General features: G+C 37.7%; 56 protein-coding genes, 1 CRISPR repeat array and 1 other annotated feature (2 of these 58 only partly in view). Of the genes, 31 read left to right on the top strand and 25 right to left on the bottom strand.

What is annotated here, in order from left to right:
- On the top strand, nucleotides 1-688 hold the 3' portion of the coding sequence (locus ACLHK8_RS07575; protein WP_057774050.1) for a 2,3-diphosphoglycerate-dependent phosphoglycerate mutase. Its footprint begins 2 nt before the window's first position; 688 of the gene's 690 nt are visible here — the last part of the coding sequence; its start codon straddles the left edge of the window (only 1 of its three bases is visible, at nucleotide 1); it ends in the stop codon at nucleotides 686-688.
- Nucleotides 689-793: 105 nt separating this feature from the next.
- Here ACLHK8_RS07575 and ACLHK8_RS07580 read toward each other — a convergent pair whose 3' ends face one another.
- Nucleotides 794-1,387: a GNAT family N-acetyltransferase gene (locus tag ACLHK8_RS07580; RefSeq protein ID WP_057774052.1), complete on the bottom strand. Its 594-nt coding sequence runs from the start codon at nucleotides 1,385-1,387 to the stop codon at nucleotides 794-796.
- A gap of 207 nt (nucleotides 1,388-1,594) precedes the next feature.
- Here ACLHK8_RS07580 and ACLHK8_RS07585 point away from each other — a divergent pair, with 207 nt between their 5' ends.
- Together ACLHK8_RS07585 and ACLHK8_RS07590 are read left to right on the top strand one after the other, a co-directional pair.
- Nucleotides 1,595-1,840, top strand: coding sequence for a hypothetical protein (locus ACLHK8_RS07585; protein ID WP_057774054.1), 246 nt, complete (start codon nucleotides 1,595-1,597; stop codon nucleotides 1,838-1,840).
- Nucleotides 1,841-3,253, top strand: a complete 1,413-nt coding sequence (locus ACLHK8_RS07590) for an Ig-like domain-containing protein (RefSeq protein ID WP_434520270.1) — start codon at nucleotides 1,841-1,843, stop codon at nucleotides 3,251-3,253.
- Between the two features lie 56 nt (nucleotides 3,254-3,309).
- Here the strand turns inward: ACLHK8_RS07590 and ACLHK8_RS07595 are convergent, their stop codons facing one another.
- The gene (locus tag ACLHK8_RS07595) at nucleotides 3,310-4,164 is read right to left on the bottom strand and encodes an alpha/beta fold hydrolase (RefSeq protein ID WP_434520271.1); all 855 of its coding nucleotides are present in this window, start codon (nucleotides 4,162-4,164) and stop codon (nucleotides 3,310-3,312) included.
- Nucleotides 4,165-4,184: 20 nt separating this feature from the next.
- Nucleotides 4,185-4,967 (bottom strand): amidohydrolase family protein, encoded by a 783-nt coding sequence (locus ACLHK8_RS07600; RefSeq protein WP_057774059.1) that lies wholly within the window; start codon nucleotides 4,965-4,967, stop codon nucleotides 4,185-4,187.
- Between the two features lies 1 nt (nucleotide 4,968).
- Between ACLHK8_RS07600 and ACLHK8_RS07605 the strand changes: the two genes are divergently transcribed.
- Nucleotides 4,969-5,277: a hypothetical protein gene (locus tag ACLHK8_RS07605; RefSeq protein ID WP_057774061.1), complete on the top strand. Its 309-nt coding sequence runs from the start codon at nucleotides 4,969-4,971 to the stop codon at nucleotides 5,275-5,277.
- A gap of 50 nt (nucleotides 5,278-5,327) precedes the next feature.
- On the opposite strand, the gene ACLHK8_RS07610 is transcribed toward ACLHK8_RS07605, so the two are convergent.
- Nucleotides 5,328-5,789, bottom strand: a complete 462-nt coding sequence (locus ACLHK8_RS07610; protein ID WP_434520272.1) for a MarR family winged helix-turn-helix transcriptional regulator — start codon at nucleotides 5,787-5,789, stop codon at nucleotides 5,328-5,330.
- A 131-nt stretch (nucleotides 5,790-5,920) separates the two neighbouring features.
- Between ACLHK8_RS07610 and ACLHK8_RS07615 the strand changes: the two genes are divergently transcribed.
- The 5 genes from ACLHK8_RS07615 (at nucleotide 5,921) to ACLHK8_RS07635 (ending at nucleotide 11,286) form a co-directional block, all read left to right on the top strand.
- Nucleotides 5,921-8,263 (top strand): ABC transporter ATP-binding protein/permease, encoded by a 2,343-nt coding sequence (locus ACLHK8_RS07615; RefSeq protein ID WP_063698607.1) that lies wholly within the window; start codon nucleotides 5,921-5,923, stop codon nucleotides 8,261-8,263.
- 27 nt (nucleotides 8,264-8,290) lie between these two features.
- Nucleotides 8,291-8,515 (top strand): hypothetical protein, encoded by a 225-nt coding sequence (locus ACLHK8_RS07620; RefSeq protein WP_063698605.1) that lies wholly within the window; start codon nucleotides 8,291-8,293, stop codon nucleotides 8,513-8,515.
- Nucleotides 8,516-8,630: 115 nt separating this feature from the next.
- On the top strand, nucleotides 8,631-9,452 hold the full coding sequence (locus tag ACLHK8_RS07625; protein WP_057774069.1) for a glycosyltransferase family 8 protein: 822 nt from the start codon (nucleotides 8,631-8,633) through the stop codon (nucleotides 9,450-9,452).
- 141 nt (nucleotides 9,453-9,593) lie between these two features.
- A complete protein-coding gene (locus tag ACLHK8_RS07630; RefSeq protein WP_057774071.1) occupies nucleotides 9,594-10,499 on the top strand; it encodes an ABC transporter ATP-binding protein in 906 nt (301 codons plus the stop codon).
- Nucleotides 10,500-10,512: 13 nt separating this feature from the next.
- On the top strand, nucleotides 10,513-11,286 hold the full coding sequence (locus tag ACLHK8_RS07635) for an ABC transporter permease (RefSeq protein ID WP_063698603.1): 774 nt from the start codon (nucleotides 10,513-10,515) through the stop codon (nucleotides 11,284-11,286).
- A 74-nt stretch (nucleotides 11,287-11,360) separates the two neighbouring features.
- On the opposite strand, the gene ACLHK8_RS07640 is transcribed toward ACLHK8_RS07635, so the two are convergent.
- The 3 genes from ACLHK8_RS07640 to ACLHK8_RS07650 form a co-directional block, all read right to left on the bottom strand.
- On the bottom strand, nucleotides 11,361-11,795 hold the full coding sequence (locus ACLHK8_RS07640) for a GtrA family protein (RefSeq protein WP_063698601.1): 435 nt from the start codon (nucleotides 11,793-11,795) through the stop codon (nucleotides 11,361-11,363).
- A 242-nt stretch (nucleotides 11,796-12,037) separates the two neighbouring features.
- The gene (locus ACLHK8_RS07645; RefSeq protein ID WP_156486357.1) at nucleotides 12,038-12,343 is read right to left on the bottom strand and encodes a hypothetical protein; all 306 of its coding nucleotides are present in this window, start codon (nucleotides 12,341-12,343) and stop codon (nucleotides 12,038-12,040) included.
- 137 nt (nucleotides 12,344-12,480) lie between these two features.
- Nucleotides 12,481-12,891, bottom strand: a complete 411-nt coding sequence (locus tag ACLHK8_RS07650) for a peptide deformylase (RefSeq protein ID WP_434520273.1) — start codon at nucleotides 12,889-12,891, stop codon at nucleotides 12,481-12,483.
- Nucleotides 12,892-13,029: 138 nt separating this feature from the next.
- On the opposite strand from ACLHK8_RS07650, the gene ACLHK8_RS07655 reads away from it, so the two are divergent.
- The 3 genes from ACLHK8_RS07655 to ACLHK8_RS07665 all read left to right on the top strand — a co-directional run bounded on the left by ACLHK8_RS07655 (nucleotide 13,030) and on the right by ACLHK8_RS07665 (nucleotide 15,769).
- On the top strand, nucleotides 13,030-13,617 hold the full coding sequence (locus tag ACLHK8_RS07655; protein WP_057774081.1) for an LPXTG cell wall anchor domain-containing protein: 588 nt from the start codon (nucleotides 13,030-13,032) through the stop codon (nucleotides 13,615-13,617).
- Nucleotides 13,618-13,704: 87 nt separating this feature from the next.
- Nucleotides 13,705-13,950 (top strand) — a binding site (T-box leader).
- 66 nt (nucleotides 13,951-14,016) lie between these two features.
- Nucleotides 14,017-15,132, top strand: coding sequence for a 5-methyltetrahydropteroyltriglutamate--homocysteine S-methyltransferase (locus tag ACLHK8_RS07660; RefSeq protein ID WP_434520274.1), 1,116 nt, complete (start codon nucleotides 14,017-14,019; stop codon nucleotides 15,130-15,132).
- Between the two features lie 115 nt (nucleotides 15,133-15,247).
- Nucleotides 15,248-15,769, top strand: a complete 522-nt coding sequence (locus tag ACLHK8_RS07665) for a GNAT family N-acetyltransferase (protein WP_434520275.1) — start codon at nucleotides 15,248-15,250, stop codon at nucleotides 15,767-15,769.
- A gap of 52 nt (nucleotides 15,770-15,821) precedes the next feature.
- On the opposite strand, the gene ACLHK8_RS07670 is transcribed toward ACLHK8_RS07665, so the two are convergent.
- From ACLHK8_RS07670 to ACLHK8_RS07690, 5 genes are all read right to left on the bottom strand, one after another.
- Nucleotides 15,822-16,424 (bottom strand): YesL family protein, encoded by a 603-nt coding sequence (locus tag ACLHK8_RS07670; protein ID WP_057774087.1) that lies wholly within the window; start codon nucleotides 16,422-16,424, stop codon nucleotides 15,822-15,824.
- A 209-nt stretch (nucleotides 16,425-16,633) separates the two neighbouring features.
- Nucleotides 16,634-18,103 (bottom strand): ABC transporter substrate-binding protein, encoded by a 1,470-nt coding sequence (locus ACLHK8_RS07675; RefSeq protein WP_063698595.1) that lies wholly within the window; start codon nucleotides 18,101-18,103, stop codon nucleotides 16,634-16,636.
- 23 nt (nucleotides 18,104-18,126) lie between these two features.
- Nucleotides 18,127-19,050, bottom strand: a complete 924-nt coding sequence (locus ACLHK8_RS07680; protein WP_057774092.1) for a carbohydrate ABC transporter permease — start codon at nucleotides 19,048-19,050, stop codon at nucleotides 18,127-18,129.
- A 16-nt stretch (nucleotides 19,051-19,066) separates the two neighbouring features.
- Nucleotides 19,067-20,041, bottom strand: coding sequence for an ABC transporter permease (locus tag ACLHK8_RS07685; RefSeq protein WP_082623293.1), 975 nt, complete (start codon nucleotides 20,039-20,041; stop codon nucleotides 19,067-19,069).
- Between the two features lie 20 nt (nucleotides 20,042-20,061).
- A complete protein-coding gene (locus ACLHK8_RS07690) occupies nucleotides 20,062-21,168 on the bottom strand; it encodes an ABC transporter ATP-binding protein (RefSeq protein WP_434520276.1) in 1,107 nt (368 codons plus the stop codon).
- Nucleotides 21,169-21,548: 380 nt separating this feature from the next.
- Between ACLHK8_RS07690 and ACLHK8_RS07695 the strand changes: the two genes are divergently transcribed.
- The 8 genes from ACLHK8_RS07695 to ACLHK8_RS07730 all read left to right on the top strand — a co-directional run bounded on the left by ACLHK8_RS07695 (nucleotide 21,549) and on the right by ACLHK8_RS07730 (nucleotide 31,573).
- The gene (locus ACLHK8_RS07695; protein WP_434520277.1) at nucleotides 21,549-24,302 is read left to right on the top strand and encodes a sigma 54-interacting transcriptional regulator; all 2,754 of its coding nucleotides are present in this window, start codon (nucleotides 21,549-21,551) and stop codon (nucleotides 24,300-24,302) included.
- Nucleotides 24,303-24,388: 86 nt separating this feature from the next.
- Nucleotides 24,389-24,907, top strand: a complete 519-nt coding sequence (locus ACLHK8_RS07700) for a PTS sugar transporter subunit IIB (RefSeq protein WP_057774098.1) — start codon at nucleotides 24,389-24,391, stop codon at nucleotides 24,905-24,907.
- Nucleotides 24,908-24,921: 14 nt separating this feature from the next.
- Nucleotides 24,922-25,398 carry a PTS sugar transporter subunit IIB gene (locus ACLHK8_RS07705; RefSeq protein WP_057775593.1) on the top strand — a complete coding sequence of 159 codons (477 nt, stop codon included), beginning with the start codon at nucleotides 24,922-24,924 and terminating at the stop codon, nucleotides 25,396-25,398.
- A 15-nt stretch (nucleotides 25,399-25,413) separates the two neighbouring features.
- Nucleotides 25,414-26,208, top strand: a complete 795-nt coding sequence (locus tag ACLHK8_RS07710) for a PTS mannose/fructose/sorbose/N-acetylgalactosamine transporter subunit IIC (RefSeq protein WP_063698591.1) — start codon at nucleotides 25,414-25,416, stop codon at nucleotides 26,206-26,208.
- Entirely contained in the window at nucleotides 26,198-27,028 is an 831-nt protein-coding gene (locus ACLHK8_RS07715) for a PTS system mannose/fructose/sorbose family transporter subunit IID (RefSeq protein WP_406827414.1), read from the top strand. Before ACLHK8_RS07710 ends, ACLHK8_RS07715 begins: the two co-directional genes overlap by 11 nt.
- 149 nt (nucleotides 27,029-27,177) lie before the next feature.
- Nucleotides 27,178-27,594, top strand: a complete 417-nt coding sequence (locus ACLHK8_RS07720) for a PTS sugar transporter subunit IIA (protein ID WP_057773942.1) — start codon at nucleotides 27,178-27,180, stop codon at nucleotides 27,592-27,594.
- The gene (locus tag ACLHK8_RS07725; protein ID WP_434520278.1) at nucleotides 27,587-29,290 is read left to right on the top strand and encodes a glycoside hydrolase family 13 protein; all 1,704 of its coding nucleotides are present in this window, start codon (nucleotides 27,587-27,589) and stop codon (nucleotides 29,288-29,290) included. Before ACLHK8_RS07720 ends, ACLHK8_RS07725 begins: the two co-directional genes overlap by 8 nt.
- Nucleotides 29,291-29,314: 24 nt before the next feature.
- Nucleotides 29,315-31,573, top strand: coding sequence for a TIM-barrel domain-containing protein (locus ACLHK8_RS07730; protein WP_434520279.1), 2,259 nt, complete (start codon nucleotides 29,315-29,317; stop codon nucleotides 31,571-31,573).
- Between the two features lie 92 nt (nucleotides 31,574-31,665).
- Here ACLHK8_RS07730 and ACLHK8_RS07735 read toward each other — a convergent pair whose 3' ends face one another.
- The 5 genes from ACLHK8_RS07735 to celB form a co-directional block, all read right to left on the bottom strand.
- On the bottom strand, nucleotides 31,666-32,106 hold the full coding sequence (locus ACLHK8_RS07735) for a type II toxin-antitoxin system HicB family antitoxin (RefSeq protein WP_231908624.1): 441 nt from the start codon (nucleotides 32,104-32,106) through the stop codon (nucleotides 31,666-31,668).
- Entirely contained in the window at nucleotides 32,103-32,303 is a 201-nt protein-coding gene (locus tag ACLHK8_RS07740; protein WP_057773948.1) for a type II toxin-antitoxin system HicA family toxin, read from the bottom strand. Before ACLHK8_RS07740 ends, ACLHK8_RS07735 begins: the two co-directional genes overlap by 4 nt.
- Before the next feature lie 201 nt (nucleotides 32,304-32,504).
- The gene (locus ACLHK8_RS07745; protein ID WP_057773950.1) at nucleotides 32,505-33,911 is read right to left on the bottom strand and encodes a C69 family dipeptidase; all 1,407 of its coding nucleotides are present in this window, start codon (nucleotides 33,909-33,911) and stop codon (nucleotides 32,505-32,507) included.
- A 192-nt stretch (nucleotides 33,912-34,103) separates the two neighbouring features.
- Complete coding sequence (locus ACLHK8_RS07750) at nucleotides 34,104-34,898, bottom strand: HAD family hydrolase (RefSeq protein ID WP_434520280.1); 795 nt, start codon at nucleotides 34,896-34,898, stop codon at nucleotides 34,104-34,106.
- Between the two features lie 164 nt (nucleotides 34,899-35,062).
- Nucleotides 35,063-36,412, bottom strand: coding sequence for a PTS cellobiose transporter subunit IIC (gene celB / locus ACLHK8_RS07755; RefSeq protein ID WP_434520492.1), 1,350 nt, complete (start codon nucleotides 36,410-36,412; stop codon nucleotides 35,063-35,065).
- A gap of 686 nt (nucleotides 36,413-37,098) precedes the next feature.
- Between celB and ACLHK8_RS07760 the strand changes: the two genes are divergently transcribed.
- Together ACLHK8_RS07760 and rbsK are read left to right on the top strand one after the other, a co-directional pair.
- Nucleotides 37,099-38,475, top strand: coding sequence for an NAD-dependent succinate-semialdehyde dehydrogenase (locus ACLHK8_RS07760; RefSeq protein ID WP_057773957.1), 1,377 nt, complete (start codon nucleotides 37,099-37,101; stop codon nucleotides 38,473-38,475).
- Nucleotides 38,476-38,565: 90 nt separating this feature from the next.
- Nucleotides 38,566-39,483 (top strand): ribokinase, encoded by a 918-nt coding sequence (gene rbsK / locus ACLHK8_RS07765; RefSeq protein ID WP_057773960.1) that lies wholly within the window; start codon nucleotides 38,566-38,568, stop codon nucleotides 39,481-39,483.
- 236 nt (nucleotides 39,484-39,719) lie between these two features.
- On the opposite strand, the gene ACLHK8_RS07770 is transcribed toward rbsK, so the two are convergent.
- On the bottom strand, nucleotides 39,720-40,181 hold the full coding sequence (locus ACLHK8_RS07770) for a GNAT family N-acetyltransferase (protein WP_057773962.1): 462 nt from the start codon (nucleotides 40,179-40,181) through the stop codon (nucleotides 39,720-39,722).
- A gap of 84 nt (nucleotides 40,182-40,265) precedes the next feature.
- Nucleotides 40,266-40,430 carry a hypothetical protein gene (locus tag ACLHK8_RS07775; RefSeq protein ID WP_156406523.1) on the bottom strand — a complete coding sequence of 55 codons (165 nt, stop codon included), beginning with the start codon at nucleotides 40,428-40,430 and terminating at the stop codon, nucleotides 40,266-40,268.
- 122 nt (nucleotides 40,431-40,552) lie between these two features.
- On the opposite strand from ACLHK8_RS07775, the gene ACLHK8_RS07780 reads away from it, so the two are divergent.
- Both ACLHK8_RS07780 and ACLHK8_RS07785 read left to right on the top strand, forming a co-directional pair.
- The gene (locus tag ACLHK8_RS07780) at nucleotides 40,553-41,401 is read left to right on the top strand and encodes an aldo/keto reductase (protein WP_057773964.1); all 849 of its coding nucleotides are present in this window, start codon (nucleotides 40,553-40,555) and stop codon (nucleotides 41,399-41,401) included.
- Between the two features lie 258 nt (nucleotides 41,402-41,659).
- On the top strand, nucleotides 41,660-42,568 hold the full coding sequence (locus ACLHK8_RS07785; RefSeq protein ID WP_063698584.1) for a proline iminopeptidase-family hydrolase: 909 nt from the start codon (nucleotides 41,660-41,662) through the stop codon (nucleotides 42,566-42,568).
- 49 nt (nucleotides 42,569-42,617) lie between these two features.
- Here the strand turns inward: ACLHK8_RS07785 and greA are convergent, their stop codons facing one another.
- Both greA and ACLHK8_RS07795 read right to left on the bottom strand, forming a co-directional pair.
- The gene (greA, locus tag ACLHK8_RS07790; RefSeq protein ID WP_063698582.1) at nucleotides 42,618-43,088 is read right to left on the bottom strand and encodes a transcription elongation factor GreA; all 471 of its coding nucleotides are present in this window, start codon (nucleotides 43,086-43,088) and stop codon (nucleotides 42,618-42,620) included.
- Nucleotides 43,089-43,378: 290 nt separating this feature from the next.
- Nucleotides 43,379-44,368 (bottom strand): quinone oxidoreductase family protein, encoded by a 990-nt coding sequence (locus ACLHK8_RS07795; RefSeq protein WP_057773970.1) that lies wholly within the window; start codon nucleotides 44,366-44,368, stop codon nucleotides 43,379-43,381.
- 111 nt (nucleotides 44,369-44,479) lie between these two features.
- On the opposite strand from ACLHK8_RS07795, the gene ACLHK8_RS07800 reads away from it, so the two are divergent.
- Nucleotides 44,480-44,962: a MarR family winged helix-turn-helix transcriptional regulator gene (locus ACLHK8_RS07800; protein ID WP_057773971.1), complete on the top strand. Its 483-nt coding sequence runs from the start codon at nucleotides 44,480-44,482 to the stop codon at nucleotides 44,960-44,962.
- 18 nt (nucleotides 44,963-44,980) lie between these two features.
- Here ACLHK8_RS07800 and ACLHK8_RS07805 read toward each other — a convergent pair whose 3' ends face one another.
- From ACLHK8_RS07805 to ACLHK8_RS07820, 4 genes are all read right to left on the bottom strand, one after another.
- Nucleotides 44,981-45,226, bottom strand: a complete 246-nt coding sequence (locus ACLHK8_RS07805) for a hypothetical protein (protein WP_057773973.1) — start codon at nucleotides 45,224-45,226, stop codon at nucleotides 44,981-44,983.
- A gap of 208 nt (nucleotides 45,227-45,434) precedes the next feature.
- Nucleotides 45,435-45,947 carry a YbhB/YbcL family Raf kinase inhibitor-like protein gene (locus tag ACLHK8_RS07810; RefSeq protein ID WP_057773975.1) on the bottom strand — a complete coding sequence of 171 codons (513 nt, stop codon included), beginning with the start codon at nucleotides 45,945-45,947 and terminating at the stop codon, nucleotides 45,435-45,437.
- Nucleotides 45,948-46,025: 78 nt separating this feature from the next.
- Nucleotides 46,026-47,249 (bottom strand): ABC transporter permease, encoded by a 1,224-nt coding sequence (locus ACLHK8_RS07815; RefSeq protein WP_434520281.1) that lies wholly within the window; start codon nucleotides 47,247-47,249, stop codon nucleotides 46,026-46,028.
- Complete coding sequence (locus ACLHK8_RS07820) at nucleotides 47,242-48,138, bottom strand: ABC transporter ATP-binding protein (protein WP_323714787.1); 897 nt, start codon at nucleotides 48,136-48,138, stop codon at nucleotides 47,242-47,244. The genes ACLHK8_RS07815 and ACLHK8_RS07820 overlap by 8 nt, the downstream gene beginning before the upstream one ends.
- A gap of 201 nt (nucleotides 48,139-48,339) precedes the next feature.
- Here ACLHK8_RS07820 and cas9 point away from each other — a divergent pair, with 201 nt between their 5' ends.
- The 6 genes from cas9 to ACLHK8_RS07850 form a co-directional block, all read left to right on the top strand.
- Entirely contained in the window at nucleotides 48,340-52,476 is a 4,137-nt protein-coding gene (gene cas9, locus ACLHK8_RS07825) for a type II CRISPR RNA-guided endonuclease Cas9 (protein ID WP_434520282.1), read from the top strand.
- Nucleotides 52,477-52,693: 217 nt separating this feature from the next.
- Complete coding sequence (cas1, locus tag ACLHK8_RS07830; RefSeq protein ID WP_057773985.1) at nucleotides 52,694-53,596, top strand: type II CRISPR-associated endonuclease Cas1; 903 nt, start codon at nucleotides 52,694-52,696, stop codon at nucleotides 53,594-53,596.
- Nucleotides 53,574-53,879 (top strand): CRISPR-associated endonuclease Cas2, encoded by a 306-nt coding sequence (gene cas2 / locus ACLHK8_RS07835; protein ID WP_057773987.1) that lies wholly within the window; start codon nucleotides 53,574-53,576, stop codon nucleotides 53,877-53,879. The genes cas1 and cas2 overlap by 23 nt, the downstream gene beginning before the upstream one ends.
- Nucleotides 53,876-54,547: a type II-A CRISPR-associated protein Csn2 gene (gene csn2 / locus ACLHK8_RS07840; protein ID WP_063698572.1), complete on the top strand. Its 672-nt coding sequence runs from the start codon at nucleotides 53,876-53,878 to the stop codon at nucleotides 54,545-54,547. Before cas2 ends, csn2 begins: the two co-directional genes overlap by 4 nt.
- A 30-nt stretch (nucleotides 54,548-54,577) precedes the next feature.
- Nucleotides 54,578-56,461: a CRISPR direct-repeat array (repeat unit 36 nt; unit sequence GTTTTAGAAGAGTGTCGAATCAATATAGTTAAGATC).
- A gap of 75 nt (nucleotides 56,462-56,536) precedes the next feature.
- Nucleotides 56,537-56,983 carry a GNAT family N-acetyltransferase gene (locus ACLHK8_RS07845; RefSeq protein ID WP_057772622.1) on the top strand — a complete coding sequence of 149 codons (447 nt, stop codon included), beginning with the start codon at nucleotides 56,537-56,539 and terminating at the stop codon, nucleotides 56,981-56,983.
- A gap of 416 nt (nucleotides 56,984-57,399) precedes the next feature.
- On the top strand, nucleotides 57,400-57,671 hold the 5' portion of the coding sequence (locus ACLHK8_RS07850) for a phosphate/phosphite/phosphonate ABC transporter substrate-binding protein (protein ID WP_057772623.1). Its footprint extends 664 nt past the window's final position; only the first 272 of its 936 coding nucleotides appear in the window; its start codon is at nucleotides 57,400-57,402; its stop codon lies beyond the right edge, outside the window.

The following is a 57,671-nucleotide window of genomic DNA, read 5'->3' on the forward strand; positions in this document are numbered from 1 at the left end:
GGCAAAATTAGTATTAATCCGTCATGGTCAAAGTGAATGGAACTTATCTAACCAATTTACTGGTTGGGTAGACGTTGACTTGAGCGAAAAAGGCGTTGAACAAGCAAAGAATGCTGGTAAGTTAATCAAGGCACAAGGCATTGAATTCGACTATGCTTTCACTTCAGTATTAACTCGTGCAATCAAGACTTTGCATTATGCTTTGGAAGAATCCGACCAACTTTGGATTCCAGAAGTTAAGAGCTGGCGCTTAAACGAACGTCATTACGGTGCTTTACAAGGCCAAAACAAGGCTGAAGCAGCTAAAAAATGGGGCGACGAACAGGTTCATATCTGGCGTCGTTCATACGATACTTTGCCTCCATTGTTGGACAAAGATGCTGAAGGTTCAGCAGCAAATGATCGTCGTTACGCTAACTTAGACCCACGCATGATTCCTGGTGGTGAAAACCTTAAAGTTACTTTGGAACGTGTTATTCCTTTCTGGGAAGACGAAATCGCTCCTAAGTTATTAGACGGCAAGAATGTTATCATTGCTGCCCACGGTAACTCATTACGTGCTTTAAGCAAGTATATCGAAAACATTTCAGACGAAGATATCATGAATCTTGAAATGGCAACTGGTGAACCAGTTGTTTATGACTTCAACGACAAACTTGAAGTTCAAGGCAAGACTAAATTAGACTAATTCTGAACAAATCAATAGACATTCTCTTTTTACAGAGAATGTCTATTTTTTTATTTCCGCTGGATTTTAGCAGTTATTTGTTTTCTGAGTACTGTTACTAACTGTTTAAGTGCTTTTAATGTACTGCATATATAAATAAAAATTGATGCCACTCCGTTTAGTATGGGTTTCAGGGACACGCTTAAACACTTGGTAATTAAGGGTCTCGTATAATCGAACGGCATTAACATTCGTATCAGCGACTTCAAGTACGTATTTTTTAAAGGGCGTGTTTTCATGAATATATTTGATGATTTGGGTAGCGACTCCCTGACCACGGTGATTTTTAGAAGTTGCAACAAATTCGATAGTTCCCATGTTTGACGTAATTTCAAACGGATATGGTTTTACTTCAAATTCCTTTTTTAATATTTTGTATGCAAGTGTTCCCATAAAAATGCCCAAATGAACGCGGAGTTCATGTTGATCTAATTGGATTGAATGAATAATTCCGTCAGTACAAGCTGCAAACCCCAAGATATTTTCGTTTTCAACTGCTGCATAGAACACCTCTGGATTAAAAGCGTGAGCAAAGGCTTTTGCTAATTTAGTTTTATCTTTGGAAAAAAACTTTAGCCATTGGTAGAAACCTTCTACGAAAATTTCGCTGATCGCAGGTCTGAGATCTATATTGGTAGCATTTAATTTAATAATTTTCATGGTAAGTGTCCCTCACATGGAAAAATCTGAATTGTTTCTGACAGAATACCATCTTTATCAAAAAACATAAAATAAAATGCAAAGTAGTAAAATATCACGGCTGGTTAACAGTTAAGTGTGTCCATGAACTACAAAAAAGATAATTACACCTAGAATTTATACTTTAAAAAGTGATACCCTATATCATAGGGGAGATATAATATTATTATGAAAAAATTAGCAGTTTATTTTAGCACTATCTTAGTGTTATTTGGGTTGGTTTATACATATCAAGTAGTTAGCGTGCGTGCTTCAACAACGGACGCCTCAAGTTCTTCAGTTTCAAGTGAATCTTCATCCGCACCGGAAGCAAGCAGTTCATCTGCGTCATCAAGTGAATCTTCGTCTGAATCAGTGACGCCTAATTTGAATCTTACCGGTAATACCACGGTTATCATTGGGGCTAGTGACTAATTGAAAGGTACTGTGACAAACGTCAAGAATGCCAAACTGGTCTGGACTTCAAGTCGCTCTGATGTGGCCACGGTTACGCAAAAAGGACTTGTTGTGGGTAAAAAGGCCGGGAAGACAACTGTCACACTTTCTTATCAAGGCCAAACAAAACAAATTGTGATCACAGTTCCTAAAACAAAACTGAGTATTACCGGGGGCTCGACGGTTAATGTCGGGGCCACAAAACAGTTAAAAAGTAAGATTACCAATGTGAAAAATGCACGATTTACGTGGCGTTCCAGTCGCACTAGTGTTGCTACAATTACGCAAAAGGGTCTTATTAAGGGGGAAAAAGCTGGGACAACGACAATTGCCGTTACTTGTCAGGGAGTCACAAAGAAAATTACAGTAAAAGTTTCTCAACAAACTAACGCAACCTTGAACTCGTTATTTAAAAAAGCTGGCAAAGGTAAGACAATTACATTGGTTGGCAATTTTAAAATGAGTGGCAATGTTAAATTACCTACAAAAGCTAATGTACATATCAACGCCACTAAAGCTACTTTCACCGGAAAAGCCGGCTTCTTTTATGGCGTCCTTACGAGTGGCTTGAATTGGAAAGGCGGCACATTTTACAGGGGCGGGCATGAATTCCGTTTACTACGGACTACCAAAGCCACCTTTAACGGACTAACCTTTCACCAAGCATGTGGAATCGGCGGGCATATATTTGACTTAATGGGTTGTTCGCATATCACAATTACTAAAAGTCATTTTTATGGATACGGGCACACATTGAGTACTAAAGTGATGCGGGAAAACGGGAATCATGGCGAGTATGGCGAGTCAATTCAGACTGATTATGCGAATTATAATAGCGGCGGTCCGGGTTTTAATAAGTATGGGAAAGGCCATTTTAGCGGGACGCCATCAACCTACATTACGGTTACCCATAATACCTGGGCACCAGAATATAGCGGAAAAAAGTTAGTTTCGTTGGCGCAGGTTGCAATTGGGCAACACGATACAATTAGTAGTAACCGTCGCATGATCGCTCACGTGACTTTCTCCTACAATACTGTTAAGAATGCTGTGCGTTTAAGTGGAATGGGGTCCGATGTCACTTATTTCGGGGCGCCGGTGCATTTTGAATCGTCCAAATCGTTAACGATTACCCATAACACCTTCAACACGACATTAAAACGTGCGCGTCCAGAAAATAATATTATCATCTCGAATCAATATGGGCATATGCCCCATACGACCTCTGTTGCAATTCAGAGTAATTCGTTTACGGGTTATCATGTCAGTCGATCTGCAATTCAATTGTACGCACGAAAAGGTCACTCGATTAAGAGTGTCAAAGTTAAATACAATGCAAGACATGGGATGCGTTTAATTAAGCGCTATGGAAATACGAAAGTTAGTTATTAGAAGATAAAAAAAGGCCTTCACTGAATTTTCAGTGGAGGTCTTTTGAAACCTATTTGTTAAGCTAAAACTTTTTTCAAAACTTCAGCAAATCCTTCTGGTAATTGGGCATAACCCAAGTGACCACCAGGGATTTGGGTAACGGGAACATTTACCTTAGTTGCAATGTCTGTGGTAACTTCTACGGGGAAGGAGTTATTTGAGCCAGTTCCAGCAAAGAAAACAAGTTTATCGCGATTCTTTTCGAAGATTGAAAAATCAATTTTACGACTGGTATACTGACGGATTTCGTTTTCAAACCAAAATGCTTGGCTACGAGTTTTGGGATCATCAGCATTCTTAGCAGCATTTTTAATATCACCAATGTTTGTTGCTGGTTTGGACATCATTTTTGCATCAATGGCACCAATGCGCATGAACTTACCAAATTCCTTCATAGCTGCCATCATGCCATCTTTTTGAGCAATATCGACAACAGTTTGGTTGTTAGCTTGCTGTTGCTCAGAATCTGATAAGAAGACATTAATTGGTGATTCGTGGATCAAAGCTTTTTTGAAAATTTCAGGATAATCCTGTAAAGTTTCCATCACCACGATCGAACCAGAGCTACTTCCAAGAATTGAAACGGGTCCGTCACTAACCTCTTTTGCCAAGGCTGCTAAGTCACTCGCGTCGGTCTTGATCCGGTAAGTGTCATGAGGATCACTAATACCATCAGGTAAAGGCTTGGTTAGTTCACTTTTACCATAGTTACGGCGATCGTACATCACAACTTTATAACTGTCCTTCAAATATTCAGCAGCATGACTGAAAATATCACCTGTTCCGTTGGCACCAGGAACGAAGATTAAAACAGGACCTTCGCCAACTGTTTCATAATGTAATGTTGCACCATCTAATTTTAATTCACTCATATTAAAAATCCCCCTTGAATTTATTTAAGTTCATCTAATAATTGTTTACCATTTTTATAGAAAATCATTTGTTTTGTTGCTTCAGACAAGAGACCGGTATTTTCTAGTTCTTTGGTCAGTTGAACAACCTGTGCTGCAGGTGTATATGGCGCATCGGTAGCGTACAATAAGTGAGTAGGATCTGAAACTTGTTGTAATACTGGTAGTTGATGTGGTAAAACCATGCCGGCAACATCGAAATATTGGGTTGCCAAAACGGTGGCCAAGTCTACTTGCTCGTCTTTCAAATTAGGATTAAGCTTTTGAGCTAAAGCGAGTCGATCCGAAATGACTGGTAATAATGAACCAGCATGGGGGATAATAAACTTAATGTTTGGATAGCGATTGAAAACATTATGCATCACCATGTTGGTCACAGCCCGCGTTGTATCAAAGAAAAATTCCATGATTGGGGCAGGAATATCACTGTTTACATCCTTTGCGAGTGGTTTAGGCTCGTTAGGATGTAACATAACAAGTGTTTTTTGTTCATTTAATTTTTCCATAATGGGATCTAAACTTGGATCACCGAGGTAAGTACCATTTGCATTAGTTGGTAAGGTAAATCCACTTGCCTGGTTTGTTCGAGCACGGTCGATTTCAGCAATACTTTCGTCAACATAAGGTAAGGGCAAAGTGGCTGCGAACCCAATTTTATCTGGGTAAGCTTTACTTTGTTCAGCACCGTATTCATTAACCTCAGTTGCTAGTTCACTTGTTAGGCCAGCATCATTCGTATTTGAAACATGTGGTGAAGAGGCCATTTTGTCCTTTGCGAGGGCAACCTTTGATTTTTCACAACAGAATCATGCGTTAAACAGCATGTTAACGCTAGTAAGCAAAATTAAAAATCATGATCAAATCGCGGCCAAATTAATGGAACTAAGAGAAGTTCCTACGAAAATTTTACAGCGCAGTGATGGTGATTCAAACAAATTAAGGCAGCATGTTCAAATCTTGATGAGTCTTATTTTTGGGTTCATTGAGTTTACGGATCTTGGTTTGTACAAAGATAAAAAAAGAATGACTGATGATTTAATAACCGGTATGAAAGAAACAATTGCAAATTGGTAAAATAAAAATGGACAGTCTCCTGAAGGGGAGACTGTCCATTTTTAACAAAACTAATTTTTTTCGAAGTCTAATTCAACAATGCCCGCTTTTTCCATTAAACGGATAGTTCCTTGCAAGTGAGTAACTAGGGCTTTCTGGTCTTCGTCATCCAAGGTATCAACCAGCCTTTGAATTCGGGACTGGATAAGATCCATGTGTTTTTTTACAACTTTTTTTCCTTTTTCAGTACGGAGAACATTAATGACGCGGTGGTTATCATCGTTATGGTGACGACTAACTAAGCCACGGTCCTCAAGGGTATCGATAATCCGTGTAAGCTGTGGTCTGGTAATGCCGATCTTTTGTGCAAGCTGTGTCATGGTGATCCCGGACTGCCGATACACGTTTCTGAGTGTGATGGCTTGTAAACGTGTCAGACCGAATTTATCCGGAAAACGATTTTGCGAAATTGCTTGGATGAGGGTTAGGAATAATTGTCCAAAAATGTCGTTACTGCTCTGTTCTGGTTCCATTTTTTAAGTCTCCTGATTTTTAAGTAAAATTTAAGTATTCTTAATAGTTGACAATTGTGAAGTATGTGCCTATAGTTAACCATTGTCAAATGAAAACAACCAAAAAATAAATTATAAAAGAGGACACGCCGTTGTTAAAATTAAGTCATATCAACAAGTACTATCACGTTGGCGACACCGTTACAAAGGCACAAGATGATGTTTCAGTTGAGTTCCGCAAACAAGAATTTGTTGCAATTCTTGGCCCTAGTGGATCTGGAAAGACAACCATGCTGAATATCATTGGCGGATTAGATCGATATGATTCCGGAGATCTACTTATTAAAGGAAAATCTACTAAGAACTTTAAAGATTCTGAATGGGATGCTTACCGAAATAACTCGGTTGGTTTTATTTTCCAATCCTATAATTTAATTTCACATCTTTCAATTATGGAAAATGTGGAAATGGGGATGACGCTTAGTGGCGTTTCAGCTTCTCAAAAAAAGAAACAAGCAACGGATGCTTTGATTCGCGTTGGGCTCAAAGATCAAATGCACAAACAACCAAATCAACTTTCTGGTGGGCAAATGCAACGGGTTGCGATTGCGCGGGCAATTGCCAATGATCCGGAAATTCTTCTTGCGGATGAACCCACGGGAGCGTTGGATTCTGAAACTAGTGACGAGATTATGCAATTGATTCGTGATTTGAGTAAAGATCGTCTCGTTATTATGGTGACGCATAATCCTGATCTTGCGCATAAATACGCAGATCGAATTATTGAGTTTGCCGATGGCCAGATCCAAAACGATTCCAATCCGTTTGAAGAAGAACAAAAACAATCTGATTTTTCACTAAACAACACTAAGATGAGTTATTGGACAGCACTTAAGCTTTCCTATACAAACATTCGAACCAAAAAAGGACGCACGTTCCTGACGGTATTTGCCTCAAGTATTGGTATTATCAGTATTGCCGTCGTTTTGGCACTTTCAAATGGCTTTCAAAAGCAAGTGGACCAGACCCAAAGTGATGCGTTATCAACGATGCCAGTGACCGTTTCGCCGACTAGTACAGATCCTAGTGCACTGAGTTCAAGTGATAGTGGAAGCTCTAATAATAAAGCTGCTAAAAATAATCAGGTGAAGGCTGAAAAGAGTGCTGAGGATAAAGCTCAACATACAAACAAAATTACGACTAATTATTTAGATTATTTGAATAAAATGCCTAAAAAAGATGCCAAAAATATTGCGGTAAGCTACGGCACAGGGATGAATTTATTACGCGAAGTTGACGGTAAATACAAACCCGTGACGTTTTCAACAAGTGATCCCGATAGTTCTGCAACCAGTGCAAGTGCCATGATGAGTGCTTCAACTGGCTTGAACGGTAGTGTTTATCCGGTAGATCGTAATGGTAAACAAAGTTTCTTAAAAACCTACTATAAAGTGCTTGCCGGGAGTTATCCGACAAAATCCACAGATATCGTGTTGGTTGTGGATAAGGATAATACCGTCAATATCAACGCTTTAAAGAACCTCGGTTTCACTGTTAAGGATGGTCAGAACTTTAATTACAAAGATCTAGTGGGTACAAAGATTAAAGTGGTTGCGAATGATAATTACTATACAAAATTGCCAACTGGTAACTATGTATCAGGAACTAATTATTCAAAAATGGCTGCTAATTCAAGTACCAAAACTTTGACGGTTAAAGGAATCATTCGGGTGAAGGTATCTGGAAATTCAGACGGTATTTTAGCAAATGGGATTGCCTACAGTGCTAATTTGACTAAAGATGTTTTAGACGCTAACCAAGATTCAAAAATTGTTGCTGCTCAAAAGAAGAGCGATAACAACGTGATGACTGGTCAAAAAATGGATAAGGCTACGCGCTCGGCAATGTTAACAACCCTTGGCGACGAATCAGAACCAACTAATATTCAAATTTATCCAACTAAGTTTAAACAAAAAGATAAAGTTCTTTCATATTTAGACAAGTACAACAAAGGGAAGAGCAAAGCCGATAAAGTGGTTTACACAGATCTTGCCAGCACGATTTCTAGTATGACGGGTGGGATCATGGACGCGATTACTTACGTCTTAGTTGCCTTTGCCGGCATTTCGTTAGTAACTTCCATGATTATGATTGCGATTATTACGTATACCAGTGTCTTGGAACGAACCAAAGAAATTGGAGTTCTCAAAGCCTTAGGTGCTCGTAAAAAAGATATTACTCGTGTGTTTGATGCGGAAACATTTATCCTCGGCTTTGGGGCCGGTGTATTTGGAATTTTCGTGGCGTGGGCGTTAACCTTCCCAATCAATGCGATTTTGGAAAACGTAACTGGCCTAGCGGGAGTTGCCGTATTGAATCCAACGCAAGCAATTATCTTAGTGATTGTTTCGACAGTTTTGACCATGTTAGGTGGCCATATACCAGCACGAATGGCAGCCAAGAAAGATGCCGCCATTGCGTTACGTGCAGACTAAGTTTATAAAAATTTGAAAGGAAGTTTCATGGTGACAATTGAAATTTCTTGGTATAAAGGTGACATTAAGGGCTTTTTGGAAGCTTCTAAACCGAGTCCTGATGCTCAAACTGATTCTTTACCAGCCCATAAATTACATGAAACGCTTGTCTGGTTAAATGGCGACAAAGCGGTGGCAGTGATTGTCACAACTATGACTGGATTCTTGCTCATCGCGGAGAAGGTCGCCAACTTGACGCACCAATGGCTTTAGCATAATTAATTAAATAAAACTTGTTAGGTTTAAAATCTAGCAAGTTTTTATTTTGGAATTTTTTCCTATCTACCTGGCGGCTATATTATAATGGAGACTAGGAGATGTTACGGATATGAATTTACTATTTGCCATTGATAATCATGTAGTCGATCAATTATTAACGACCCTTTATTCAATTACGATTAATACGCCAAATCAGACGTTTGATGTATATGTGATTCAAAAAAACGAGTTAAAGAAAACACCAAAAATACTAAATTTTTGCGAAAGGCTGGGATTGAATTACCATCCAATTATTTTAGGCGAAACTTTTTTAGAAAATGCACCAGTCACTAATCGATATCCAGAAACAATTTATTATCGACTATTAGCTCAGGAGTATCTACCGGCTGACTTAGACCGAGTTCTTTATTTAGATGTGGATATTTTAGCAATTAATGATTTATCGGCATTGTATCAATTAGATTTGGATGAGTCCTTATACGCAGCGGCCAGCCATTCGGCGTTATCGAATAATGTGACGGAACCGCTAAATAAATTACGCCTTGGCAATTATGAGGCAGAAAGTTATTTTAATTCAGGGATCATGATGTTGAATCTAAAAGCGATTCGAGACCAGGTGAAAAGTGACGATATTTTTAAATATATATATGACAACAAAATGGCTCTTTTTTTGCCGGATCAAGATGTTTTAAATGGTTTGTACGGACATCAAATTAAAAAAATACCGGATGAACTTTATAACTTTGATGCCCGGCGGAGTCCCATGTATTACGCGCTTAGTAATGGGCGGTGGACTTTGGACTGGGTGATTGAAAATACTGTCTTCTTACATTTTTGTGGACGGGATAAACCGTGGAAAAAAGATTATCACAATCGCTATGGTGGTTTGTATAAACATTACGCTTATCGAGCTCAAAAAATATTGCAATAAACAGCCTACAAAAAAATATTTACTAAATAGAAAAAAGGAGAGCTGATCAACAGCCCTCCTTTTTGTACCTTGACAGAAAAAGATCTGGCATGTATAGTTAATCACATAAGTAACTAACTAATTTACTTTATGGAGGGAAATATGGCAAATATTCTGGAAGTTAAACATCTAGATAAGAGTTTTGGACGTAAAAAGGTTTTGCATGACATTAATTTTACGGTCCAAAAGGGCAGAATTGTGGGACTTGTTGGACCGAATGGGGCCGGAAAATCGACGATCATGAAAACTGTATTGGGATTGACCGGTTTTTCTAAAGGTGAAATTCTCGTTGAAGGTCAAAATGTGACGGCAACGAAACATGCGAGTTTAGAACATGTTGGTGCCTTGATTGAGTATCCTGGAATTTATCCATTTTTAAGCGGCTTGGATCATTTGAAATTGTTTGCAACTGGTGATGATCAACAGCACCGCATCGATGAAGTGGTCACTGAATTGAGGATGACCAAATACATCAAGCGGAAGGCAAAATCTTATTCATTAGGGATGAAGCAAAAGCTGGGTATCGCGTTAGCTTTAATTAATCATCCGCATTTTATTGTGTTGGATGAACCAATGAATGGGTTGGATCCTGAATCAAATAAAGATTTACGGAATATTATTACTAAATTAGCGCAAAATGGGGCAACCATTTTGATTTCTAGTCATATTTTGAGTGAACTCGAAAAGTTAGTTGATGATGTGTTGGTGATCGATAAAGGACGGATTGTGTCACAATCTTCAATGCAGGCCCTAACGGATAAAGGCAAAAAATATCTGGTGATTAAATCGGCCGATGATGAACATGCCAAACAATTATTGAGTGAGGCTGGATATACATTGGGTGAGGGCTCGGATGTGCGAATCCTTGCAGAAGATAATCAAAAGTTAATGCCAATTTTGAAATTATTTGTAGATAACGATATTGAAATTTTAGATATTCAGCATCAACAAAGTGATTTAGAAACGTCATTGCTGGCTTTATTAGCTGATGATCAATTGACGGAATAGGGGGAGAAACTAAATGGTAACTTTAATAAATCAGGAATTATTTAAATTAATGCATAAAAAAAGTACCTATTTTGCCACGATCTTGTTAATTGGCTTAATGTCGCTTTTTGCTGGATTGGCCAAAGCTTATCCAAAGTATTTTGATGCGAAAAGTTTATTCAGTTCAAATTTTACGGGAATAGAGTGGATTGTATTTTTAATGATCGCAGGCTGTGGCGCAATTGTCTCGATGGAATTTCAGTATGGAACTGTCAAAGAGCTCTTGTACCGCAAATATAATCGTGGTCAGGTGATCATGAGTAAGTGGATTACAATGTTTTTCTATTCTGTTTACTTATATGTACTTTCATTTGTTTGGACGCTTATTTTGAAAGTCGCCTTGTTTAGTAATACGTTTGATCTCGCCAAGGTGGGCCGAAATGGGCATACGTTGCTTGAAAATTTAGGAATTACAATGGGCGGAAACTTTATTGGATTATGGCTCATTTTGACCTTAGTTTTACTCTTAGCAACCTTGTTCAAAAATGCGACCGTGGCGGTATCTGTGGGTATTATTGGCTACTTTGCCAGCAGCATTGTTGCCAGTCTAATGTTTATGCTCATTGCTAAGTGGGAGTGGTTGAAATGGAATCCCATCAATATGCTGAATTTATCGAGTCAGGTGGTAGATTCGAGTTACAAAGTACTCACAAAACTCTCGGTTGAACAGTTGGTGTGGGGAAACCTTGGTTATATCGTTGTATTCCTGTTCTTTGGGTACTTGATTTTCAAGAAACGAAATGTGTAAAAATTACTAAAATAAAAATGGCCTGAAGCGGAAGTGAATCCTGTTTCAGACCATTTTTTCTATTTTTTACTGGATCATTTGGTTACCGAATGATCTGGTGCAGAAGTAAAAATGAATAGTTTACTGAACACATAGTTAATAATGACAATTAACACGTTATCAATGATTTTTACCAATAGCGCATTTCCGCCTAAAAGCGAGATTCCTGTCCACATGATCAGCATATCGAAAAGTAGAGATATGATTCGGAAAAAGAAGAATGATCCCACTTCTTGTATCAGTGATTTTGAGTTGGAGGTTTTTGAATTGAATACCCATTGTTTGTTAGTTACATAGGCAAATAAAACCGATAAAAACCAGGCCGCAACGTTTGAAAATTGATAGTTCCAAGTAGTGGCATTATTCAAAACTTTAAATATAACAATATTAATTAGGGTGGTTAAACCACCAAAAAATAAGTAACTAATTACGCTGTAATAACGGATAAAAAGCTTTTTTAGTTTGAGCAAGTTTTGGCCTCACAATTTTTTTGATTACGCTTTAGTACTGAATGTATAAATTAAGGAGCTGTAAGTTTGTGAAACTCCATTAGTTTTAAGTGGATTAGGTGCCAATTTGTACTTCAACGTTTGTACAATTTGAATCCTTTGGACTGTTTTACGCGGATTTGTTAAGACAATCCGGTATGTTACTTTCGTCATTTTACCGTGAGCAATAAGATAAGTTGTGCTTTTTTAAAATATAGCGTTGATTAGTTTTTAAAAAAACTACGAAGCCATTGAGCTTGGATCCCTTTGGAATGATAATTGAAGCCTTGGAAGCTGGTTGATTCTTTCAAAAATGGGGTTGGAAAAGTGACAGTTAAGAACAGTAGAGGCAGGATAGCCTGACTGTACCAACTTTCAGTTTCCCATAAAAGTGTATGGAAAAGCAAGTAGTCAACCGCTAAAATAATGGCCCAATCAATGATTGGATGGTTTTTTATTTTTGAATAGACTGACATTGCTAAACACTTGCACAGAGCAATAGCATCTATAAAAATAAAGCCAACACGCATGATCAAGGATCCCAATAAGTGCAGATGAACTTGCATACGAGTAGAAATTTCAGGAGCTGTACGGTACCTTCCACGCTAGAACAGAATATGGGGAATATTTAAAGTTAGATTATAACTTAGTGGGTTCCTTTGATTTTTCAAATTAAAATTCCTTCGCAATGGTCAACTTCATGTTGGATAATTTGGGCAATCCAATCTGAAAATTGCTGTTTATGAGGAATGAATTTTTGATCCATATAAGTGACTTCAATTTGTTTATACCTAGTAGTTGGACGCTCACCCAATAGAGACAAACAACCTTCTTTAGTGGTGAATGCGGCGACTTTTTTGGTAATAATTGGATTAATCATGGGCACAGCCAGAGGTCCCATTTGAACAACAATAATCCGTTTGTTGACACCGATCATATTTGCAGCCATGCCAACACAATGATCCTTGTGAAACTTGAGCGTGTCCAGCAAATTGGTGACCACTTGTTGATCTGATTTGTTGGCTTTAATTGCTTTTTGAGAAAGAAAAGTGGTGTCGCGATTGATTGGTTTAATCATGTTTATCTCCTAAGTCATTATTTTTGTGGGGAAATTTTACGCACCATTAAAAGTGTGTTAGCCTTTTCATGGTTAACAATAAAATCTTTATTATCGGACGAATAGGTTAATACATGTAAATACAGGGGAATGGTTGTAATGAAAAAAATTAAAGTGTTACTGATTAGTTTATCGGCTTTAGGCACCCTAGTCAGCGGAGCAGCTAGCCAAAAAACTAGGGCTGATTCAAGAGCCAATGAGACAAGTAGTAGCACGATCACTAGTGATCAGTCAGTATCTTCAAGCGCTAATGCAAATTCCAGCTCTAGTTCGTCGTTTATGCAGGGTTCCATGCACGACCCGGAATTTTATATTATCAGTCGTGATGAGAAAACTCATACCATAACCTACAGTCGGACCCCTGCAGCACCCAGAACAAATTCAATTTCTACTAGACAACAAGGTTCCATGCATAATCCAAATGACAACATTAAAAATGACGATAAAAAGACTCATACTGTAATTTACAGCAAAACGGCACCACAATCAAAGGCAAACACAACAGTTGAAAGTAAGGATAGTGCCAAACCTGTTGTTTCAAACAAGGAAAAATTGAGTGAATATAATTCTGAAAAATTAACTGTTTTGCCACAAACATCCGAAAAACAGAGTAATGTAATTAGAATCATTGGCGTCATATTGATGCTTTTTGCAGGGGCCAGTTTCTTTTTTGGCAGGAAAAAATAACCAGATGTAAAAACTTATCATCCGTTTTATTTTGAGACTTGACAATTCATTTTATCACGATTAGAATTGCATTAAAATCAAATTAATAAAAGAGCAATGAAAAGATGAGTAGTCGTGCGATTGACTTTCAGAGAGGTTCCGGTTGGTGAAAAGGAGCCACAATTTAGCGATGAAGATGGTCTTGGAGATAAACGGTGTCGAATCAATTGATTAGATAACGTTGGGTGCGCCCATTAACGCGTACAAGTATAGCAGATTCTGCTGTACTTTTAAGTCGTTTGGTGTGAATCAAACGAAAATTAAGGTGGTACCGCGAGATCATTCGTCCTTGGAATATATTTATTCCAGGGACTTTTTTTATTGCTTAAATTTGAAAAAAATTAAAGGAGAGTGCGTAAGATGACAGTTAGTGTACAAAGCAAGTTTCCATATCGGTATGATGAAGTAGGGAGTTTATTACGGCCAGCAGCTTTAAAGCAGGCAAGGGCAAATTTTAATGACAAAAAAATTAGTGCAGAGGAACTCAAACAAGTAGAGGACCAAGAAGTTAGTCGAATTGTTAAAAAGCAAGTTGACCTTGGTTTGAAAGCTGTGACCGACGGCGAATTTAACCGTAGCTGGTGGCATCTCGATTTCATTGATGGCTTAAAGGGAGCCCAGTTTTTCGTTCCTGAAAAAGGGTACACGTTTAACGGTTTGGAAACTCGTAAAGGCGGGATTAAATACACAGATAAAGTGACTTATAATCCTGATCATCCTTTCTTTGAAGGCTTTAAATATTTGAATAGCATTGTCCCTGATGGCGTAACTGCTAAACAAACAATTCCTAGTCCTTCAGTTTTATTTCCAAATAAGGACGCTTCAATTTATGATGAATACTACAATTATGATGTTGATGCCTTCACTGAAGATATCATTGTTGCTTATCAAAAGACAGTGCAACACTTCTATGATTTGGGCTGTCGCTATCTGCAAATTGATGACACATCATGGGGAATGTGGGCTAGTTTTTCAAAAGGCACCCTTAATCCAGCTCTGAAACCGCTCGCTGAAGCCGCGGTTAGAGCCATTAATGCAATCGCTGATAATAAACCGGATGACTTAACTTTGACGATGCACGTTTGTCGTGGAAACTACGCTTCAACATGGGCTGGTGCCGGCGCTTACGATCCAGTGGCCGATTATTTAGCCCAATTGCATATTGATGGATACTTCTTGGAGTATGATGACGAACGTTCTGGCGGTTTTGAACCTCTTAAAAAAATTGCAGACAATGGCCGTCACCAACGTATCGTGCTTGGCTTAGTGACCTCTAAGAAACCAGAATTGGAATCACAGGCAGATTTAAAGGCCAGAATTAAAGACGCGAGCCAATATGTGCCATTGGAAGATCTCTGTTTGTCAGCTCAATGTGGTTTTGCTTCTACAGAGGAAGGCAATCATTTAACAGAAGACGATCAATGGAATAAATTGCAACTAGTGATTGATACAGCCAAATCTGTTTGGCCAGAATAGGGATTAAAAAGCAATCCTGATGGGATTGTTTTTTTGTGGTTAGTGATTAAACAATTGGCAGGACGAATTGTTTAGTGTAAAATCGAATGATAGAAACTAATCGGAGATGTTTTAAATGACAGAAAAAGGCAAACTTAAAAGAATCGGTGTTAAAGACTGGCAACAATTACAACAAATTAGTATTGAGACTTATACGGATACGTTTGGACCATACAATCCACCAGAGATCATGGATGACTTCTTAACAACGGCATATGAATCCAAAAAGTTACAGCGGGAATTAGCCAACCCGGATTCTAGGTTTTATTTTATTGAACTTAACGATGAAGTCGCAGGCTATTTAAAACTTAATGTAAATGACGCGCAGTCTGAAAAGATGGGCCCAGATAGTTTGGAAGTGGAACGAATTTACATTCGGCCAGCCTTCAAACATCAAGGATTAGGCACGTATCTAATTCAAGTGGCTGAGAAATTAGCGGCAGAGAATCATAAAGCAAAAATTTGGCTTGGCGTTTGGGAACATAATGAGCCGGCCAAGCAGTTTTATGAAAAACTCGGGTTTAAGCGCATCGGCCAACACTCATTTTTCATGGGTGATGACGAACAAACAGATTTTTTGATACAGAAAGTACTCTAATATAAAAATAGACTTAACTAAATTCAAATTTTAGTTAAGTCTATTTTTTGTTTTAGATGACAAAGGCCAGTTTTTGATACCACTTCTTGCTTACAATTGTTGTCCAGACAATGAAAGCCGGGACGGTGGCAAATAGGATGAGGCCTGGAAACTTGTAGGTGATGATGAGAATGGCGATGAAGCCTGCCAGTAACTTAATCACATCTAAGAAGTTGTTAAAAAACTGAATAAAGGAAAGCTTGAGAGTAGTTCGTAGATTAACCTCGTAATTGGCATTCAACAGTAATCCATAATGGAACATACTGAGGACTAGACAAATCACAAACATAATCACGAAATCAGTAACTAGGAAGGCTAACCCCGGAGTTTGTACGGATAAGAAAAGATTTATACCCAATCCGGTTAAAACAGTCGCTAGCAGGTAAAAGTACAGATTACCAAATTTGAAATTACGTTTGAACAGTTGCCAGCCTGCTTTAAATTTAATCTTTTCATAGGACCATTGATGCTGTTGGTAGAGTTCAGCAATGGTTAGTAAAGCAGGACCAATTCCGAAAATTAATAATCCGGAGAAGGCGTATGCCCAAAATAATAAACTAAGTTTTATTAAAACGTATGCGCGGACTAATATTTTTTGTACTCCAAGACTGATCAATGTGAATTTCCTCCTCGTTTTTAAGGACTATTTTGCGTTCGCAAAATTTTATTCTCGGTACGGATGTCCATCCTCGCTAACCGCTAAAGCGCTAAGTTGGACTGGCCCTCCTCGTAGATTAAGACTATTTGGCATTTGCAGAATTTCATGCTGGCCTATGTATGGAGCTGATCAGCCGTTAAACTGACCAGCTCGAATGATACTTATATTTATTTTTGAGCCTTTAAGAACTTGTCATATTGGGTTTGTAATTCTTTTTGAACTTCGGCATAGCCTGCTGATTTCAAGGCTTTGTTCATTTGCTTGATCGTTGCTTTAGGTTCTGCAGTCCCCGTATTAAGGATATCCCCATACTGATCCATCACATTTTGAATATTAGTAATTTGAGTTTTGATTTTTGATGTGTCAGGGTTAAAACCTAAAATTGGTGATTCTTTAGCCGTTTTAATCGTGTTATCACGGGTTGCAATTTCTTTGTCGGTAACATCGGTTGTTGTGTATAAAATCTGGTTATTACCAGTCATCCAAGCGCCCATACTTTCGTCTGCTTTGTAACCGGGTAAAAGTTTGATTTTATCAGCATCGCCGGTCTTTTCCCAAGCCTTGCCTTCTTCACCCCAAACGAGACCATTCAATAAGTCGGGATCGCTATTTAACAGACCAAGGACTTTAACAGATAGGGTTTTGTTCTTTGAAGCATTTCCAACGACCCAGTTAAACATTTGCGCATTTCCGGTCGCCTTTAAAGGAGTGGTAATTTCTTTAGTAACAATGGCATCTTTACTTCCTGCGGCTGTGTTTAAAGCTTGATCGCCGTAATCATATGGCCCTTGGGCTTCTTGACGCGCAAACCATGTCTTGCTATCCAATAGATATTCTTTAGTACTTGTTGCAGCATCTTGGGCGATATATCCTTTTTTATAGTAACTATGCAAAGCTTCCAAATTTTCTAACATCTGAGCTGAATTATATTGATTGACAATTTTTGTGGGATCTCCGTTAGAAGAAGTATCTACCGCAAAAGGAAGTCGACTTGAGAGCGGATAATCAAAGTCAGCAGCTGATTTGAAACCTTTCACAGCAGCAAATCCGACAACGTTAGGTTCGTTAGCATGGAACTTCTTCAAAGCAGATTCTAAATCACTGTATGAAGAAACTTTGCTGATATCGATGTCATATTTATCAAGGTAATATTTGTTGAATGCAATAGTTTCGGTTGTTGAGACATTTGCATTGACCGGTAAAGCGTACAGTTTGCCATTAACTTTGTTTCCCTTGATATACGCTGAATCTAAATTTTTATAAGCTTTGGATGCATATTTTGGAAGCAATTCAGTTAAGTCAGCGTAAGCCCCTTTTTGAGCATTTAGTGTGTAGTTATCCGCCTTTGCAATATCATAGGCTTCACCTGAAGAAACAATGACGGCCATTTTCTGTGCATAATCCCCATAACCAATGTAATTAATTTTGAGTTTAGCGTTATATTTCTTTTCGATGGTTTTGTTGGCCTTTTTTATTAAGGTGTCATAATTTTTAGGCTTTTCTCCAATTTGATACATCGTTAACGTTTTAGTGCCACCTGAATTGTCGTCTGCTTGTTTGGATGAACAACCAGCAACACTCAATGCAACGCCCATCAGTGCCACTCCTGTAAGTAAAAGCTTTGTAATTTTCTTCATATGTTTAGTTCCCCTTTATTAAATTATTCTTTTACACCGCCAATAGTTAGCCCTTTGACAAAGTATTTCTGGAAAAATGGATAGCTGAGCGCAATTGGCAAAATGGAAATGACAACCATGGCCATTCGCGTTGCCTCTTGCGGAATCCTGGCAGCCCCACCAGCGTATTGAGCGCTTTGGGATGCGTTTTGTGACAGCATTTGAATGTTAGATTGAATCTTCATTAGTAAATACTGTAAAGGTACCAGGTGCGAATCCTGGATATACAGTAACGCGTTAAACCAATCGTTCCAGTAGCCTAGCGCCGCGAATAGACTGATAGTAGCAATTCCTGGAACTGCCAATGGTAAAACGATGCGAGCAAAGATCCGTAGTTCACCAGCTCCGTCAATCCGGGCGGCTTCGATAATCGACTCGTTTACCTGACGTTTGAAGAAGGTTCGCATGACGATGATGTTAAACGGACTGACCGCCATGGGTAGGATTAACGCCCAGATAGTATCTTTTAACTGAAGCAGATTGGTCATGACGATATAGTTAGCGACCATTCCGGGCGTAAACAGCATCGTAATTAAGCAAAAAATGGTAAAAAACTTTTTGTATTTAAAGCTTGTCCGTGAAATCGAGTAGGCATAAGTAGAGGTGAAAGTAGCATTAACTAGCGTACCGAATACCGTTACTAGTATGGAGATGCCAAGCGCGTTTAGCAGTTGTCCACTCATGGTGGCTAGATATTCATAGCCGGCCAAACTCCAATGTTCAGGCCAAAATTGATAACCGTTAGACACTAAGGAATTTTCGCTAGACAGTGAGATGATCACAATAAAGATTAAAGGTAGTAAACATGTCAGTGCGAAAAGTCCGATCACAATGTTGAAAAATAAATTTGTTTTTGGGCCAAAGTTACGGACCTCCACAGTAGAAATGTGTTTTTTGCGTTGCGCCAATGACAACACCTCCTATTTAGAATAAGGCTGAGTCTGAATCAACTTTTCGCACAATCGCGTTACTAATCATTAGAAGGACAAAACCGACTAAAGATTGATAAAGTGCCGCGGCGCTCGACATGCCGATGTCACCAGTTGAGGTCAATCCGTTATAGATGTATGTATCTAAAACTGAAGTGACATTGTAGAGGCTGCCGGAGTTTTGAGGAACTTGATAGAAGAGACCAAAATCAGCACGGAAGATATTCCCAATAGCCAAAATGGTCATCAAAGTCATCAAAGGAATCAGGGCGGGAATGGTAACGTGTTTGATCTGCTGCCATTTATTTGCGCCGTCAATTTCAGCAGCTTCATAAAGGGTGGGATCAACGCCCATAGCACTGGCAAAATACAAAATACTGTTATAACCAATGCTTTTCCATGTTCCAATAAACAGTAAGATAAACGGCCAATATTTGGGGGCGTTGTACCAACTAATTGCTTCACCGCCACTGCCCGTGATTAATGAATTAATCAAACCTTGATTGGGACTGATAAACGCATAGACGAAGTAGCTGATGACAACCCAAGATAGAAAGTAAGGAAGTAGCATAGAAGTTTGATAGACTTTGATCAGTTTTTTGTTTCGTAACTGACTCATGACAACCGCAAAAAATACAGAAATGATTAGGTTTAAAACGATGAAGCCTAAGTTATAAAGCACTGTATTTCGTGTGATAATCCACGCTGCGTTTGAAGAAAATAAAAATTCAAAGTTTTTAAATCCAACCCAGGGGCTACTTTGTAAACTTGCAATAAAACCTTCGGGTGAAAAATGAAAGTTTTTGAAAGCTACGACATTTGCCATGATCGGGATGTAGAAGAAGAAAATCATCCAGATGGCACCTGGAATGGCAAACAAAAGTAGCGGACCATTACTTTTAATTCGTGTAATTAATTTTGGTTTAGGTGGCTTTTTTTGTGTGAGTTGAGGAACGGCAGTATTTTGCATATTTTGCTCCTTTCTAACGATTATGCGATGGTTTCTTGAGTATCCTGGTCAAAGAAATGGGCACGACTCATTTCGAAAGCCATTTGGACATTTTCTCCGGGACGGTGGTGGTCTTGAGCGTTAACTCTAGCCACGAATTCGGTATCCCTGACCCTTGAGTAGAGCATGGATTCCACCCCAAGCAACTCGGAAACTTCTACCTTGGCTTGGACAGCTGCATTTGGCAAAGTGGCCACAATTTCTTCATTAGTGTGAATATCTTCAGATCGGATTCCTACTGTCAAAAGTTTGTCGGCATAACCTTTATCTTGTAATTTCGTTAATTTATTTGTTGGAAGGCTAAGCGTAATTGCGTTGTCAGCCGTTGTAATTTTGCCCTCATGTAAAGTTGCCTCAAAGAAATTCATCGAAGGGGAACCCATGAAACCGGCTACAAATTGATTGACAGGTTGGTTATATAATTCTGCCGGTGTTCCCACTTGCTGAATTGTGCCGTGATTAGTGATGACGATTCGGTCTGCCATGGTCATCGCTTCAACCTGATCATGGGTGACATAAATCATATTTGTTTTTAAACGTTGATGAAGTTGAGCAATTTGTGCGCGCATTGAAACGCGAAGTTTGGCATCTAAGTTTGATAAGGGTTCATCAAGTAAGAATAGTTTTGCTTCTCGAACAATTGCACGTCCCAATGCCACTCGCTGACGTTGTCCTCCAGATAAAGCTGCCGGTTTGCGCTGTAGGAAACCCTCAAGGCCTAGAATTTCAGCAGCGTTTGCAACGCGTTTTCTTATCTCATCTTTTTTAATGTGTTGAATTTTCAGTCCAAAGGCCATATTGTCGTAGACGGTCATGTTGGGATAGAGCGCATAATTTTGAAATACCATTGCGATGTCCCGATCTTTGGGTGCCAAATTGTTGATAACTGTGCCGTCCATTTTTAACTCACCATTTGTGATGTCTTCAAGACCTGCGATCATGCGAATTGTCGTTGACTTACCACAACCAGAAGGGCCAACAAAGACGATAAATTCGTGATCGTGAATGGTTAAATTAAAATCAGAAACTGAGTAATTGTCATTACCTGAGTATTTTTTATAAATGTGTTCTAAGTTGATTTCAACCATATTTGTTTCTCCTTTACATAAGGTTTAACTAATCCATATCAGAAGAATATCAAAGTATACACACACTAGCAACATATTTGATTATCGTTATCATAAACGTTTGTTTATATAAAGAACGAATTAAATGGTTTATTTAATGGTAAATGCGAATTAGTTTAGTGATAGCAACATTTATAATGATTTTGGGAGTAAAAGATTAGAATAAATATATTTCTAAAAGTGCAATATTTAAATCCATAAGGTCGACATTATATGTATTTTTTAAAAACTAAAATAATCATTTTAGTTATACATTCCAATTTTACTTAATCTTTTTAGAGCAAGTTATGATAACATTGAAAGTATTATGAAACGTTTTCAAAAAAGGAAGTGGCGCTATTTTGGATAATAAGCGACTAAAGACAAATCGAGAAAAAGTAATTGAAAGTTTAAAAGAATTAAGCCTAGCGCTATTGGACTCGAAAGCGTTAGGAGTTTCGGCTAATACAATTGCAAAAAAAATAGATATTCAGCGTAGTACAGTCAGCCTATATTTGAATGAACTTGTTAGAAATAACGAAGCGATCAAGATTAATACCCGTCCTGTTTACTTTTTGGATGCAAATTTCTATCAAAAAAATAAAGATAAGCTATCAAGAGTTACAGAATATATTCAGGATAAAGAAAGTGAAAAAATTAATCGTGATCCTTTTGATGACTTGGTGGGTAGCGAAGGTAGTTTGAAGGATGTGGTTGATCAATTAAAATCGGCTGTCATTTATCCACCAAGGGGACTATCCACACTCTTAGTGGGAGACTCAGGGGTTGGTAAGAGTTTTATTGCGCAATTAGCTTATAAATTTGCCCAGCAAAAAGGACTGGTCAAAGGAAAATGGGTGGTCCTTAATTGTGCAGAATATGCTGACAATCCCGAATTGTTGTCGAGTATTTTATTTGGTAACGTAAAAGGTGCTTTTACGGGAGCAGAAACAGATAAAAGTGGCTTGTTGAAAGCCGCGGAGGACGGATATCTTTTTTTGGATGAGGTCCACAGGTTAACTCCTGAGAATCAGGAAAAACTATTCCAATATATGGATAGTGGCACTTATCGACGAGTTGGCGAAACTGACCAAGTGCATACATCAAATGCCAGATTAATCTTTGCCACTACTGAAAAGCAAAACGCAGATTTTTTACAAACGTTTTTACGGCGCATTCCTCTTGTGATTCAAATACCAGATTTTCAAGAACGAACACGGAAAGAACGAATTGATTTAATTACGATGCTGTTTTTTAAGGAAGCTACAACAATTCAGCGGAACTTATACATTGCTTCTGAGGTGGTGCAAGTTCTTATTCAAAACGTCGATAAGGGTAACGTTGGAAAATTAGCCAGTATCGTTAAACTATCATGTGCTGAGGCTTTATTGCGCGCGGGATCTGGAGAAACAGATATTCACATAAAATTGGATAGTTTACCAAATGACTTTTTGCGCACAACCACGGTACAGGACATTTCAACAACCAAAGATTACAAAATCCAGATTCAGTTTAAATCCGAAAAAATTAAAAGCCGCAATACAATCGAACGGGATCATCTTTACCAATTTACGGAGAAACTTATTCAAACCGTCTTGCAGTATGGATCAAACAAAATAACGAAGCACGAGTTTTATAATCAGATTGGTAATGTAGAGAATGGGTTAATTGATTATATTTCGTTTGAATTGCGAATAATAAAAACCAATGCTTTTTCTGAATATGTAGAACAAACGTTAAAAAGTATCTTAGCTAATTTATATGTAAATATCGGAATTAGTCAATTTAATAGCAGTGCAAATTTACTAACTAAGCTGATCATTTACATTAATGATTATGAGGATGATCAAGCAATTAAAAGCCTTGATCAAACTGTCCTGATTCTTAGACAAAAGTTTGCTGATGAAATGAAATTAACTGACCGAATTGTGAGTGCCAGCGAAAAGCAATTTGATGTTCACAATAAGGCGTTATATCAAATTTTAGTTTTCGCGTTTATTTATTCTCAGAACCAAAAAATGGTTGATCGAGAAACCAATGCGGTAATTATTACCCATGGGTATTCAACGGCTGAGAGTTTGGCTTCAACCGTTAACCGCTTGCTAGGAAGTTATGTTTATGAAAGTTTTGATATGCCTTTGGATGCTAGTGTTGATGATATTGTACGTGAAATAAAAGCGTATTTTAAAACTGTTGATATTGAAAAACCGCTTGTCATTTTGGTGGATATGGGTTCTTTAAAAGCCTTAGATCAACGCTTGAAAGAGATTTATTCGGGCGCCATTGCTATTATTTCAGGAGTGTCTACTGAAATTGCTTTGGATATTGGGAATAAAGTCCTTCAAAACAATATTGATAAGGAGACACTTGAAAAAAGTGCTGTGGGCGCAATCCCTAAAGTTACAGTTGTTGAGCCAATTAAGCGTGAAAACGTAATTTTGACAACATGCATTACAGGAATCGGAGCGGCAACTTACTTACAGAAATTGATCCAGGATAATACACACGGAGAAATTACTGTTATTTCAAAAGATTTTTATGAACTCAAAAAAAACGGGACAGCAGATCCGTTGTTTGAAAAGTATCATGTAAAAATCATTGTTGGCACAGATGATCCATGTATTTCGGAAATCCCATATTTATCTGTAGAAGGTTTAATAAATCGAGATGTGGGTGATCCAGTGTTTTTGACAGCATTTCCAAATGTGTTTACAACAGAAAGTTTGGCACGAATGAACAGCAGTATTGTGCGTGCATTCACTGTTGATAATATTGCGAATAATATGGCCGCTTTGGATCCAACTGTGACAGTTGCACAGGTAGAAGGCTGTGTGACAAAGCTGGAACGAAGCTTAGGAACTAAGATGGATGTTTATCTGAAAATTAGTCTATACATGCATCTCTGTTTTATGTTTGAGCGGGTTGTTCAAGGAGAACCTAACTTAGATTATCATGATGTAGATAAATTTTCACAGTGTTATGGACACTTCATTGAAATTACAAAAGATGCGCTTAGTGATATGCAACACTACTATAGTGTTAAGATACCGGTTTCAGAGATTGGTTTTATTTTCGATATTTTAAAAAATAGAGTAGATCTATCAAATATAGAATAGCTGAGAGCGTGGGATTTGTGCGTCTTTTAAGAAAAGGCTTACACTAATTGGCACGCTTTTTGCTTATATAAAGGTGAGGACAAAAAATGAATGAACAACAAAGAAAAGTTATTTTTCGAGTGGATAATCGTTTGGTACATGGACAGATTGCTGTTAACTGGAAGCAAGCCTATCAATTTAGTGCAATTATTGTTCCGGATAATGAATTAGCACATGACCGATTGAATCAAGCGATAATGAAAATGGCCATTACAGCAGCTAACTTAAAGGGTTACTTTGTGAGTGTTGATGAAGCACCTGACACTATAAAACAACTCTCAGTTGTTCATCCTAGTTTTTTGTTGGACAGACAGGCAAAGGATTCCATATTTGTTGTTTGTCGAACACCAGCAGTTGCGAGAAAACTGATTGAAGGAGGGGTAAAAGCTGATTCGGTAACATTATGGAATATGTTTAATCAGCCAGGTAAACAAAAAGTTAACGGTGTAGTTTATATGGATCAAGAGGATTTAGATGATGTCAAAGCTATTAAAGGAACCGGAGTATCAGTAGCTATCCAAGAAACACCATATTCAAAAAAGATTTCCGTACCTGATAGTTTTTAAAAGGAGAGGATAAAATGCCAGTAGTATTAGCTCGAGTAGATCAACGCCTGATTCATGGGTTAATCGTAAATCAATGGGCACAGTCATTAAATGCTAAACGATTTATGGTTGTAGATGATGTTGTTAGTCAAAATGAGGATTTAAAAGCAAGCATGCGTATGTCTAAGCCTGCAGGAACCGGAATGTCAATTATTAATACGGAAAAAGCAATTACTAATTTTAATAACGGCAATTATGATGCGCAACGGGTTTTTGTTTTAGTAAAAGAACCAAGTAAATTATTGGAATTAATAGATGCGGGAATTAAAATTCCTAAGGTGAATTTAGGTATCATGTTTGCGGAAGATGGTAGAACGCCATTGACTAAATTTGTTGCATTAAATGATCAGGAAAAAGCGGATATTAAAAAGATTCAAGATAAAGGTGTACCGGTCACAATTCAGTATGTACCGGCCGATCCTGAGGAAGATATAAATAAGTATCTCAAATAAAGGGGTGTAGTTATTATGCAATTAATTCAAGATTTACTTATTATTTTGTTAGCAGCTTGGATGTGTATTGATCAAAATGGTCTTGTTATTGTTTCCTATTTCCCAGTTATTGTTGGTTTTATTACTGGTTTAATCATGGGAGATATTACAACAGCAATGTATATTGCCGGAACTTTTGAACTTATGCAATTAGGTGTTGCGAACCTTGGTGGTTCATCGATGCCTAATTATGGGCTTGCGACAATTATTGGTGCATTTCTGGCTATTCGAACAGGAACTGGTGTAAAAACTGGGATTGCAGTTGGATTGCCAGTTGGTATGTTAGCTATTCAATTGGATGTATTTATTAAGATTATTAACCAATTTATTCAAAGAAGAATGGAACGTCTTAATCATGAACATAACTGGAAAGCTATGTTGCGTCAGCCTTTATATGGTGTTGGTTTGTTTGGACTAGAAACAGGAATTCCAACAGCTATTCTAGTCTTCCTTGGACCAACTGCTGTTAATGTGATTCTCAAATGGTTACCTGAGTGGTTTACAAATGGACTAACGATTGCTGGTGGATTGTTGCCAGTTGTCGGTGTTGCGATGTTGTTACATTATATGCCTACTCAAAAATTCTTTACATTCATTATCATTGGGTTTGTATTGACCGCGTATTTGAAAGTACCAATCCTAGGTATTGCTTTAATCGGATTTGGTTGTGCTTATTACTACTTCAATTCAGAGATGAAACGAGCAGATGAAAAGCAGGAAGTCAAAACGGTTGGAACTGTAAATGACCAAGGAGATGATTATGATGAGTGAAAAAGAGATAAAAGAAGAAAATAAAAAATCTGTAATTACTAAGCATGATCTAAATCGTATGGGTGTTCGTTGGTGTTTTATGGGTGTAAATGCCTTTAATTATGAAACACAAGAAGGTCCGGGATACACATATGCTGTAGCACCAGCATTACGTAAAATTTATCCAAATGATGATGATTATGAAAAAGCAATTGCTAACCATTTGAAATATTTCAATACAACTACGGCTATGGCGAATATTTTAATGGGTGCAACGACAGCTATGGAAGAAAAAGAGAGTGTAAAGTCTCTTGATGCTGTACAAGGTCTAAAAACTTCCTTAATGGGACCTTTAGCCGGAATTGCTGATACGTTAATTTGGGTATTGTGGCCAACGATTATTGGTTCAATATCTGGATATATGGCTATAAAGGGAAATCCACTAGGAGCTATTATCTGGTTCTTGTGCAATATCGCGTTTTTCTTTGTAAAAGTTTGGTTTACTAGATTAGGTTATTTCTCAGGAACAAAACTCATTACTTCTCTTGGAGACAGAATTTCTATCTTTACCGAGTCTGCATCGATTATGGGACTTACAGTTGTTGGTGCTTTAATAGCTAGTGTTGTTACTGTTACAACGCCAATTACATTCAAATTTGGAGCAGTTAAAATGGGATTACAAGCTGACATTTTAGATAAAATTATGCCAGCACTACTTCCAGTATTGCTTACATGGGTTGTGTATAAGCTTATCGGCAATAAAAAATGGACCATGAACAGAATCATTTTACTATTAATTGTATTTGCAATGGTTTGTTCGTTCTTTAATATTTTGAAGTAAACAAAAAAGTGGGACAAAGACTTAGTAGATGCCTGTAAGGCCAATGTTATTGGACTCACAGAAGCTAAAGTGGTTGATTACTTGACCATTCTTTGTTCTACTTTTTTAATTTTAAGGTTCGCTAAATTATGAGAAAGAGGATTTTTATAATGAAAAGACAATTAGTTATCGCATCGCATGGTAAGTTAGCAGAAGGCATGAAAAAAACACTTGAATTTATTGCTGGTCAGCAAACCCAACTAACCGTTATGACGGCATATACTGACAATCAACCTATTGAAGAACAGGTTAAAAAAATAATGTCAGAATTTAAACCAGATGAAGAAGTGGTTATTTTTACCGATATGTTAGCTGGAAGTGTTAATCAAAAATTTTTCCCATATCGTTCAAGACCACATACACAAATTGTCACGGGAATGAATTTACCTGTTGTATTAGCAGTAACAATGGAATCGACAGATGATTATTTAACTTCTCAAAAAATGCGAGAACTAATTGATCAGGCACGGCAACAGCTTGTTTACGTTAATGATATTAATATTGAGGCGGATGATGACGATGAATGAGCCAATTAATTGGTGGAAAAAAAGTGTCGTTTACCAAGTATATCCAAAAAGTTTTAATGATTCCGATGGTGATGGAATTGGTGATTTAAATGGTATTACAGAAAAACTTGATTATATTAAAGAATTAGGCGCAGATATTATTTGGCTTAACCCTATCTATGATTCACCACATGTTGATAATGGTTATGATATTGCAAACTATAGAAAAATTGACTCTAGTTTAGGAAACATGTCTGATTTTGATCGGCTTTTACATTTAGCGCATAAAAAAGGATTGAAAATAATGCTAGATTTAGTGGTTAATCATACTTCTGATCAGCATCCGTGGTTTAAAAAAAGTGAAGAGTCAAAAGAGAATTCCTACCATGATTACTATATTTGGAAAGACCCAGTTGATGGCCACGAGCCGAATAACTGGGGCTCTAGTTTTGGTGGATCTACATGGGAATATGTTGAGGCGGTTGACCAGTATTATTTACATTTGTTTGCAAAACAGCAACCAGATTTAAATTGGGAAAATTCCAACGTTCGAAAAGAAGTGCATGATATTATGCGTTTTTGGCTGGATAAGGGAATTGATGGCTTTCGAATGGATGTCATTAACTTAATTTCAAAGAAACCAGGATTTCCAGATGGACCGATTGTTCAAAACAAAAAGTTTGGTGATTATTATTACGGTGCAGCAAATGGTCCTAAAGTTCACGAGTATTTAAAAGAAATGAACCAAGATGTGCTCAGCAAGTATGATATTGTGACAGTTGGAGAGACTCCCCATACTAATGTAGAAGAAGCAGTAAAATACGTTGATAACAGGCGTCATGAATTAGATATGGTATTTCATTTTGATCATATGCATCTTGACTACGGGAAATATGGAAAGTTTTCAACTAAACGCTTCAAATTAGCAGATTTAAAAGCAGTTTTGAGTAAATGGCAGATAGAAATCTCAAATCACCATGGTTGGAATAGCTTATATTGGAGTAACCATGATCAAGCTCGGGCTGTTTCTAGGTTTGGTGATGATGGTGAGCATCGGGTTGCTTCAGCCAAAATGTTGGGAACATTATTGCATATGATGCAAGGTACGCCCTATGTTTATGAAGGTGAGGAAATTGGAATGACCAATCTTCATAATACACAGATTGCTGATTATAATGATTTAGAAACGTTGGACGTTTATCATCGATTCCGCAATGATTATCATTTGTCCGAAGAAGATACAATGAAAGCTATCCACACGAAATCACGTGACAATGCGAGAACACCCATGCAGTGGGATGATAGCAACAATGCCGGATTTTCTACTTCTAATAGTACATGGTTAAAAGTAAATTCTAACTTTAAAAAGATTAATGTTAAACAGTCAAAAAGTGATTCTAATTCTATTTTTTATTACTATCAAAAGTTAATCAAATTAAGACATGAATATCAAATTGTGACAACAGGTAGTTATCAATTATTAGATAAAGAAAATTCAGATATATTTAGTTACGCACGTGTTGGAGATAACACAACACTTTTAGTTATTTGTAATTTTGCTAAGAAAAAAGTTGATTATCTAGTACCATTAGAATTACGTCATATGCAGCATGAGTTATTAATTAGTAATGGTAAAAAAGATGACTGGAATGTGGCAGGAAACATTAATTTAGAGCCGTATGCAGCAAGAGTATACCTAATAAAGACAGCTAACTAAAATTATCCAAGTCGGAGGTTAAAGATGAATTCTGAAAATATTATTCAAGGCAATAGTTATCGATTTACTGTACTAACAGAGCGTTTGGTCCGATTAGAATATTCTGTTAGCGGTCATTTCGAAGATCGAACCACACAAATGGTTCAAAATCGTCAATTTGATAAACCTGATTTTCAAGTTTTTAAAAATCGAAATAACCATCAAATTGAAATTGTGACAAAGTTTGTTCATCTCTATTATGATGGTGGTGAATTTTCGCCGGCAACTTTGTATATTGATGCAGCTTATAATTATGGAACATACATGAGCCGTTGGTATTTTGGTGAAAAAATTAAGAAGAATTTGAAGGGGACTGCCCGGACGCTGGATAAGGCAGATGGTGAGATTCCACTAGAGGACGGGCTAATGACTAAAGACGGCTTTTCTTATTTAGATGATTCGCAGTCTTTTATTCTTGCTGACAATAAATTTGAAGTTAGAGATTTTCCCGAGATGGATTATTACTATTTTGCGTACGGACATGATTTTGAAGGTACTTTAAAGGATTATTATAAATTAACTGGTGCAACACCACTAATACCACGCTATGCGCTTGGAAACTGGTGGAGTCGGTATTGGCCATACACACAAGACACGTACAAGTCACTGTTTGAGCGTTTTAATAAAGAAAAAATTCCGATTTCTGTTGCTGTGATGGATATGGATTGGCATTTAGTTCATGACGTTCCCGCCCGCTTTGGTAGTGGGTGGACAGGTTATACTTGGAACAAAAAGTTGTTTCCTGACCATCGAAAACTGATTCAATGGTTACACGCTCAAGGCAAACATGTGACTGTAAATGATCATCCGGCGGCTGGAATTCGAGCCTTTGAAAAAGCATATCCACAGGTTGCTAAACGATTAGGGTTAAACGTGGATGCTGAGGAACCAGCTTTGTTTGATTTTCAGAATCCAAAGTATCGAGATGCCTATTTTGAAGATGTGCATCGCCCATTGGAGAAAGACGGAATTGATTTTTGGTGGATTGATTGGCAGCAGGGGCAGAATCGAAGCTCGAAACAAGTAGATCCATTATGGTTGCTTAATCATTATGTTTATCATGATAATGATAAACAACATCCTGGTAATGGGCTGACTCTTTCCCGTTATGGAGGGCCTGGAAGTCATCGATATCCACTTGGCTTTTCTGGAGACACTGTTGCGAGTTGGAAGTCTTTGGCATTTCAGCCATACTTTACTGCGACTGCTTCAAATATTGGGTACACTTGGTGGAGCCATGATATTGGTGGTCATATGAAAGGTGCATATGATAGTGAACTAACATTGAGATGGATGCAGTTTGGTGTTTTCAGTCCCATCAATCGCTTGCATAGTTCTGAGAACCCGTTTATGGGTAAAGAGCCTTGGAACTTTGATGAAAATGTGCGTCAACCGATGATGAAATTTTTGCGTTTGCGTAGTTCATTAGTACCGTATTTAGATACTGCTAATTATTTAACTCATCAAGATGGGAAACCTTTAGTTGAGCCTATGTATTATCAAAATCCAGATGATAAAGAAGCTTATGCTGTTCGTAATCAATATTATTTTGGTAGTGAGTTGATAGTTGCACCAATTACGAGTCCAGCTAATGCTGTTACAGAAGAAGCAGAAACCAAAGCATGGCTGCCAAAAGGTAACTGGTATGATTTCTTTACCGGAGTTAAATACGAAGGCGATACTTATGTCAACGTCCACCGATCACAAGATAATTATCCAGTCTTTGTTAAGGCTGGTGGGATTGTGCCATTGAATTCAAATTATATGGAGAATGTTGAAAACTTGCCAGAAAAACTAGATATTCGTGTTTATCCCGGTCAGGCTAATCAATATATCTTAGTAGAGCATCAAGGGAGTTCTGTTGCCAAAACAATATTTGATTTCGATGGTGAAGCTCGGCTGAATATTAACGTGCAAGATGCAAATCATATTATTCCAGAAAATCGAAAGTTTAATATTCTTGCGTGTGGCAATGTAGCAAACGAACATACCCATACTCAGCAAATTGTTTGGAATGAAAATACTAATTCACAGTCTGTCAAACTAGAATTTCAAACAGATAATGAATTGGTTAAATCATTGGTTTTTGAGAAAATACAACATTCTAAAGTTAGTTTTGATTTAAAGAGTGAAATTTGGAAACAACTCGGTAAAGATACTAACGTAGCGCAAAAAGTTAGTTATTTGAATAGTTTAGGAAATGCGAACTTAGCTGCAATGTTGATTGAACTAGTAATTGCCTGATGCAAACAAAAATCTTCCCGTTAAGGAAGATTTTTTTGTTTAATTATTTTTCGTAATTTGTTTCTGGCCAACTCAATTAAGTTGTCTGTTTTTTAGAGTTCTAGTTTTTCTTCTAAAGCTTCAGTCAGTGTTTCGCTGAAATTAATTCCTTTTTCTTTGGCCGCAGTAGCTAAGGACATTGGAATTGTGACATTTTTTCGTACAGTGACATTTTTAGCTTTACGACGGGCAGCTTTCATATCCACACCGATTAGGTTAACAAGTTTACCTGGATTGGATAATTGAACTTGTTCTACAGGCGTAGGCTTTGGATACTTCGAGTAATCTGGAAGCGCAATGGCTAAAGCGTCAGGAGCATTTTTAATGGCTTCCACCAAGGTTTTACCATCAGTGGCAGTATCGGGAATATCCGGAAAAGTAACGGTATAATAGCCATCGTTATTTTCATTATCAAATACGGCTGGATAAACTACATAATTAGGTTTTGTCATAGTTAATTGAATAAGGTGGGATGGGATTAATTTGTTTGTCATTTGAGACCTGCCTGTCTTAGTATTGAACTATATGTTTTCGGGGGAATCGTGGCCTTCTTAGTTGAATATTTAACAGTAACTTTATGACCATGATCATCAATATAGCGATGATGATCACCGATTTGTCGTTCCCCTAGTTCATGAAAATTGTGGGTTTTAAGCAGCTTCAAAACATCTTTTACTTTAATTTGCGACACCTTATATCCTCCTTATACTTCATTATAATACACGTACGTGCATAAAAAACAAGAACCGAGGTGGCTAAACAATAGTTTTAAAATTTATTGAGTTATTACACACCTTCGTTTTAATAATTACGCAAAAATTTTAAATAATAATTTGTACAAAAAAACTGCCAGAAACAAATTACGTTTCCGACAGCTAAATTGGTTGTTATTTTAATCATTTAAAGTAAATTGTAATTTCATTTGAGGTTCGCCCAATGCCAACATTTGGCCAAGCAGCTTATTAGCACGCGCCATTGCAATGGCAGACATTTGGTTATTTACTGATTCAAGATAAGCTGATACATCAGTTTGCTGGTTGTAAGCAGCATCGGTCTTGAGTTGTAAATTACGACAATCAGCAACCGTGTTTTCTTCGAATAAGTTTTCTTGATCCTCATACAAACCAAAGTTATGGTCACCCATTAAAGCAAGCACATTTGTTAACCAGTACATATTTGTAGGGTCACATTCGCCGGTTGTGCTTTGATAAGCAGTAGGCGTGTCGTTAACGTTAGTGTAGAAAGGAACAGGCGCGTTAAACGTGTTAGGACCAAATGCGAGCCAATGAACACCGGCAATTTCAGCTGGGACATCATTACGGATTTGCAGAATGTGCAATTCCTGATTCCGGTTGATTCCAATTGGACGGAATTGTTTTTTCTCATCTTCAGTACCGGTTCCATAAGGATCATAAGGTGTGTTTTGGTAATGAGAACTCAAAACAAACTTCATGTCTTCAACACTGATTTTCTTTTGGGTCCGACAAATGAATGGTAAATCTTGATCAATAGGACTCTCTTCACGCTCCGGATTGAAGTACTTTTGACCATACCAAGCACGGGGGTTATTGTACCGGGTGTCCTTGATAGTAGCACTGCCGAAGATATGACGTAAGTTTACTTGATCTCGGTCCGGATTCAAGTGATTCTTTTCAATTAAATCTGGTAAGTCTGCTGCAAACAAAGTGTCTGCAGAATCAAAGTTATATTGATCAATGTTAAACCGGTTAGGGGCAATGACATAAGCGTCATCAGGGATGCGAATTGCTGCCCAGTGGTGTCCACCGATTGATTCGAAATACCAAACTTCATCTTTATCAGAAAAGGCCATGGCATTCATTTCGTAAGTACCATATTTTTCTAATAAAGCGCCAAGTCGTTTAACACCTTCACGTGCAGAATGAATGTAAGGAAGTGTAATCGTGGTAATATCTTCTTCACCAATTCCGTTGTCTACAAGTGGATCAACGCCCAAAATACGCGAGTTGGAAGTGATGGTTTCAGTAGCTGTCATTGCGACATTTTCACTGTTGATTCCAGCACCTGCCCAAATTCCATGACCATCAGTGGCATCAGGAGTTGAGGTGTAGCGGAGGGGATTATCAGGCAGATCAATTTCAACGGGACTTAAAACTGCTTTGTAATGTTTTGGTTGATCGGCTGGTTTGATCACAACAAACTTCTGGGGATTGAGGGGACCCGCACCGTCTTCATTACGGGCGATCATTGTGGAACCGTCAATCGAAGCTTTTTTACCGACTAAAATTGTTGTACATGAACCTTTAATACGTTTTGTCATAAAAATATCATCTCACTTAATTATTTACTTAATTGTAGGTTATTTGAGTGAAAAATGCGAATGAAGTTTAAGCGAGTAATAACTTCGGCGTTTTTTCATTCCAAGTAGTTAAGAAGTTTTTTTATAATGAATGATATTTCTGATAAAAATAATAGTATATGCGATCCATAAAATTTAGTGATCCAAGTTACCTTATTTGAAAATAAATTGCTGAATTCCGTTAGCCACGCCGTCTTCGCTGTTACTCGTAGAAACAAATTTGGCATATTGTTTTACGTCTTGCGCAGCATTTGCCACCGCGATGGGCAGCCCCACTTTTTTAAACATTGGAATATCATTTTCACCATCGCCAAAAGCCGCCAATTGGTCGTTTTGCAAATTTTCTTCAGTTTGAATTTGGGTGATGGCATTTGCTTTTGTGGCGCTAGTGTCTGTGACTTCAATATATGAATCTCCAGAAGTCATGATATTTACATTTGGCAGGTTCAGCTGTTTTAGATAACTGACCAATTGATTAAATAATACTGGATCAAAACTAATGAGCATAAATTTATAAATAGTTTGGGTTTCATTTGATAAGGAGCTAATCACTGGTGTTTCGTGCATAATGGAAGTTTCAAAGTCAGTTTCCTTGCAGCTTTTATCGGTATACCAAACTGTGTCTGAGTACCAATTCAATGATGCGGCTGGGAATTTTTGATGCACGACTTTGATAATTTCTTGAGCTGTTTGCGGATTGACCGCTTGAGAATAGACTCGCTGATAGGTTGTTGAAGTGGGTTTGTAAATAAGGCCACCGTTAAACGCAACTTGGGTGGTATGGAGATCAAGATCGCGAATAGCAAACTGCATTTCAAATGGCGCTCGTGCAGAAACCAGTGAAACGGGAATAGAAAGGTTTTTAATGACGGAAATGTTCTTTTCACTAATGGATCCGTCGGGACTGAGTAAAGTATTATCCATATCTAAAAAAATGTGTTGAATCATCTAAATTCACGCTTTCATGATTATTAATTTTTATGAAAGATGACGCTTTCATAGCTAAATTGTAGCATTGAAATAATGAAAGAGAAACATTTTTTTGAAAACTATTCAACATAAAAACGACCTTAAGCATGCGCTTAAAGTCGTTTATTTAGATTTTAATTAAGTTATTTTTCTGCAGCTTCAGTAGCTTGTTCTTTCTTAAGTAATACCCGGTCGTAATGACGAATGAATGGGTACCAAACAAGGAATGCAACAAAGGCACAGAAGATAGACAGTACTGCACCTTCCCAGCTAGCAGTAGCGAGAAAGCCACTCAATCCAACTGGTGTTGGCCATGGTTGTTGTAAAATGATCTTTTTAACAAGTCCAGACGTGACTGCAAAGTAACCAATGGTACCAGAGACTAATGGTGCAAAGATGAATGGAATTGCCAACTGAACATTGTAAACGATTGGTAAACCAAACAAGATTGGTTCGTTGATATTAAAGATTGCTGGCACAATTTCAACTTTACCAATACTGCTAAGTTGAGCGGATCTAGCTCTAAACGCTAACCAAATTGCCATGCCTAGTGTTGCACCAGAACCACCAATAATAACAAAGGCATTCATGGGATCGCCGGCAAAGAAATGGTTAGCACCATTAACGTTGGCAGCCATGTTAGCCAAAACAATTGGTGTGTAGAATGAACTCATGATTGTGGCACCATGAATACCGAACCACCAGAGCAAATGGATCAAGAAGATAATGACCAAGAAGCCCCAGAATGTATCGGCAATGTTGCTGATAAATGAAAATGGAATGTAAAGTACCTTGAACAAATCAGTGCCAAGCATAACTAAGATTAAGTTAATGCCACCCACGATAAAAGCGACACAAAAGCCTGGAATTAAAGCACTGAATGAGTTTGCAACTCCAGCAGGTACTGAGTCTGGCATTTTAATTCGCCAGTTATGTTTAATTGTAAACCGGTAAATTTGAACTGTTAACCAGCCAACAACCAAACCAGTAAAGATACCTACAGATGCAATTCGAGTGATACCACCGGCGGAAACGGCGTAACCACCACCAATGATATTTAGTTTGTTTAATGATTGGACAAATTGAATACTGCCATCTTTCCAAACTAATTGTGGAACTGTGATGAACATTGCCATTAAGAACATCATCAGTCCGTTTACAGGGTCAACATCAATTTTTTCTTCATCACGATAGATTTTCGTATATGTGTAGGTGAAAGTCCCAGAAAAGACTAATGCCAAAATTCCCATTGTGGAATTATAGATTACTTGAAACATATTGGAAAAGCGGCCAATTGTTCCTGCATACCAGGCCGCAAAACCAGGAATTGGAAAAGCTTGAGGCAAAACAGTTAAAATCAAGAAAATAGCCCCAATAATAGAAAATGTAATAACACTATATCCGGCTGCCATGATAGCACGTACAAACCGTGAACCAGAAAACTTACCGACAGCATTACCGAATTTATCTTTAAATGACGTAAGTTTGTTCAGCCATATTTATCCCTCCAAAATTGATAAGGATGAGAAACAAGAGTACTGGAAAACTAACATTCATGTCAGACTGATATTTCTCATCCTTTTAAATTGATTGGTGATATTGTAAAATCTCATCTAAATTGGTCTATTTCAAAGTTGCTTAATTACTATGAAAAGCATTAGCCGAACGACCTAATTAGCGAAACTTTCTGAAATATCTGTAAAGATTAATTGCTTGATACATGAAAAAGTTGAAAGTGAGAACCATTTTTAAGAATTATAATAATAACAAAAGTTTTAATGAATATATAAAATGAAAAATCCTTTAAAATGGGGCTTATCACCGCGCTCTAATCGATTTTTGCTTATGTTTTCAAATATATCGCCTCCTAACAATGGTAGCGCTAACATTTACTAAACAAGTTCATTCTAATCTATTGATTTTCAGTTTGCAAGTGGTTTATTTACATTCTTTCAAACGTTTCATAAAAGTGTGAAGGCTTTTTTCTTATTTAAGTACGTTTAATTGGTCTATCAATTGTCAGACAAATTGAAATCTTTAAAAAAATCATTGATAGCTGGACTGACTGATTATTTCTTGAGTAAAATAATGTTGGGCAAATCGTTCGCATTCATTAATTTAAGCTCGTTATAATTGGGTTACGATGAATTTAACTCAACTCAACATAAGGAGACTATTTATGGCGTACAAATCAGTTAATCCCTACACGAACGAGACGTTAAACGAATACGAGAATGCGACAGACAATGAAATCGAATCTGCACTGCAAACAGCAACGGATTTGGCACAGGCTTGGGAAAATGTTTCAATCAGCGAACGAGCAAGCGTGCTCCATGCAGTAGCTAGCCAATTACGTAATGAGAAACAGGCAATGGCTGAAGTGATGACCAGCGAAATGGGAAAACTTATTGGTGAATCAGAGGAAGAAGTTGATTTGTGCGCGACAATTGCGGATTATTTTGCTGATCACGCAGAAGAATTTATGCAGCCGATAGAAATTGAAACTAAAGATGCTAAAGCAACGGTTTTAAAACAGGCTTTCGGACCAATTTTGGCGTGTGAGCCTTGGAACTTTCCGTTATATCAAGTGATGCGGATTTTTGCGCCTAATTTTATGGTTGGAAATCCGGTCATTTTGAAACACGCGTCGATTGTACCTGGATCAGCACGTAAAATAGCGCAAATTGTCGAAGATGCAGGTGCACCAGAAGGCAGTTTGATCAATTTATTCTTAGATTACGATCAAATCGCTGATATTATTGCTGATTCGAGAATCACTGGGGTTGCATTGACGGGATCCGAACGGGGCGGTAAGTCGGTCGCAAAAGCAGCTGGTGAAAATCTGAAAAAGTCTACATTAGAGTTAGGTGGTAATGATGCTTTTGTGGTGTTAGAAGATGTAGATATCAGTCTATTAAACAAAATCGCGCCAGCGGCAAGGCTTGCTAACTCTGGGCAAACTTGCACGGCTTCCAAACGGTTTATTGTGCCAGATGCGCTTTACGATGACTTTGTGGATGCATTGATTGTGAGTTTTTCTGAAATGAAAATGGGCGACCCAATGGATCGAACAACTTCATTAGCACCGATGTCGTCGGAACATGGCCGAGAAAAGCTTCAAAAACAAGTTGATGAGGCGATCGCAAATGGTGCTAAAGTTGCTTACGGGGATGAACCAGTTCAAGCAGAAGGTCAATTTTTCATGCCAACAATCTTGACCGATGTGACACCAGAAAACCCGATTTTTGATGAAGAATTGTTTGGCCCGGTTGCCCAAGTTTTCCGAGTTCATTCAGAAGAAGAAGCAATTCAGCTCGCCAATAATTCTCAATATGGTTTGGGAAGTGTTGTGATGTCATCTGATTTGAAACATGCTGAAGAGGTGGCTAGTCAAATCAAAGCCGGCATGACATTTGTGAATCATGGTTGGACAAGTTTACCAGAATTGCCGTTTGGTGGTGTTCGCAACTCCGGCTATGGTCGTGAATTGAGCAAACAAGGATTGATGACGTTTGTGAATGAGCATTTGATTTATACAACAGAACCTAAAGAATAATTTGGGTAAACTTTGTTGACACTATTCTTGGCGTCTGTATACTCTTAGATAGAGAAGAAACAAGTGAAAGACGTTAAAAGAGGAGTAACTATGACAAATAATGTGACGGTTGTTGGAAGCTTGAATATGGATATTCACATTCCAGTTGCGCATATCCCTTTGCAGGGAGAAACATTGAGTTTATTAAAGCCAAGTAGTCAAGCTGCAGGCGGAAAAGGTGCTAATCAGGCCGTTGCAGCACAACGATTAGGTGCTTCCGTCCATTTCATCGGGGCAGTTGGTAAAGATGATGCCGGGCAATTTTTGTTGAATAAATGTAAAAACGAGGGTATCGATGTTAGTGGTATCCGTGTTTTGTCAGAAGCCAATACTGGGCAGGCCTTTATCATTTTGGAACCCGATGGTCATAACTCGATTATGGTGGAAGGCGGTGCCAATAAATTAGGCACGGTTGAAAATGTTAATAATGATTTAGTGAATATTCAGCGTTCACAAATTTTAGTGGCTCAATTGGAAACCAATTTAGAGCCGATTATTGCGGCGTTTTCGGCGGCTAAAAAAGCTGGCGTTTTAACCATTTTGAATCCTGCTCCTGCATTGCCAGAATTACCAGCAGAATTAATCCAATTAACAGATATGATTACCCCCAATGAAACCGAGGCAGCGACTTTGACCAATTTGAAGGTTGAAACGGCAGAGGATTGTGAAAAAGCCGCTGAAAAGTTTCGCCAAATGGGCATTGCTAATACGGTAATTACACTTGGTTCGCGTGGCGTTTACTATCATGTAAACAATAAATCAGATCTGATCCCAGCACATAAGGTAAAACCGGTCGATACAACCGCTGCTGGTGACACGTTTATTGGCGCATTGGCTGCCCAGATGGTGCCAGATTTGAGTAACATTGCAGAAGCCATTGAGTTTGCCAATCTGGCTTCTTCGTTAACGGTCCAAAAAGAGGGTGCAATGGACTCAATTCCGACTTATGAAGCAGTTGTCAAAAACTAACTATTTAATTATTTCGTGAACCGCTTCCCAGTTTTTTAAGAAAGTAGGCAGAAGATGAAATTAATAGATACTAAGTATATTAAAGTAGAAGTGCCTCAGAAAAAATCGAGTTGGATCGGTTTGTTAATTTGGATTAGTTTTATGATTCTGACAAGAATGTTACGGAAAAAGTTTAAATAATAAGAAAAACTAGAATGAATCTGAGGAGCAAATCAGAGTTCATTCTAGTTTTTTATTTATTGAATTAATGCCATTTGGATAAAAGTGACCGGAGTTCCAAAGGATCGAGCCTCACGTTCACCGGTTTTTTTGAAACCGAGTTGTTGGAGGAGATAAATGGCCCGGTCATTAAAATTAGCAACCTTTAAGGTGATTTTTCCAAAGTAGTGATAACGTTGTTGCCCAAAAGCAATACATTGTTGGACAAATTGTTTACCATAGCCTTTTCCAGTGTCTTCGGGTCGAATTCCAAAGCCAATTTCCAGGATTCCATTATGAAATTGGTATTCGTAAATGCCAAACAAATTTTCATGATCATCTAAAATTGCGTAGTAATCATTGGTGCTTGTTGAAAGTTCATTTAGAAGTTCGGTTCGGCTAACGGAAACCGGAAAATTATAAAATGTATACGGTTCTGGATATCGCCAATCTAAATATGTAGCGGCATGTTGGGTCGTCATTTTTACGATGTGGGCCATCATTATCACTCCCTTTTACCTTTCAAGCATACGCTATGTTAAACACTTTTCCTAGCGTTAACGAGTATATTAAAAGGCAATCGCTTATTTTTTCGTTCGTTGCCCGATCACGATTGTTAACACAATCAGAACTGCTCCCAAAACCAGACATAGTATGTTTACCCACTGCATTGGAAATGGCCGGATGATGCCGATGACAATAACTAAAATGGCCGCCGCAATTTGACGTTGGTACATTTTACTAGACATTTAGACACACTTCTTTCTGTTACTTATATTTTAACAGGTTGAACCTTATTAATCGACCTTCCTCTAGAAAACGTATACAATTTAAACTAGTGGTAATAAAAATAAAGAAATGAGGTAACATAATGTCAGTTTTAACAGATACATTTGAATTAGCAAACAGCGTCAAGATTCCTAAAGTTGGGTTTGGTACTTGGCAGACACCGGCTGGAGATGTGGCTTATCAAGCGGTTTTGAATGCCCTCAAAGTTGGATACCGTCATATTGATACAGCAAAAGCATATGGAAACGAGGCCGATGTTGGTCGTGCTGTTCGTGATTCGGGAATTGCCCGAGATCAAATTTTTGTAACCTCTAAATTACCTGCACAAACAAAAACTTATGATGGTGCAATGGCAGACTTCGAAAGCACTTTTAACAAACTAGACATTGATTATGTTGATCTTTATTTGGTCCATGCCCCATGGCCTTGGAGTCAGGTTGGTAAAGACTGTGATAAAGAAAACGTGGAAGTTTGGCGTGCAATGCAAGATATTTATGCAAGTGGCCGTGTGAAAGCAATTGGAGTTTCCAATTTTAACGTTCATGATCTTAAAAATGTGCTGGCTGATGCAAAAGTAAAGCCAATGGTTAACCAGATTCAGTATTACGTTGGTTATACGGAACCCAAGATCACGAGTTTCGCAAAAGAAAACGGGATCTTAGTTGAGGCATATTCACCATTAGCAACAGGTGGGTTGTTGAAAAACGATCAAATGCTGACTTTAGCTAAGAAATACGATGTTGAAGTAGCTCAGTTAGCTTTACGCTTCTGTCTACAAAATGGTATTTTACCCTTACCAAAGGCAGTGGGCCAATCACATATTGAAGACAACGCTAAATTAGACTTTGAGATTAGCGAAGAAGATATGAAGACTTTGAATCAGATGCCAGATACGGCCCCTGAACATTCGCATAATTCAACGCAAGGATAAAATTAAAAATAAATTAAAAAACTGTTGACATTCTCATTTTCGAACCGCATAATAGCGATATTCAAAGAAGAGGAGATGGCACAAATGCAGAATTCAAAATTAATTGTTATTATTACAGTGATTAGCGTGATTAAGATGAATACCGATGTGTCGACTTCCTTTTCTTGCTGATTCAACTTGAGTTAGACAGTTTTGCGGCCATCGGTTAGGAAATTTCCTAGCTGGTGGCCTTTTTATTTTTGAAAGAAGGAATTGATTATGAAAAATGGCACCCACATTTTAACGCTTGATAATGGCTATCATTTGTTTACGAGAACAGTTGGTGAAGGAAAGATTAACCTCTTATGTTTGCATGGTGGGCCAGGCGGTACCCATGAAGAGTTCGAACAGTTTGATAAACATTTAAAGGAGCTGGGCGTGCGAGTTTCCATGTATGATCAACTAGGCTCGTATTTCTCGGATCAGCCAGATTTTAGTGATCCTAAAGTGCGTGATAAATATTTAACGTTTGATTATTACATAGATGAAATTGAAGAGGTTCGTCAAAAACTTGGTTTGGATCAGTTTTATTTGTTAGGTCATTCTTGGGGTGGCTTGATTGCCCAAGAGTATGCCCTGAAATACGGCCAACATCTCAAAGGGCTCATTATTATGAGTATGATTGACAACATTGCTGAATATACAGTTCACGTTAATCAGCTTAGACGAGAAACTTTATCACAAGCACAAGTTTCCTACATGGAAGGAATTGAGGCTGCGGAAGCATTTGATGATCCGGAATATCAATATTTAGTGCATATTTTGGATAGTCATTTTTCAATGCGCAATAAAGAAGCTGCCCAGAAACGGACTGGCGGTCATTTGGCAACGGCAGTTTATAATTATTTTCAAGGTAATAATGAGTTTGTGATGGTTGGAAAGTTAAATGGCTGGGATGTCCGCGATCGTCTTCACGAAATTAAAACGCCCACACTTTTGACGTTTGGTGATCATGACACCATGCCATTGGACACAGGACGACGGATGCAACAAACCTTGCCTAATGCGCGTTTTGTCCTGACTCCCAACAGTGGTCATTCACATAGTAGAGATAATCCGGCAGCTTTTTTTCAGAATCTAAAAACTTACTTAAATGATGTCGAAAAAGGAACATTTACGGCCTATTAAATTTAAAATCCACGCAAACTTATTTTCTAGTTTACGTGGATTGTTGAAATTATAGATTAACTGATATGATTTTCACTTGATAAGTTTCGTCGGGAGCATTAACGGTAACCACATCATCGACGGTTTTATTTAACAAAGCTGATCCAAGGGGAGAGACGAGAGAAATCTTGTTGGTTTTAATGTCGGCCTCCTGCTTGCCTACAAGTTGATAGGTCATTTGGTCATGATCTTCGACAAACTCAATCGTGATTTTTTTGCCAATTTCGACAATTTGATTATCGGTTGGATGGGTAATTTTAGAATATTGAAGTTGTTTGTTCAAAAAATGGAGGCGGCTTTCAAGTTGTCGCAGATCCCGTTTTGAAAAAGTGTATTCAGCATTTTCAGAACGATCACCTAACGCTGCAGCAGCGGCCAATCGTTTTGTTAATGCAGGACGCTTAGCCTTTAAAGCTTCAATTTCATTTTCGATTTCATGGTAACCAGCTGCGGTAATTTTATTGAAATAGGGTTCTGACATAGTTTCCTCTTTTACTGATTTAGTTGCCTTTATTCTACTATGTTGTGGAGTGAAGGGCTAGTGTTTTGTAGGACAGCTCCTTAAGACAACTTCATAAAAATAACGACACCTCCAGCAGAATGCGATTCCGCCTACAGTGCCGTTATTTTTATGAAGTTAACCGCCTTAATCCGCTCACTATTCTAGGACAGCTGCACAAAACAAAGCACAGAATATAAAATCTCTTCCCGCGGGATTGCGATCCCGCATCCAGAGCTCTTATATTCTGTGCTTTAAGCGTTTTGTTCCGCTCACTTTATCTTTATAACCGTTCTCACACCACTTGGGACCGGGATTTGCCAATCAATATTGGCGGCAGCCTCCTCCAACGAGATAGTTTTGACATCGGCCTTGATTTTTCCAGTACCCAGCAATTGCCACACTGCTTGATAAACCGCTCGCTGGTTTTGCATAACTTTTGGGGTCTGCATACCGATAATTTGCAAGCCCGATGTCCGCAATGCTGCTGAAGGCAAACTAATTTCTTGCTCAGCAATGGCGCCGATTGAAACCAGTGAAGTTGCCCGTTTCATATCTAAACTCTTAGGGACAATGGCCTTCAAAATGAGTTCGATTGGATGGCCCCATAAATAATCTAGAATAATCAAGTCACCTTGAATGTGCATATTATTCAAGTTCTTTGAAATGGTTTTATCATCGTTGGCCAATGAAATTGTTTGAGTAGCACCGAGGTCTTTTAACATGGCTAAACGTTCAGGATTGCGTCCAGTGCCAATGATTTCTGCGGCGCCAAGAGATTTTGCTGCCTGAATAGCCAGTTGGCCCGCAAAACCGGTTGCTCCATTGATTAAAACAGTATTACCTGGTTTCATTTCCAAACTAAATTGGAGAGGAGCGACACTTGTTAGAAGCGATGACGCAGCAGCCGTACTTGCATAAATATCAGTATCTTCAGGAATTTCTAAGAGTAAGTTAGAGTTGGCAACTGTCTGTTCCGCAAAAGAACCAAATTGAGGTTTTAAAGTCCGAGCTGGAAAAGCCACCAGTTTGCCATTATCTATTCGTCGGCCGATGCCACTTGCGCCAGGAATGCTTGGAAACGCGGGATGCCAGTAACTGCTCGAATAATGGCGACCAGAGGCATTAGCCTTATCGAAATTTTCAATTGGGGCAGCTAATACATTAATTAACGTATCAAATTGGCTGTCAGGGATGGGATTAGGTGCGTTTAAATCGAGTGTTGGTGCAGTTTTGAAATTTTTAATTGTTAAAGCTTTCATAGTTAATCATCCTTCTGTTTTTATATTACCGGTAATTCATTTTTAATATAAAACATATTTAGCTTGCTGTCAACTATTAATTACTGGTAATATATAAAAGGAGGTCATTTCATGAATGAAAAACAATATCAGACAATTAGTGAATTACTAAACAATCTTAATTCAAGAGAAAATCATAACCAGCATGAAGCCTGGATTGCCAAGCATGCTTCTTTGACCGGCGATCCTAAAAAAAGTCACCTTACCCATAATGATTTGGATATTTTGGATGTGCTGGTGCACGGAGAAAAGACGGTTAGTGAGGTTGTTAAAGCAATTCAAATCACTCAGGGTGGGACGTCACGTCGAATCAATCACTTGGAGAAACTGGGATTTTTAGAGAGGTTTCATCAACCTACCAATAAAAAAACTGTGTATCTAAAACTCACTTCTGATGGAAAAAAGTTAGGTCAGGCCCACATTGCGCTGCATAAGCATTTGCATGATGATACAGTGAATGCCTTATCAGATTTTTCTGACCAAGAGCTGACAGTGGTGACTCGTTTTTTAACTGAATTAGCAGACGTCCGAAAGAATTTTGGGGATCGTTATTAGTCAGGTGATTAACAATTTTTAAGCGTTTAAGGGGAGCAACCAATCTGAATCAATTAATTGGTGCATGGTTTTATTGATAGGTAACCATAATTTTGCCTTGATAATATCTTTGAGAGATTGCCAGAATAAGGGGTCATCGTTTTGCGTTTTGGTTGGATAAACGAAGAGGCATTCTCCAGAGATTGTTTTTACTTCAATTTTTGATTGGTAAATACCCAAGATCTGAACTTCTAAGACCGACAAGCTTTTATTATTTAATAACATAATCATCGCTCCTTTTTGAATTAATATACTAAGTATGGGGCCGCTAGATTAAATCGAATTTAAAAATCCGTGATCATTCTGTGGTGTTTGAAGTAAGAAATAATTAAGGGCTTAACAAAAAGATAAGTATCTTTAAACGAAAAATAAATGCAACTAAAAAATAGGCTTAAACTGTGATAAAACGCAGTTTAAGCCTATTACTTTTTGATTAGGCGCGGCTAATGATACTAAGCTTTTGTTTGTCGATCACGTGACCTTTAGCAGCATGATAAAATTCATTCAGCCAAAAGCCATCCTTCAAATCTAATGTCGTATCTAATGCATAAATACTCAATGTGTAATCGTGATTTTTGTCTGGTGGGGTCGGGCCGACATAATGTCGCGTAGTCAGTGGATCTGTTTCACCAACTAAAGGACCCGCTGTACTATTATTGCCTTGAACCAGATTGCCAGAGTTTTGCCGACTAGCGTTTTCCGGGATGGTCACCGTGGTGTTGGCAGGAATATTAGCGCCAATCCAATGAATCCATGGAAACCCGCTAACTGGAACGGCATCAAAATCTAACAAGGTGAATGCAATTGTTTTGGCATTTTCAGGCACATTTTGAATCTCAATCGGAAACGAAACTGCTGGGTTTCCGTTATACATATCGCTTGAATCCGCATGTTTTCCGTATTTATCGAGTAATAATCCGTTAGATGTCGGAACTGAAATCTTCATTAATAAAACCTCCTCATACTATTCGTTATCCTCACTCTACAACAAAGTAAGGGTTATTTAAATCAAGACACTCAATCTTTAACTACGTCTTAAAAGCCGTTTCCAAATTTTACGATCGGAGTAATCAAGGACGTGTTTTGCATACAAATTGGTGGTAAACCAGGTCGTCAGCGCAATGGCTACAGCAAGGACAATCAAACTGATTATTGCATCAAACGTGGTTGCATTACCAACGGCGTACCGAACTGGCATGATGCTTTGAGAAAAGAATGGCACATATGAGCCAATTTTGATCAAGACTGTGTTTGAATTCATGGCCATAAATGATGCGGCATAAGAAATTAAACCAATCATGGTCAATGGAGAAACGGCCTGACTGACTTGATCTGCGCGCGAGACAAGTGCCCCAAGGCCAGCGGCTAAAATTGTGTACAGCATAATTCCTAAAATGAAGAATAGACTTAAAATAACAATGATCGTCGGTTGAATTTGGCCTAAATCGAGTTTATCAAGAAAACTGACGTTAGTGCTAAGATATTTGAAACCAAATACTCCGCAAATAGCAGTGACGATAACTTGGAGGAGGATTAAGGCAAACATGCCAGCAATTTTTCCGAAGAATTGCACTTGAGGTGCCACACTGCTGACCAAGATTTCCATAATGCGTGAACCCTTTTCGGTGGCCACTTCTTGGGCAATGAGGCTGGCATAGCTAACCATAAAGACGTAGATCAGGATCGTCACCACCATTGCAATGACCGTGTTAATATCTTGCTGATTATTTTTCTGGGCCTGTGCCTTACCGTTTGTATATGAAACGGATTTGGTAGTGAAGGTGGCTGGGGCGAATAATTGTGCAAGTTGTTTCGTTGATAAGCCGAGCTGAGCAGCAGTTTGCTGCATTTTTAAAGTGTTTAAAGCATTTTTTAAATTAGTTGTATCCAAAGTATTGCCGTTAATGCGCGATTTATAGACAGCAGAAATTGTTTTATTTTGGATTGTCACGGTCAGATAGCCATCAAGTTTTTCGTGAGCGAGCGCATGTTCTGCGGACTTGGCAGTGGTGAGAGAACGGCTAACTGTATAATCGCCATTACTTTTACTGTTAACCCAAGCTGTCCGAAACTCAGCATTATTGGCGATGATAGCTATTTTTGGCGTTTCACTTGTGTGCGTTTTAATGACTGCAAGGCCAGCAAGAAAGGCTAACAGAATGACTGGCATGAGCAGGAGAGCGATGTAGGTGGGACTTTTGATATTTTTGTGGATAACTTGTTTACAGACGACCCAAAATTTATTCATGCGACACACCTGCTTTCATACGGAAAATTTCATCTAATGTGGGTGGTTGTTGAGAAAATTCTTTTATGTAGCCGTTCGTTGTGGCGGCCGCAAAAACTTCTTTGCCGACGTCAGCATTAGCTAAAGTAATTTCAAATCCAGTTTGATGTTTTTTAACCTCTAGCACACCCTCGATGGAGAGCAGCTCACTTTTGGTGAGAGGGGATTGAAGAAAAATGCGGGTATCGCCAAAACTTTCCCGAATAGCGTTGGTAGCACCATTTAAAACTGTTTTTCCTTGGCGCAACATCAGCAACTTATCGCTAATTTTTTCAACATTGCCCATATCATGAGAGGAATAAATAATGGTAGCTCCCTGGTTCTTAAGCCGTTCAATTCCATCTTCTAAAAGACTAGCATTAACCGGATCAAGGCCGCTGAAAGGTTCATCTAAGATCACTAGCTTTGGATCGTGAATAAGTGTCGCAATCAATTGTACCTTTTGCTGATTGCCTTTGGACAAATCCTTAATTTTATCGGTCCGCTTCCCTTTGACTGCAAACCGCTGCATCCAATCATCCAGTTTTTGTTTGGTAACAGCCGGTTTTTGTCCACGAAGTTCAGCAAAGTAAACAACCTGTTCTTCGACACTCATTTTGAGGTATAAACCGCGTTCTTCCGGTAAAAAACCAACGATATCTTGATCTTTGCGTGTAAAAGGTTGTCCATTCCAGAGTACGGAACCAGAATCGGGCTTTAACAACCCCAAGATCATGCGAAATGTAGTGGTTTTTCCGGCCCCGTTTTGACCGATCAGACCGAGAATTTCTCCATCATTAATGGTGAAATTCTCGTTTTCAACGGCCTGCATTTGACCAAAGCTCTTGTTTAAATTTTGTACTTCTAGCATTACTGCGCCTCCTTGTCGTTATTGTATCCGTTTGCACTTTATTATACAGGAGTCATGAAAGAATTAGAATGAGGAGAAAGGACACATTAAAAGCAAGCTTAAATTCAAGGTGTGTTTTATGAAGAAAATATATAAAAAAGTATGAAAGCAGCAAAGAGAGCGGTATCATATAACTATCATAGAGGTAACGGAGGATGAATTATGAAAAATAAGGACTATAGTATCGGATTAGATATTGGAACGAGTTCAATTGGCTTTGCGGTGGTCGATGAAAATAACCATGTCATGCGCGTAAAAGGTAAAAATGCGATTGGGGTGCGTCTATTTGATGAGGGAAAGCCGGCTGCCGATCGACGTGCTTTTCGAACTACACGGCGTCGCCTGAGTCGCCGTCGCTGGCGCTTAAAGTTATTACGTGAAATCTTTGATTCGTACATAACTCCCGTGGATGAAGCATTCTTTATTCGGTTAAAAGAATCTAATTTATCTCCTAAAGATAGTAAAAAACAATATTCAGGGGATATCTTATTTAATGATCGTTCGGATAAGGATTTTTATACAAAATACCCAACAATCTATCATTTGCGTAATGCATTGATGACCGAACATCAAAGATTTGACATTCGTGAAATTTATTTGGCAATTCACCATATTGTCAAGTTTCGAGGCCACTTTTTAAATGCCACGCCTGCTAATAATTTTCAAGTGGGTAAGCTTGATTTGGACCAAAAATTCGAAGATTTAAATGATATATACCAACGTGTTTTCCCTGACGATTCAATTGAATTTCGAATAGATAATTTAGAGCAAATTAAAGCAGTTTTGTTGGACAGCAAACGAAGCCGATCTGATCGACAACGATCCTTAGTTGACGATGTTTATCAAACGTCTGAAGACAAAGAAGTTGAGAAGCAAAATAAGGCTGTTGCAACTGAAGTATTAAAAGCCATTCTTGGAAATAAGGCAAAGCTAAATATAATTGCTAATGTAGAAGTGGACAAAGAAGCTGCAAAAGAATGGACGATCACGTTTGATTCTGAAAGCATAGATGATGATTTAGCTAAGATTGATGGACAAATGACGGATGACGGGCGCGCAATTGTTGAGATTCTGCGTAGTTTATACTCTGGAATCACATTATCTGCAATTGTTCCTGAAAATCATACATTATCACAAGCAATGGTTGCAAAATATGACCTGCATAAGAAACATTTGACACTGCTAAAAAAATTAATTAATAGTATGACAGATACCAAGAAAGCCAAGAATCTTCGTGCAGCATACGATGGGTATGTTGATGGTGTGAAAGGTAAAGTTTTAACCCAGGATGAGTTTTATAAACAAATTCAATCTAATTTGGATGAGTCTGTGGAAGCTAGTGAAATTCAAACTTATATTGATCAAGATATTTTTATGCCAAAGCAACGAACCAAGGCAAATGGCTCGATCCCGCATCAGTTACAACAACAAGAGTTAGATCAGATTATCGAAAATCAAAAAGAGTATTATCCTTGGTTAGCAGAATTGAATCCTAATCCTGATAAGAAACGGCAACAGCTTGCCAAATATAAACTAGATGAGTTAGTTACATTTAGAGTGCCATATTATGTTGGTCCCATGATTACTGCAGAGGCTCAAAAGAAACAATCAGGTGCTGAATTTGCCTGGATGATTCGTAAAGAGAGTGGCAATATTACGCCATGGAACTTTGATCAAAAAGTCGACCGTATGGCAACGGCCAATCAATTTATTAAACGGATGACTACGACGGATACTTATTTGTTGGGTGAAGATGTATTGCCATCACAAAGTTTGTTATATCAAAGATTTGAAGTCTTGAATGAATTGAACAAAATTCGAATTGATCGCAAACCAATTTCTGTTGAATTGAAACAACAAATTTTCAATGATTTGTTTAAAAAGTTTAAGAACGTGACAATCAAGCATCTTCAAGATTACCTTGTTGCACAAGGACAGTATTCTAAACGACCGCTTATTGAAGGCTTAGCAGACGAAAAACGATTCAATAGCGGGTTAAGTACCTATAACGATTTCTGTGGCATTTTTGGTGCGAAATTAGTTGATGAAAATGATCGACAAGCAGACTTAGAAAAAATTATTGAATGGTCAACAATTTTTGAAGATAAGAAAATTTACCGTGCTAAATTAAATGATCTGGCCTGGTTGACAGACGAGCAAAAAGATAAATTAGCAACTAAGCGTTATCAAGGATGGGGCAGACTATCAAGCAAGCTATTAATAGGCTTACAAAATTCTGAGCATCGCAACATTATGGATCTTCTCTGGATTGGTAATGAAAACTTCATGCAAATTCAGGCTGATTCAGATTTTGCTAAGTTAATTAAGGATGCTAATCAAAACGCACTCCAAAATAATGATTCACAGGATGTCATTAATGATCTTTACACATCTCCACAGAATAAAAAGGCTATTCGCCAAATCTTGTTAGTCGTTCATGATATTCAGAACGCTATGCATGGCCAGGCACCTACTAAGATTCATGTGGAATTTGCGAAAGGAGAAGAGCGCAATCCACGTAGATCTGTACAGCGTCAAAGACAAGTTGAAGCGGCTTATGAGAAAGCGTCAAATGAGTTAGTAGGCGCTAATGTTAGAGAAGAACTGAAAGATGCGATTACTAATAAACGTGATTTCAAAGATCGTTTATTCCTTTACTTCATGCAGGGCGGAGTAGATATGTATAGTGGAGAACCAATCAACATTGATAATCTTTCACGCTACGACATTGATCATATTCTTCCTCAAGCTTTTGTTAAGGATGATTCGTTAAATAATCGTGTTTTGACGGATGCAGAAAAGAATCGACGTAAGTCAGATGCTGTTCCTAATGAGCTTTTTGGTGCGAAGATGCGTGTAACTTGGGAAAGAATGAAGGAACAAGGATTAATATCAAAAGGCAAATATCGAAATTTGACTATGAATCCCGAAAATATTAACAAGTATACCGAAAATGGCTTTATTAATCGTCAATTGGTGGAGACACGTCAGGTTATAAAATTAGCCGTGAATATTTTGGCTGATGAGTATAAAGAAAATACGCAAATCATTTCTGTCAAGGCCGATTTGTCTCATCAAATGCGTGAAGATTTTGAATTGTTAAAGAATCGTGATGTAAATGATTATCATCATGCTTTTGATGCCTATTTGGCAGCGTTTATGGGGAATTATCTTCTGAAACGTTATCCAAAATTGAGGTCATACTTTGTTTACGGTGATTTTAAGAAGTTTACACAAAAGGAAATAAAGCTAAGACGCTTTAACTTTATCTATGACTTGAAACATGAAGACCAAGTAATCGATAAAGAAACTGGAGAAATATTATGGAATAAAAACGAAGATATTGCATATATTCGTCATTTATTTGCGTATAAAAAGATTCTTATTTTTCATGAGGTTAGTGAACGTCGCGGGGCTTTATATAATCAGACAGTTTATAAAGCTAGTGACGATAAAGCCAGCGGACAAGGAAGCAAGAAATTAATCCCTATAAAATCTGATAAACCTACTGAAATATATGGTGGGTACACGGGGAGAACGTTAGCTTATATGACTATAGTGAAAGTTACAAAAGGTAAAAAAATTAGTTATAAAGTTGTGGGGGTTCCGACCGCTGTTTTGGCCAAGATGGCTGGCGTAAGGCAAGGCTCACAAGAAGAACAAGACAAATTGTATGGTGTTTTGAAGCCACAATTTACGCATCAAAAGGAAAATAAGAAAACCGGTGAAATTACTGAGACAGTGGATAAATTTGATATTATTGTGCCAAAAGTTAAGTATCAACAGCTGGTTAATGATAATGGACAATTATTTATGATTGGAAGTGATACACTTCCCTATAACGCTGAACAACTTGTCTTATCAAAAGAATCAGTACAAACTATCAATAATCCAGGTATCAAAGATGAAGGTAGTGATGAAGAATCAGAAAATAAAAAATTGGATAATGTATACGATGAGATTGTTTTATGTATGAATAAATATTTTCCGTTATATGACAATAGAGGGTTCAGAAATAGTATAACAAATGGGAAAAACAAGTTTTTAAAATTGCCAATCAAAAACATTTATAAAAATGGCAAATTAATAAATGTTGGGAAAAGAGAAGTTATTAATAGAATCTTACAGGGACTACATGCCAATGCTTCAGTTACAGATTTGTCAAATTTGGGAATTAAATCTCCATTTGGATTTCTACAAAAAGGAGCTGGTCTTTCTCTTAGTGGAGAGGCCCAGCTTATCCATCAGTCGGCAACCGGATTATTTGAACATCGGGTTCAACTAAACAAAATTAAGTAAGCATACAAAAAGCTATTGGTGGTTTGATAACCGTCAATAGCTTTTCTTGAATAAAATATGTATGGGCCGATAGCGGCCTCAAAAGATAAAACTCAGCCGAAGCTTTGTTTGATTTTAACTCAGAGCGTCAAATCAATATAGTTAAAATATTGAGTGTGTCGAACTCAACAAAAGAATAATATCATATTAGCGTTTACAAAACAAGGGAGAGAATTTTATGGGATGGCGAACAGTGGTTGTGACTCAACATGCTAAGATTTCTTATTCCGGTCATTGTGTGGTTGTTCAAACACAAGACGGGACTAATCAAATTCCAGTTAGTGATATTCAAATATTGTTAATCAGCACGACAAGAGCGGTAATAACAAGTGCCGTAATTAGTGAACTAGCTAAACATCAAAGCAAAGTGATTTTTACGGATAACAGCGGTGAACCTGTAACAGAAACTATGGATTATTATCCAAATAATCGCGATCCACAATTACTACAGATACAGTTTAATTGGGATAAGGAACGAAAAATATCGTTATGGACAAAAATAGTTATACAGAAAATAACTAATCAGATATATGTAGCTGAATCTTTAAAAATTGAGACCCAAGATTTAAAAGATGAACTTGCTAAGTTGGAAGTGGATGACGTTACAAATCGTGAGGCAGTAGTGGCGCGCAAGTATTTTTCGCTGTTGTTTGAATCCGAGTCTTCGCGTCGAGATTTTAGTCCCGTAAATGCGGCTTTAAATTATGGTTATGCCATTATTCTGTCTGCTGTTAATCGTGAAATAGTAACTAATGGTTATTTAACGCAATTGGGAATTCATCACCATAGTCAAGAAAATAATTTTAATTTGGGATCAGATTTAATGGAACCCTTTCGACCAATTATTGATTGGTGGGTAAAACAAAAGCAATTTAATGAATTTACCCCTGATATTAAATTTGGTTTAGTAGGATTATTGGATATTGAAATGAAATACAACGGCGAGAATACAATATTAAGAAATGCGATCTCAAAGCATGTAACTAATTGTTTAAAGTATTTGAGTGGTGAGACAGACAATATCAAGATTGAGGTGGAAATAAGTGAGGTATCGAATAATGCGATTAATGGTCATGTTTGATTTACCGGTTGAAACGAGTAAAGATCGTCGCAATTATCGGAAATTTAGAAAGGCATTGTTGAACGAAGGATTTTTGATGATTCAGTATTCAATTTACGTCCGCGTTTGTGTAGACAAGAAAAGCGCCAACTTAATGGAAAAGCGGATTGCCACTTTTTCACCACCTGATGGGCTGATTCAGACCTTAATGGTAACTGAAAAACAATACAATAGCATGAATTTTATTACTGGTGAATTTAAAAAAGATGTTCGAAATTCCGCAGAAAGGACAATTATTATATGAACCTAACGTATTATCCATTTAAACCGATTATTATCAATACAACCAAGCCAACCCTACTGGAGACGTGTAATCAGAAAGTATACACTGACTTAGTTTCGGGCCTAAAAGGGTATACTGATTCCATAAAAATAAGTGATGATGAATTTAAGTTAGTTGAAAATGAGAAGGCTGTGAAATGGATAGGGGATGCATTTGTTGAAGCTGACTTAAATAAAATGTTTCAAAGCCAGTTGCAAAAACAGATAGCCACAAAATTAGATGATGAGACCCGAATGAAATTGACTGAGATTAATAACCAATTGAAATCACTGATCTTTGATGCAACGTTTTCCTTGGATCTTCCGTTAAAAGTGGATAGTGAATTTGATCCAGCTAAGTTAGTTAAATACTGTGATGTTGGCTTTGTAAGTGCTTTAAATAGGGATCCATATGGTATAATAGAAACTGTATTAAAAACTGCTTCAGAATTAAAAGAGTCTAAAATATTAGTCTTAACTGGTGTACGAAATTATCTCAGTGTCAGCCAATTTAATGAATTGGTGAGGTTAATTAGTACCCTTGATTTGAACACTTTGTTTATTGAATTCTCAGAAATAGATAATCATGAAGAATTTGATGAATGCCGCTATTACTACGTTGATCAGGATTTTGTTGATTGGCGTTACTAATACTTATGAGAGTAGCATTGCAAAAAAACGGTTTTAGAAGAGTGTCGAATCAATATAGTTAAGATCCTTAACTCGATAGTTAGTCAGGCTGTTAGTGTTTTAGAAGAGTGTCGAATCAATATAGTTAAGATCGCCTAATCCATCATGAATCAGCAAATAACTGTTTTAGAAGAGTGTCGAATCAATATAGTTAAGATCAAACGGATTGGTACCCTGACTGTTGATGGTGTTTTAGAAGAGTGTCGAATCAATATAGTTAAGATCCTAGGATCCTTCTTGTTCGGTCGTGTGGTAGTTTTAGAAGAGTGTCGAATCAATATAGTTAAGATCTATAGAAAATGCATAAACGTTCTTAGCGTTGTTTTAGAAGAGTGTCGAATCAATATAGTTAAGATCTTGGGTATTAGATTTCCAAGCGACATCAGCGTTTTAGAAGAGTGTCGAATCAATATAGTTAAGATCCAAATTGCCAAACGTGACCATCAAAATACAGTTTTAGAAGAGTGTCGAATCAATATAGTTAAGATCACAGCCATATAGTCTTGCATATCTTCAACCGTTTTAGAAGAGTGTCGAATCAATATAGTTAAGATCGAAGTCTTGTGCTGAATCACCAATGTAACGGTTTTAGAAGAGTGTCGAATCAATATAGTTAAGATCGCGGTGAAATCAGCATCAGCACACGAGTACGTTTTAGAAGAGTGTCGAATCAATATAGTTAAGATCGGAATTGGATTAATATCGTCCAAGATAACTGTTTTAGAAGAGTGTCGAATCAATATAGTTAAGATCTCCTTTAGCCATATATTCACCCTCCAGCTAGTTTTAGAAGAGTGTCGAATCAATATAGTTAAGATCGAACACTGATTTGGTTAACCTTCCAGCAGGGTTTTAGAAGAGTGTCGAATCAATATAGTTAAGATCGCTAATTTGAATGGAAAAGCCGTATCCACAGTTTTAGAAGAGTGTCGAATCAATATAGTTAAGATCGAGAATATGAACGCATCCACCGCAATAAAAGTTTTAGAAGAGTGTCGAATCAATATAGTTAAGATCAGGATTGTACCCGCCTTCCCCACTTGCCCCGTTTTAGAAGAGTGTCGAATCAATATAGTTAAGATCAGAACGTTGGACCAGTTGGGAAGAGCAAATGTTTTAGAAGAGTGTCGAATCAATATAGTTAAGATCTTCACATATAACGATATTACCGGCACGACAGTTTTAGAAGAGTGTCGAATCAATATAGTTAAGATCTAGTGAGAGCAGCATTGAACCTGCTAAGCAGTTTTAGAAGAGTGTCGAATCAATATAGTTAAGATCGATAAGGAAGACTTTAAGACGTTTAAGTCTGTTTTAGAAGAGTGTCGAATCAATATAGTTAAGATCATGTCGTCCTCGTTTATAAACAACTTCTTTGTTTTAGAAGAGTGTCGAATCAATATAGTTAAGATCATGTCGTCCTCGTTTATAAACAACTTCTTTGTTTTAGAAGAGTGTCGAATCAATATAGTTAAGATCATTGTTTTTGAGAATATAAATCGTTTCCTAGTTTTAGAAGAGTGTCGAATCAATATAGTTAAGATCGCTTTAGTAGTACTTGTAGTCGTAACAGGTGTTTTAGAAGAGTGTCGAATCAATATAGTTAAGATCAAGGGTTCCCTGTCTTACTTCCTAGTAATAGTTTTAGAAGAGTGTCGAATCAATATAGTTAAGATCATTGATTGAAGCAATAGCATTGCTTACTTCGTTTTAGAAGAGTGTCGAATCAATATAGTTAAGATCGAGAATACAATGTACAATGCCCAAATGAACGTTTTAGAAGAGTGTCGAATCAATATAGTTAAGATCTAAGTTTATTCCTGATGGTGTCGTTGTCTAGTTTTAGAAGAGTGTCGAATCAATATAGTTAATGAGCGGACCACATGGGAAATGGATAGCATTTGAATTGAACTGCACTAAAGTATAAAAAATAATCAAGGAGCCTAAAACATGGAAGTCACAGTAAAAGAATTTTCCCAGCTATCCAACCTAGAATTGTTTCAAATCTACAAACTCCGTACCCAAGTTTTTGTAGTCGAACAATTATGTGCGTATCAAGAAGTTGACGACGCAGACTTGATTGCGCAACATTTACAAGTTTTAAATGAAGATCAGCAATTAGTGAGCTATTTACGAATAATTCCGGAAACGGACAAAACTATTGTTCATATTGGTCGTGTAGTTGTTGATCCGCGTTTCCGTAAACACGGATACGGTCGGCAATTAATTGTGAGTGGCCTACAAACTATTCAAAGAGATATGCCGCAGGTGACGACTGTGAAAATTCAGGCGCAGGCTTATCTGCAAACGTTCTATCAATCATTTGGTTTTAAGCCGGTGAGTGAGGTTTATCTAGACACGGGGATACCACATTTAGATATGGTTCTTGATTTGTAATTTAATAATATACAGTTATCACAAAGCATCTGAGCTCGAGCTGAGGTGCTTTTTTGCTGGGAAAATAGTAGAGGTTTACGTTAAAATTGCCAATTTTGTCCGCAGCCACGCAGGCATAATTTGTAAAAATGTAGGGATCTCCAAAATGAAAGCAACGCCTGTAAGCGATTGATAAATAAATAGGATTAAAGTGTATGACTTTATTAAACGGTTTCTCGAGTAAAATAAGTGCATTTCTATGTAGAAACGTGATACTTACAAGCTTTGTTCTTTATTTGCCAAAATAAATGGTATTTTGTCTTTTATCATTCAATCATTTCAGTAGAATCTTAACAATAGAATAAATAGTCATTGTAATAGTTCGGATTATGAGGTACACTATGTTTGTCAAATACAAACAAAGGGGAGACAGGTTAATGCGAGTTTTTAAGCGGTTGGGTACGATTGTAGGGACGTTATCATTGATTTTTTTATTAGGAGCATGTGGGAATAGTTCAAAGAATGCAGCAAGCAAATCCTATACGCCTAAAAAGTTGACGGTTCAGTTTGTACCGTCATCTAATGCAAGCACAATGGAAGCTAAAGCTAAACCATTGGAGAAATTGTTAAAGAAACAACTTGGTATTCCGGTTAAAGTTTCAGTTTCAACTGATTACAATACAATTGTCGAAGCGATGGGATCCAAGAA

The sequence above is a fragment of the Pediococcus sp. M21F004 genome, assembly GCF_051122535.1.
In the GTDB taxonomy this organism is placed as follows: Bacteria; Bacillota; Bacilli; order Lactobacillales; family Lactobacillaceae; genus Pediococcus; species Pediococcus inopinatus.

Coding starts and splice junctions, on each gene's coding strand:
- ACLHK8_RS07800 (WP_057773971.1), top strand. CDS start 44,480: ATGAATGAAAAACAATATCAGACAATTAGTGAATTACTAAACAATCTT.
- ACLHK8_RS07595 (WP_434520271.1), bottom strand. CDS start 4,164: ATGAGTGAATTAAAATTAGATGGTGCAACATTACATTATGAAACAGTT.
- csn2 (WP_063698572.1), top strand. CDS start 53,876: ATGAACCTAACGTATTATCCATTTAAACCGATTATTATCAATACAACC.
- greA (WP_063698582.1), bottom strand. CDS start 43,088: ATGTCAGAACCCTATTTCAATAAAATTACCGCAGCTGGTTACCATGAA.
- ACLHK8_RS07845 (WP_057772622.1), top strand. CDS start 56,537: ATGGAAGTCACAGTAAAAGAATTTTCCCAGCTATCCAACCTAGAATTG.
- ACLHK8_RS07690 (WP_434520276.1), bottom strand. CDS start 21,168: ATGGTTGAAATCAACTTAGAACACATTTATAAAAAATACTCAGGTAAT.
- ACLHK8_RS07650 (WP_434520273.1), bottom strand. CDS start 12,891: ATGATTAAACCAATCAATCGCGACACCACTTTTCTTTCTCAAAAAGCA.
- ACLHK8_RS07770 (WP_057773962.1), bottom strand. CDS start 40,181: ATGGCCCACATCGTAAAAATGACGACCCAACATGCCGCTACATATTTA.
- ACLHK8_RS07700 (WP_057774098.1), top strand. CDS start 24,389: ATGAATGAACAACAAAGAAAAGTTATTTTTCGAGTGGATAATCGTTTG.
- ACLHK8_RS07760 (WP_057773957.1), top strand. CDS start 37,099: ATGGCGTACAAATCAGTTAATCCCTACACGAACGAGACGTTAAACGAA.
- ACLHK8_RS07655 (WP_057774081.1), top strand. CDS start 13,030: ATGAAAAAAATTAAAGTGTTACTGATTAGTTTATCGGCTTTAGGCACC.
- ACLHK8_RS07730 (WP_434520279.1), top strand. CDS start 29,315: ATGAATTCTGAAAATATTATTCAAGGCAATAGTTATCGATTTACTGTA.
- ACLHK8_RS07815 (WP_434520281.1), bottom strand. CDS start 47,249: ATGAATAAATTTTGGGTCGTCTGTAAACAAGTTATCCACAAAAATATC.
- ACLHK8_RS07610 (WP_434520272.1), bottom strand. CDS start 5,789: ATGGAACCAGAACAGAGCAGTAACGACATTTTTGGACAATTATTCCTA.
- ACLHK8_RS07685 (WP_082623293.1), bottom strand. CDS start 20,041: ATGCAAAATACTGCCGTTCCTCAACTCACACAAAAAAAGCCACCTAAA.
- ACLHK8_RS07725 (WP_434520278.1), top strand. CDS start 27,587: ATGAATGAGCCAATTAATTGGTGGAAAAAAAGTGTCGTTTACCAAGTA.
- ACLHK8_RS07775 (WP_156406523.1), bottom strand. CDS start 40,430: ATGTCTAGTAAAATGTACCAACGTCAAATTGCGGCGGCCATTTTAGTT.
- ACLHK8_RS07720 (WP_057773942.1), top strand. CDS start 27,178: ATGAAAAGACAATTAGTTATCGCATCGCATGGTAAGTTAGCAGAAGGC.
- ACLHK8_RS07645 (WP_156486357.1), bottom strand. CDS start 12,343: ATGCGTGTTGGCTTTATTTTTATAGATGCTATTGCTCTGTGCAAGTGT.
- ACLHK8_RS07705 (WP_057775593.1), top strand. CDS start 24,922: ATGCCAGTAGTATTAGCTCGAGTAGATCAACGCCTGATTCATGGGTTA.
- ACLHK8_RS07735 (WP_231908624.1), bottom strand. CDS start 32,106: ATGACAAACAAATTAATCCCATCCCACCTTATTCAATTAACTATGACA.
- ACLHK8_RS07620 (WP_063698605.1), top strand. CDS start 8,291: ATGGTGACAATTGAAATTTCTTGGTATAAAGGTGACATTAAGGGCTTT.
- ACLHK8_RS07715 (WP_406827414.1), top strand. CDS start 26,198: ATGATGAGTGAAAAAGAGATAAAAGAAGAAAATAAAAAATCTGTAATT.
- cas1 (WP_057773985.1), top strand. CDS start 52,694: ATGGGATGGCGAACAGTGGTTGTGACTCAACATGCTAAGATTTCTTAT.
- ACLHK8_RS07660 (WP_434520274.1), top strand. CDS start 14,017: ATGACAGTTAGTGTACAAAGCAAGTTTCCATATCGGTATGATGAAGTA.
- ACLHK8_RS07630 (WP_057774071.1), top strand. CDS start 9,594: ATGGCAAATATTCTGGAAGTTAAACATCTAGATAAGAGTTTTGGACGT.
- ACLHK8_RS07795 (WP_057773970.1), bottom strand. CDS start 44,368: ATGAAAGCTTTAACAATTAAAAATTTCAAAACTGCACCAACACTCGAT.
- cas9 (WP_434520282.1), top strand. CDS start 48,340: ATGAAAAATAAGGACTATAGTATCGGATTAGATATTGGAACGAGTTCA.
- ACLHK8_RS07780 (WP_057773964.1), top strand. CDS start 40,553: ATGTCAGTTTTAACAGATACATTTGAATTAGCAAACAGCGTCAAGATT.
- ACLHK8_RS07600 (WP_057774059.1), bottom strand. CDS start 4,967: ATGGCCTCTTCACCACATGTTTCAAATACGAATGATGCTGGCCTAACA.
- ACLHK8_RS07625 (WP_057774069.1), top strand. CDS start 8,631: ATGAATTTACTATTTGCCATTGATAATCATGTAGTCGATCAATTATTA.
- ACLHK8_RS07785 (WP_063698584.1), top strand. CDS start 41,660: ATGAAAAATGGCACCCACATTTTAACGCTTGATAATGGCTATCATTTG.
- cas2 (WP_057773987.1), top strand. CDS start 53,574: ATGCGATTAATGGTCATGTTTGATTTACCGGTTGAAACGAGTAAAGAT.
- ACLHK8_RS07665 (WP_434520275.1), top strand. CDS start 15,248: ATGACAGAAAAAGGCAAACTTAAAAGAATCGGTGTTAAAGACTGGCAA.
- ACLHK8_RS07820 (WP_323714787.1), bottom strand. CDS start 48,138: ATGCTAGAAGTACAAAATTTAAACAAGAGCTTTGGTCAAATGCAGGCC.
- ACLHK8_RS07710 (WP_063698591.1), top strand. CDS start 25,414: ATGCAATTAATTCAAGATTTACTTATTATTTTGTTAGCAGCTTGGATG.
- ACLHK8_RS07810 (WP_057773975.1), bottom strand. CDS start 45,947: ATGAAGATTTCAGTTCCGACATCTAACGGATTATTACTCGATAAATAC.
- ACLHK8_RS07580 (WP_057774052.1), bottom strand. CDS start 1,387: ATGAAAATTATTAAATTAAATGCTACCAATATAGATCTCAGACCTGCG.
- ACLHK8_RS07805 (WP_057773973.1), bottom strand. CDS start 45,226: ATGTTATTAAATAATAAAAGCTTGTCGGTCTTAGAAGTTCAGATCTTG.
- ACLHK8_RS07675 (WP_063698595.1), bottom strand. CDS start 18,103: ATGAAGAAAATTACAAAGCTTTTACTTACAGGAGTGGCACTGATGGGC.
- ACLHK8_RS07750 (WP_434520280.1), bottom strand. CDS start 34,898: ATGATTCAACACATTTTTTTAGATATGGATAATACTTTACTCAGTCCC.
- rbsK (WP_057773960.1), top strand. CDS start 38,566: ATGACAAATAATGTGACGGTTGTTGGAAGCTTGAATATGGATATTCAC.
- ACLHK8_RS07585 (WP_057774054.1), top strand. CDS start 1,595: ATGAAAAAATTAGCAGTTTATTTTAGCACTATCTTAGTGTTATTTGGG.
- ACLHK8_RS07635 (WP_063698603.1), top strand. CDS start 10,513: ATGGTAACTTTAATAAATCAGGAATTATTTAAATTAATGCATAAAAAA.
- ACLHK8_RS07745 (WP_057773950.1), bottom strand. CDS start 33,911: ATGACAAAACGTATTAAAGGTTCATGTACAACAATTTTAGTCGGTAAA.